This is a genomic window from Bradyrhizobium sp. B039, from assembly GCF_038965675.1.
Lineage (GTDB): Bacteria > Pseudomonadota > Alphaproteobacteria > Rhizobiales > Xanthobacteraceae > Bradyrhizobium > Bradyrhizobium diazoefficiens.
This window is the reverse complement of record NZ_CP152416.1, coordinates 8,809,637-8,865,597: the sequence shown is the minus strand read 5'-3', so window position 1 is coordinate 8,865,597 and position 55,961 is coordinate 8,809,637. Positions and strand designations below refer to the sequence as shown.

The window sequence follows — 55,961 nt, the reverse complement described above, 5'->3', positions numbered from 1 at the left end:
AGGACTGCAGCGCTGCGATACGGATCGATCCGAATTTCGGGCGGGCCTATAACTGCCGCGGTCGCGCCTATTCTGCCAAAGGCGATCGGGATCACGCTTTGGCCGATTACAACGAGGCCATTCGCCTCGATCCCGGCTACGGACCGTCTTACACATCGCGGGCGCAGGAATATTTCAACAGGCGCGACTTCGATCTCGCGATCGCCGGGTTCACCGAGGCGATCGAACGCAATCCCAAACAAGCCTATTTTGCGACTGTCATGAGAGGGGAGGCGTATGCGGCGAAGGGCGACACCGATCACGCCGTCGCCGATTACACCGAGGCCATGCAGCGGAATCCCGCGGCCGCGTGGCCCTACGAGCTGCGAAGCGCCGTCCATTTCGACAAAGGCGAGATCGACGAGGCTCTCGACGACTGCAACAGCGCGGTCCGTCTGGAGCCCGGGAGTGCCGGCGGCCATTATTGCCGGGCCGTCGTCCTCCTGAAAAAGGACGACCCCGATGGGGCCATCCGGGAGTTTGACGAAGTCACACGGATCGCTCCGGCTTTCGTGAAGGCCTATCTGGCGCGCGCCGTCGCCTGGCACAAGAAGGGCGACGACAAACATGCCATCGCCGATTTCGACGAAGCGATCAGGCTTCAGCCCGGCAATTCGACGGCCTACAACAATCGCGCCGCTGCGTTTCGCGACATGGGACAGCATGATCGCGCGCTCGCCGACTACAACGAGGCAATCCGGCTCGATCCCGGCAATCAGGTCGCTTTGGTCAATCGCGGCATCCTCTACATGAAGATGTCCGACGCCAAACATGCGCGCGCGGATTTCAACAGCGTGCTCGCGCTGCCGCCGACCGACAAATGGGCCACCGACACGGCGCGCGAAGGGCTTGGCTTTCTGAAATGACGCGTGGGTAGGGCAGTAGCCTCACACTCCGTCATTGCGAGAGTGCAGGCGATCTGTCGCCCAAATAGAAACGGGCACGCCTTCGTGCGAAGGCATGCCCGCTGAAATCCTATTCGTGCGACGCGCGTGCGCTCAGTGCACGCTGACGGCTTGCAGCTCGTTGCTCCAGGCGTTGGCGACCGCGGCTTCGCGGCTGTCGGTCAGCATGATTGGCGTGCCATCGGCGGCGTGGAGCGCGAAGAGCTTCAGGCCGGGCGCAATCTTCGGAGCCTCGGGGAACAGCCCAGGCACGTCCTCGGAGCGGATCTGCTTCACATAGGCGATATGGCCTTCGCCGAGGGTTGCCAGCGTCTCCGGAGAGACGTTCTTGGCTTCGTATTCGAACGCAACGTGACCTTCACTCATGGTCTCGACTCCTTCACAGAAACTAAGCGGTCGAGTCCGCTACTCGTTCCATTATTCGTGCTCATTGATAGCGATTGTCTTAACGATCCTCTCCGGTTCAGGCCGGGCCAGGTCGATCGACAACAACCCGTTCTTCAGATCCGCACCCAGCACCAGCATCCCCTCCGCCAGCACGAAGGTGCGCTGGAAGTGACGCGCGGCGATGCCGCGATGGATGTATTGCCGGGTCTTGTCGTCCTGCTGCCGCCCGCGGATCACGAGCTGGTTTTCCTCAATGGTTACATCGAGTTGGTCGCGCGTGAATCCGGCGACCGCCAGCGTGATGCGCAAACGCTCGGGCTGGCCGTCCGACCGGTCGCACCTCTCGATATTGTAGGGAGGGTAACCGTCGGCGCCTTTGACGACCCGATCGAGCACGCGCTCGATCTCGTCGAAGCCCAGAAGGAACGGACTGGAAAGCGTGGGAACACGAGACATAGTTTACAAAGTCCTCTCGAAGCGACTTTGGCATTTCAGGGCCCGGAAGCGGCGCCCCTTGGTCAGCAATATGGGCATATCCCCGTGGTGGTTCAAGGACGTAGCGCTGGGCTGTGGATTCATTGCTTCCAGCGGCGCCTGGCCCAACATCGCATAGATGCTCCAGGATCATCGTAGCCGGGAGCAGCCCCGGGTCATGACGAATCTGACCGACGATTTATCCCAATGAAAACAGGCCCCTTCTACTGTGCATGGGGTTGTTTTCGCGGTTTTTGATCGAGCGGCCCCGCGGAACCGCTCAGGCCTCCAGCCGCGTCCGCCCGTCGTCGCTGAAAAGGTGCAGCTTCGGCCGTATCGCGGCGACCCGGATTCTTGCCCCGATCGCTGGTGCCTCGGTGCCGGGGATGCGGACGATGACCTCGCCGGGCGGCAGCTCGCCGGGCGTGGCGGCGACCCGCTGGTCTTCCTGCTCGCGGGAACCGTAGACGAAGGTCTCGGCGCCGACGCGCTCGATCGCTTCCACGGTGAGCGGCAGGGCGACGCCGCCGGCCGGGGTCTGGTCGGTGATGACGAAATCCTCCGGGCGGATGCCGAGGACGCCGGCCTCAGTCGCACTGCCACCGAGCTGCGATTTGATCTCGTCGGAGCGCGTCGACATCAGATTCATCGGCGGTGCCCCGATGAACGAGGCGACGAAGGTCGTGGCCGGCTTCTCGTAGATCGCCAGGGGATTGCCGACCTGCTCGACCTGTCCGCCGTTCATCACGACGAGAACGTCGGCGAGCGTCATCGCCTCGAGCTGGTCGTGGGTGACGTAGATCGAGGTCGTGTTGAGCCGGCGCTGCAATTTGCGGATCTCGACGCGCATCGCGATGCGCAGCTTGGCATCGAGGTTCGAGAGCGGCTCGTCGAACAAAAACACCTTCGGCTGGCGCACGATGGCGCGACCCATCGCGACGCGCTGGCGCTGGCCGCCGGAGAGCTGGCGCGGCTTGCGCTCCAGCATCGAGGTGAGCTCGAGCACGCGCGCGGCTTCCTCGACGCGGGTCTTGATCTCGGCTTCCGCCATGCCGCGGTTGCGCAGGCCGTAAGCCATGTTGTTGTAGACGCTCATATGCGGATAGAGCGCGTAGTTCTGGAACACCATCGCGATGTCGCGATCGGCGGGCTCGATCTGGTTGACGACGCGGCCGCCGATGTCGATCTCGCCGCCGGTGACGGTCTCGAGCCCCGCAACCATGCGCAGCAGCGTGGACTTGCCGCAGCCGGAGGGGCCGACCAGCACGCAGAACTGCCCGTCGGCGACATCGACGTTGACGCCTTTGATGGCCTCGAAGCCGCCGGTGTAGGTCTTGCGGACATTGCGCAGGGTGACGTTAGCCATGAAAACTCACTTCCAAGAACCTACTTTTCCGTCTCGACCAGGCCGCGCACGAACAGTCTCTGCATGGCGACGACGACGAACACCGGCGGCAGCATGGCCAGCACGGCGGTCGCCATCACGATCGGCCATTCGGTCAGCGCGTCGGTGGTGGTGATCATCTTGCGGATGCCGACCTGGATGGTCTGCATGTCGTCGCGGGTGGTGATGAGCAGCGGCCAGAGATATTGATTCCAGCCGAGGATGAACAGGATCACGAACAGCGCCGCCATGTTGGTGCGCGACAGCGGCAACAGCGTGTCCCAGAAGAAGCGCAAGGGACCGGCGCCGTCGATGCGCGAGGCCTCCAGCAATTCGTCCGGCACGGTCATGAAGAACTGCCGGAACAGCAGCGTCGCGGTGGCCGATGCGATCAGCGGCAGCGACAGGCCGGCATAGCTGTCGAGCATGTGCAAATCGGCAACGATCTTGTAGGTCGGATAGATGCGCACCTCGACCGGCAGCATCAGGGTGATGAAGATGATCCAGAAGATCGGCATCCGGAACGGAAAGCGGAAATACACGATCGCATAGGCCGAGATGATCGAGATCGCGATCTTGCCGATCGCGATCGCCAGCGCCATCACCAGCGAATTGAGCATCATGTTGCCGACGGGCTCGCGGGTCGAGCCGCTCGTGCCGACGAAGATGGTCTGGTAGTAGACCTCGAAGAAGTGCCCGCCCGGCAGCAGCGACATCTGCCCGTTCGCGATCAGTGCGTTGTCCTGGGTCGAGGCGACGATCGCGATGTAGACCGGGAATGCGACGATCGCGATCCCGATCCAGAGAATGAAATGGGCGACGTAGCGCCTGATGCCCTCGTCCTCGACCATCAGTAGGTCACCTTGCGTTCGACGAAGCGGAACTGGATTCCCGTCAGCACGATGACCATGACCATCAGGATCACCGATTGCGCCGCCGAGCTGCCGAGATTGCCGCCGAGCAGGCCGTCGGAATAGACCTTGTAGACCAGCGTGACCGTCGATGTTCCGGGCCCGCCGCGGGTCATGGTGTCGATGATGCCGAAGGTGTCGAAGAAGGCGTAGACGATGTTGACGACCAGCAGGAAGAAGATCGTGGGCGACAGCAGCGGGAAGGTCACGGTCCAGAACCGCCGCATCGGCCGCGCGCCGTCGATCGCGGCGGCCTCGAACACGCTTTTCGGGATGGCTTGCAGGCCGGCGAGGAAGAACAGGAAATTATAGGAGATCTGCTTCCACGCGGCGGCGAGGATGATCAGCGCTGCGGCCTGGTTGCCGTCGAGCAGCGGATTCCAGTCGACGCCCAGGCCGCGCAGATAGCGCGAGAGCACGCCAAGCGAGGGATGCAGCATGAAGATCCAGAGCACGCCGACCACGGGCGGCGCGACCGCATAGGGCCAGATCAGGAGCGTGCGGTAGAGCATCGAGCCGCGCAGCGGCTTGTCGGCCATCACGGCGAGCAGCAGCGCGAACGACAGCGACGACACGGCGATCGCGAACGAGAAGAAGAACGTCCGGACGATCGCCTCGAAATAGGCGGGATCCCTGAACAGCTCGATGTAATTGTCGAACCAGACAAAGGTGCTCGACAGGCCAAAGGCATCCTGGAGCAGGAAGGACTGGATCACCGCCTGCAGGGCCGGCCAGTAGAAGAAAATCAGGACGATCGCGAGCTGCGGCGCAACCAGCGCGTAAGGCAATAGCTTTGATTGGAAAATGGCTTGCTTTTGCATGATGTCAGCAGAAGCGGCAGGCCGGGTCGCGGCCTGCCGCTTCGATGCCTCACTTCACAGCGGTCTTTTCGAACTGCCGCAGCATCGTGTTGCCGCGTTCGACAGCGGCGTCGAGCGCCTGCTTGGCGGTCTTCTTGCCGGCCAGCGCCTGCTCGATCTCTTCCGACCAGACGTCACGCAGCTGCACCATGTTGCCGAGGCGCAGACCGCGCGAGTTCTCGGTCGGCTCCTTGTTGGTCAGCTCGAGCAGCGGGGTCTCGAGATAGGGCTGGTCCTTGTAGAAGCCCTCGGCCTTGGCCTTCTCATAGGCCGCCTTGGTGATCGGCAGATAGCCGGAGGCCTTGTGGATGTAGACCTGGCGATCGGTGTCGGAGAGGAACGTCAGGAATTTTGCGACGCCCTTGTATTCCTCGGCCGACTTGCCGCCCATGACCCAGAGCGAAGCGCCGCCGATGATCGAGTTCTGCGGCGCGCCCTTGACGTCGGGATAATAGGGCATCGGCACGGCGTTGAAGTTGAACTTGGCCTGTGCCTTGACGTTGCCGAAGAAGGCCGACGACGTCAGGTAGATCGCGCACTCACCCGAGGTGAAGCGGCCTTCGCCGGTGTTGGTGCGGCCGGCGTAGTCGTAGGTCTTGTCCTTCTGAAGTTCGACCAGCTTCTCGAGATGCTTGACCTGGAGCGGGCCGTTGAACTCGAGCTTGGTGTCGAAGCCGTCGAGGCCGTTCGCCTTGGTCGAGAGCGGCACGTTGTGCCAGGCGGAGAGCTGCTCGAGGTTGACCCAGGTGATCCATGAGCCGGAGAAGCCGCAGGTCGGATGACCGTTGTCGTGCAGCTTCTTGGCGACCTCGAACACTTCGGGCCAGGTCTTCGGGATCTCGGCGTTGACCTTCTTGAACTCGTCGAGGTTGACCCACATCACGGTCGAGGACGAGTTGAAGGGGAACGACAGCATCTCGCCCTTCGACGTGGAGTAGTAGCCGGTGATGGCGGGCAGATAGATCTTGGGATCGAACTTCTCGCCGGCGTCGGCCATCAGCTTGTAGACGGGCTTCACGGCGCCGGTCGCGGCCATCATGGTCGCGGTGCCGACTTCGAACACCTGCATGATGTGCGGCGCGTTGCCGGCACGGAACGCGGCGATGCCCGCGTTCATCGTGTCGGGATAGTTGCCCTTGTAGGTCGGGATGACCTTGTAGTCGCTCTGCGACGCGTTGAAGTCGGTGGCAAGCTTGACGATGACGTCGTTGTTGGCGCCGGTCATCGCGTGCCACCACTGGATTTCGGTCACGGCCAGGGCCGGCGAGGCCGACATGCCGACCGTGATTGCAAATGCGGCAGCCGCCCCAAAGTGTCGAAGTGCCATCAAGAAAACCTCCCTTGGCCGTCAATAAAGAAGCGCTTGCGCTAGCAGCGCCATATGACGTTCACATGACTGTGTAAGCGGCCGAAACGAAAGCGGCAAGCGCTGGAAAAGGGAAGCCGTCAAATAGGCGAATGCGACGCGGACAGCCTCGTCCGTTCGCGCTGCACACGCGTGGGTCGCGCCGCAGTGCGGCATTGCTCGTGTGAGGTCGACGATCAGGCCGCGGGCTCCAAAACCTCTCCCGCTTGCGGGAGAGGTCGCGCCGAAGGCGCGGGGGTGAGGGCTCTCTCCTCTGGGGGATTGTCCCATTGCGGAGACACCCTCTCCCCAACCCTCTCCCGCAGGGGGGAGAGGGAGCGCAGCATCGTTGCCCTAGCGCTTGCGCTCGGGGCCGCAGACCGTGCCCTTCTCGACCATCGCGTCGATCTCGGCCTTGGAATATCCGAACTCGCCCAGCACCTCCGCCGAGTGCTGGCTGAATTTCGGCGGCAGCCGGCGCAGGCTCGGCTTGCTGCGATCGAGCCGGATCGGCGAGGCGACGCCCTTGTACCAGTCCTTCTCGATAATATCGCCGCGGTAGATCGTGTGCGGGTTCGTCAACGCCTGGTCGATCTTCTGCACCGGGCCTGCGGGCAGGCCCGCCGCGAGCAGGCGATTGCAGAGCGGCTCGGCCTCGTGCTGGCTGAACACCGCGGCAAGCTCGGCGCGCAGCGCCTCGCGATTGGCGATGCGGTCCTTGTTGCGGGCAAAGCGCGGATCGGTGCCGAGCTCGGGCTTGCCGATCTCCTTGGCGAGCTTGCGGAAGGTGCCGTCATTGCCGACGCCGATGAAGATGTTGTCGGTCTTGGTCGGGAAGATCGCATAAGGCACGAGATTCGGATGCTCGTTGCCGGTGAGGCCCGGCGGCTTGCCATGCATGAAATAGTTCGCGGTGTGCGGATGCATGATGGCAAGGCCGGTCTCGTACAGCGTGGTCTCCAGGAACTGGCCCTTGCCCGAGCGCTGCCGCTCCGACAGCGCCATCAGGATGCCGATCGCCGCATAGAGGCCGGTCGTGATGTCGACCAGCGGCACGCCGATTCGCATCGGCCCGCTCTCGGGCGAACCGGTCGCCGCGATCATGCCGGTCATGGCCTGGATGATGGCGTCATAGCCGGGATTGCCGCCGCGCGGGCCATCGGCGCCGAAGCCGCAGATCCGGCAATGCACGAGGCGCGGGAATTTCTCGCGCAGCACCTCGTTGCCGATGCCCCATTTCTCCAGCGTGCCCGGCTTGAAATTCTCGATCAGGACGTCGGCCGTCTCCAGCATCTTGAGCAGCACGACGCGGCCGCCCTCGGAGGCGAGGTCGAGGCCGATCGAGCGCTTGTTGCGGTTGATGCCGATGAAATAGGCCGCGTCCTCGTCGTGGAAGGGAGGGCCCCAGTCGCGCACCTCGTCGCCGGCGGGCGGCTCGACCTTGATCACGTCGGCGCCATGGTCGGCGAGGATCTGGGTGCAGTAGGGGCCGCCGAGCACGCGCGTGAGATCGATGACGCGCAGTCCGCTCATTGCACCCATAACGGCTTCAGTCATGCCTTCGCTTCCCCTGTGTCGGTCGTTGGATCACAGGCCTAGCGAGGTTTATTTGCGCCAGCAATGGCGCCGGGCGTGGAGCCGTATGCGCCGCGGCGCGGCCATCCCGCGAGGTGGCAAATTCAACCGGAAGCGGCCGGCCCGAGGGGGATCCCGGGCCAGCCAATCCGCCGTTTGATCAGACGACCGTCAGGCGAACGTCGACATTGCCGCGCGTGGCATTGGAATAGGGGCACACCTGGTGCGCCTTCGCGACCAGCGCCTCGGCTTCGGCACGGGCGAGGCCCGGCAGCGAGACGGCGAGGTCGATGTCGAGGCCGAAGCCGCCTTCGGAGCGCGGGCCGATCCCGACGGTCGAGGTGACGGCGGCGTCGGCGGGAACCTTGGGGCCGCCCTGCGAGGCCACGAACTTCATCGCGCCGATGAAGCAGGCGGCGTAGCCGGCCGCAAACAGCTGCTCGGGATTGTTGCCGGCGCCGCCGCCGCCGCCGAGCTCCTTCGGCGTGGTGAGCTTGACGTCGAGCGCGCCGTCGAGGGTCGCAGCATGGCCGTCGCGGCCGCCGGTGGCTTTTGCACTGGTCTTGTAAAGGACGTTCACGGACATTTTCGTCTCCCTGGGTTTCGGTGGGGTGCGATGTCTATCGCAGACAATTAGATTGTGCGCAATTGAAATTGCGACGTCTCACATTTAATTGTTCACAATTGAATGTACGGCGGCGCGGCCCCACAATGCGGACAAACCTCGTGAGATTCTCCATGGCTCGGAAACTATCGGCAGCGGACGCGCCGCTGCGGCTCGACAACCAGATCTGCTTCGCGGTCTATTCGGCCGCGCACGCCTTCAATCGCGTCTACAAGCCGCTGCTCGACCGCCTCGGCCTGACCTATCCGCAATATCTGGTGATGCTGGTGCTGTGGGAGCGCGACGACGTGCCGGTCAAGGACATCGGGGAGAGGCTGTTTCTGGATTCGGGCACGCTGACGCCGCTGCTGAAGCGCCTCGAGGCCGCCCACCTCGTCAAGCGCACCCGCTCGAGCGAGGACGAGCGCCAGGTGTTGATCGCGCTGACGCCGCAGGGCCACGCGCTGAAAGACAAGGCGCGCGCCGTGCCGCAGTCGATCCTGGCGGCGTCGGACTGCTCGGTGTCGGAGCTGGTCGCGATGAAAGACGAGATCGTCGCGCTGCGCGACCGGCTCAATGCGGTGATCGGGGAGTAGTTGAGATTTAATTCAAAGCCCGCCTTCGCCCTGCGGGCTTCGGCGCGGCAGCCTTCGCTTCGCGAAGGCTGGTGGAGCCAGGCGGGATCGAACCGCCGACCTCTTGCATGCCATGCAAGCGCTCTCCCAGCTGAGCTATGGCCCCTTAAGTCTTCCAGTGGGGAGGATCCTGGGGGATCCGTCCCGGCCGGCGAGCCCTAGGCGACTCGCGCGGTGCACCCTTTTTCACAGATCAGGGCTGATCTCAAGTCTCTTCATCGCCCCCGACATCACCAATGATGTCGGTAACGTCCTCATCGCCCTCTTCTTCGTCGGCGATGAAGGTCGAATCATCGTCATCGTCGTCGTCGAGGGTCTCGTCGACCTCGATATCGTCCTCCGATTCGGGCACGACGGCCTTGACCTTGCCGGTGTTCTCCTCGGCATCGGCCTCCTCGAGGGAGACCAATTCCTCGGCCTCCGCCGGCTCCGGCGTGGTGTCCGCGGCCGCTGCGTGGCGAGCTTCGGCGCCGCGAGTCGTGCGCGCAGGCGCCACGGGCGCGATCGGGACCACTTCGCCGGTATAGGGCGAGATCACCGGATTCTTGTTGAGGTCATAGAACTTCTTGCCCGTGGTCGGGCAAATACGTTTGGTTCCGAGTTCGGACTTGGCCACGGCAGAGGAATCCTGGGAATGTCTGAAAAGCGGTGTTTCACTTGGCTAGTTGGCGGCCCGCTGTCAATAGCGCATTACGGGAGAAAGACATGCCGGTGACGGGGCGCGGACCATGTGGTACCTGCGCCCCAGCTCTCCGGAGCACATCCAAGGACACAATCTTGACCCATTCCGACCAACCGAGGCCGCTTCAGTCGCGCGCAAACGGTCCCCTGACCGGGAAAGTACGGGTGCCCGGGGACAAGTCGATCTCCCACCGCGCCCTCATCCTGGGCGCGCTCGCGGTCGGCGAGACCCGGATTTCGGGCCTGCTGGAGGGCGAGGACGTCCTCAACACCGCCAAATCCATGCAGGCGCTGGGTGCCAGCGTCGAGCGCACCGGCGATTTCGCCTGGAAGGTGCAGGGCGTGGGCGTCGCAGGCTTCGCCCAGCCCAAGGCGGCGCTGGATTTCGGCAATTCCGGCACCGGCTGCCGGCTGGTCATGGGCGCCGTCGCCGGCTGCCCGATCTCGGCGGTTTTCGACGGCGATGCCTCGCTGCGCAGCCGTCCCATGCGCCGGATCCTGGACCCGCTCGAGAAGATGGGCGCCAGGGTCGTCTCCGGCGGCGAGGGCGGCCGCCTGCCGCTGACCCTCCAGGGCGCGCGCGATCCGCTGCCGATCACCTACAAGACTCCGGTCGCCTCGGCTCAGATCAAATCCGCCGTGCTGCTCGCGGGCCTCGCCGCCCCGGGCACCACCACGGTCATCGAGAGCGAGGCCAGTCGCGACCACACCGAGCTGATGCTGAAGCACTTCGGCGCCGACATCACCTCCACCAAGGAGGGCCAGCACGGCCGCCGCATCACCCTCGTGGGCCAGCCCGAGCTGCATGGCGCCAACGTCGTGGTGCCCGCCGATCCCTCCTCGGCGGCCTTCCCGGTCGTTGCGGCGCTGATCGCCGAGGGCTCCGATGTCGTGCTGTCGGATGTCATGACCAATCCGCTGCGCACCGGCCTGTTCACCACGCTGCGCGAAATGGGCGCTTCGATCGAGGAGAGCGAAGTGCGCGGCGATGCCGGCGAGCCGATGGCGCAGCTGCGCGTGCGCGCGTCGAAGCTGCGCGGCGTCGAGGTGCCGCCGGAGCGCGCGCCGTCGATGATCGACGAATATCTCGTGCTGGCGGTGGCGGCCTCCTTCGCCGAAGGCACGACCATCATGCGCGGCCTGCAGGAGCTGCGCGTCAAGGAATCCGATCGCCTGGAGGCCACCGCCGAGATGCTGCGCGTCAACGGCGTCAAGGTCGAGGTCTCCGGCGACGATCTGATCGTCCAGGGCCGCGGTCACGTTCCGGGTGGTGGCACCGTCGCCACCCACATGGACCATCGCATCGCGATGTCCGCGCTGGTGATGGGCTGCGCCTCCGACCAGCCCGTGACCGTCGACGACACCGCCTTCATCGCCACCAGTTTCCCGGATTTCATTCCGATGATGCGTTCGCTTGGGGCCGAGTTTTCATGATTATCGCCATCGACGGGCCCGCGGCCTCGGGCAAGGGGACGCTCGGCAAGCGTCTCGCTCATCATTACGGTTATCGTCATCTTGATACCGGCGTGATCTATCGCGCGGTCGCCTATGCCCTGATGCAATCGGGCCATGATCTCCGCGACGAGGCGGCCGCGGTTGCGGCGGCGCTGGAATTGGATCCGGAAAAGTTCGGCGATCCCGCCCTGAAGACCCAGAAGGTCGGAGAGGGCGCCTCGATCGTCTCGGCGATCCCAAGGGTTCGCGAGGCGCTGGTCAATTTCCAGCGGCAATTCGCCGCCGATCCGCCGGGGGCGGTGCTGGACGGCCGGGACATTGGAACCGTGATCTGCCCCCATGCCGACGTGAAGATCTTTGTCGTGGCGGACCCCAAGGTCCGCGCCCGCCGCCGCACCATGGAGGCCAAGGCGCGGGGCGAGGCGGCGGACGAGGCGGCCGTGCTCGCCGACATCATCCAGCGCGACGAACGCGACAAGAACCGGCCGATTGCGCCGCTGAAACCCGCACCCGATGCTTACTTGCTAGATAACTCCCAACTGGATATAGAAGGCGGCGTCCGGGCCGCCATCGACATTATCGAGGCCGTCCGAGCGGGCCGGTCGCGGGGTTAAGCCGCAGCCGTCATTGGAGGAAGCGCCCGCTCCCGCTCTTTGAGGTCGATACCCCGGTCCGCCTGTTTCGGGACCGGTGCGATCGAGGCTCCGGACGAAGATTTCCACGTATCGAACGCGCGGGCCTCAGCCGGCCCGCTTCCGCCGTTCCGGTGCCAGCCGGGGCAGCAAGCGGTCGCTCGAAGGTCTTGCGGACCTTCCGACACTGCGCGTGCGATGCGCCCATGAACCCAACGGCCGGCAAGACATCCGCAACTGGAGAACAAATGGCTTCGACTTCTGCTGATACCTATAGCCCCTCGCGTGACGATTTCGCCGCGATGCTCGACGAGTCCTTCGCAGGTGGCAACCTGCAGGAAAGCTCCGTCGTCAAGGGCAAGGTGGTTGCAATTGAAAAGGACATGGCCGTCATCGACGTCGGCCTGAAGACCGAGGGCCGCGTCGCCCTGCGCGAATTTTCCGGCCCCGGCCGTGACAGCGAGATCAAGGTCGGCGACGAGGTGGAAGTGTTCCTCGATCGCATCGAGAACGCCCTCGGCGAAGCCGTGCTGTCGCGCGACAAGGCGCGCCGCGAAGAGAGCTGGGGCAAGCTCGAGAAGGCGTTCCAGAACAACGAGAAGGTCAACGGCGTCATCTTCAACCAGGTCAAGGGCGGCTTCACCGTCGACCTCGACGGTGCCGTGGCCTTCCTGCCGCGCTCGCAGGTCGACATCCGTCCGATCCGCGACGTTGCGCCGCTGATGAACAACTCGCAGCCGTTCCAGATCCTCAAGATGGACCGCCGCCGCGGCAACATCGTCGTCTCCCGCCGCACGGTGCTGGAAGAGACCCGCGCCGAGCAGCGCCAGGAGCTGGTGCAGAACCTCGAAGAGGGTCAGGTCATCGACGGCGTGGTCAAGAACATCACCGACTACGGTGCGTTCGTTGATCTCGGCGGCATCGACGGCCTGCTGCACGTCACCGACATCGCGTGGCGCCGCGTCAACCACCCGACCGAGGTGCTCTCGATCGGCCAGACCGTGAAGGTCAAGATCATCAAGATCAACCACGAGACGCACCGCATCTCGCTGGGCATGAAGCAGCTGCTGGACGATCCGTGGCAGGGCATCGAAGCCAAGTACCCGCTGGGTGCCCGCTTCACCGGCCGCGTCACCAACATCACCGACTACGGTGCGTTCGTCGAGCTCGAGCCGGGCATCGAAGGCCTGATCCACGTCTCCGAGATGTCGTGGACCAAGAAGAACATGCACCCCGGCAAGATCGTCTCGACCTCGCAGGAAGTCGAAGTGCAGGTGCTCGAAGTCGATTCCGTCAAGCGCCGCATCTCGCTCGGCCTCAAGCAGACCATGCGCAACCCCTGGGAGGTCTTCGTCGAAGGTCACCCGACCGGTTCGGTGGTCGAGGGCGAGGTCAAGAACAAGACCGAGTTCGGTCTGTTCCTGGGTCTCGAGGGCGACGTCGACGGCATGGTCCACCTCTCCGACCTCGACTGGAAGCTTCCGGGCGAGCAGGTGATCGACAACTACAAGAAGGGCGACATGGTGAAGGCCGTGGTGCTCGATGTGGACGTCGAGAAGGAGCGTATCTCGCTCGGCATCAAGCAGCTCGAAGGCGACCCCTTCGCCGAGCCGGGCGATGTCAAGAAGGGCGCGGTCGTGACCTGCGAAGTGCTCGAAGTGAAGGAGAGCGGTATCGAGGTGAAGATCGCCGGTACCGACTTCACCACCTTCATCAAGCGCTCGGAGCTCGCGCGTGACCGCAACGACCAGCGCGCCGAACGCTTTGCCGTCGGCGAGAAGGTCGATGCCCGCGTGATCCAGTTCGACAAGAAGGCCCGCAAGGTCCAGGTGTCGATCAAGGCGCTCGAAGTCGCCGAAGAGAAGGAAGCCATCGCGCAGTACGGCTCCTCCGATTCGGGTGCGACGCTCGGCGACATCCTCGGCACCGCGCTCAAGAACCGCGACAGCAAGTAAGCGAAACGTTCGTTTCGCTGACATCAAAGCCCCGGCGCGAGCCGGGGCTTTTTTGTTGCTCCATACTCAACTGTCGTCCCGGACAAGCGCGCTCAAAGCGCGCGTAGATCCGGGACGCATCACCACAGGGAGCGGTCTGGCGCGAGCTGGTAACTCCAAGTCTTCGCCAAACTCAATTCTGTGGGTATGGATCCCGGGTCAGCGCTCCGCGTCGCGGCGCTTGTCCGGGATGACGAGAAGCCTGTGACGGGGGCTCGGCCCGACCAGCACCAGCCTTGTTTTCTTCAAATTGCGCCGCAATTGATGTATCCAGATAAGCCGTTGGTCACGCCGTGACGGCACAACGCGCCTGGTCTTTCATTTGGAGATATTCCGATGTCGCTCGATTCGGACATCATCGTCGATCGTCGCAGGATCCGCCGCAAGCTGACGTTCTGGCGCGTCATGGCCGCGCTGATCGCGATCGCGGCGATTGCGGGCTTCGCGCTGATCGCGACGCCCGGTGCGCGCGGCACGTTCGCAGCCGCCGGCTCGATTGCGCGGGTCCAGATCGACGGCCTGATCCGCAGCGATTCCGATCGCACGCAGGCGCTGGAGCGGCTGGAGAATTCGCAGGCTGCCGCCGTCATCGTTCACATCAACTCACCGGGCGGCACCACCGCAGGCTCCGAGCAGCTCTACGACTCGCTGGTCCGGCTCAAGGCGAAGAAGCCGCTCGTCGTCGTGGTCGAGGGTCTTGCCGCCTCCGGCGGCTACATCACGGCGATCGCGAGCGACCACATCATCGCGCAGCAGAGCTCGCTGGTCGGCTCGATCGGTGTGCTGTTCCAGTACCCCAATGTCACCGAGCTCCTGAAGACCATCGGCGTCAAGGTCGAGGAGGTAAAATCCTCGCCGCTGAAGGCCGCGCCCAACGGTTTTGAGCCGACCAGTCCCGAGGCGCGGGCCGCGCTCGACGCGCTGGTGAAGGACTCCTACGCCTGGTTCAAGGGACTGGTGAAGGAACGGCGTGGCATGGACGACACGCAGCTCGAGAAAGTGGCCGACGGCCGCGTCTTCACCGGACGCCAGGCGATCGATCTCAAGCTGATCGACCAGATCGGCGACGAGAAGACGGCGGTGACCTGGCTGGTCGAGCAGAAGGGCGTCAAGAAGGGGCTTTCGGTGCGCGACTACAAGCTTCAGTCGCGCTTCGGCGATCTGCCGTTCCTCAAGACGGCCGCTGCCGTGACGCTGGAAGCGCTGGGTTTAGGCTCGATTGCGCATCAAATCGGGCAAACCGGCGTCGCGCAGGCCGTCGACCGGTTCGGAATGGATGGAATGCTGGCCTTGTGGCAGCCGGCTGCGTCAAACTGACTGGGACAGGCGAGCGCCTAAGGGTTTTCTCGTCTGGCGAGTGTCGGGGCAGCCTGCTTTTTTGGCATTTGTCACGCATTTTCACGACGCTCAACCTTGATTTAGCGTCTTGACAGATCACGGTATTTTCACGGAAATGGTCATCCGCACGCTTCCGGGTCCTATCTCTCGATGATCAAATCCGAACTTGTTCAGCGTATCGCCGAGCACAACCCGCATCTGTACCAGCGGGATGTCGAGAACATTGTGAATGCGATTCTCGAAGAGATCGTAGCGGCTCTCGCACGCGGTGATCGCGTCGAGTTGCGCGGCTTCGGTGCCTTCTCGGTCAAGCATCGCCCTGCACGCGCCGGGCGTAATCCGCGCACCGGCGCCCATGTACCCGTCGATCAGAAGAGCGTTCCGTTCTTCAAGACCGGCAAGGAAATGCGCGAGCGGCTGAACCGCGACCATCCGGATCCCGGCGCGGCAGACTGAGGCCGGCGTCAGGGTTTCCCGCGGTCGCTCAAGATGCGGCCGGAAGCTTGATTCAAGGCGAGCGAAGCGAGATGCGAAAGTTCCTGACCGCGCTGATCGTGATTCCGCTGGGTCTGATCCTGGTGGTGTTCGCCGTCTCCAACCGGCATTTCGTCACGGTCTCCTTCGATCCCTTTGTCTCCGACGACCCGTCATTGTCGGTCACGCTGCCGCTGTTCCTGCTGCTGATCCTGGTGGCGGCGCTGGGCGTCCTGGCCGGCGGCTGTGCCGTCTGGCTCGGCCAGCGGCACTGGCGCCGCGCGGCCCGTCGGCATGAGGCGGATGCGCGCAGCGCCCGGACCGAACTGGCCGGCTTGCGGGCCCAGACGGCCGCGGCGAAGCCCGATTCCCAGCGCCTCCCCGCCCCCGTCGGGGTGGGCCTTTACGGGCCCGTCGGGCGAGACAAGCAGCGCGCGACGTTGTAGAAGCGGCCGCAACCGAAAACCCTGCTTTCCGGCCGCGGAGTTGCGGCCTTTACCTGCTTTGAGACCATGTCCCTGCTCGTCAAAATCTGCGGCCTGTCCACGCGCGAGACGCTCGAAACAGCGCTCGACGCGGGCGCCGACATGGTGGGGTTCGTGTTCTTTCCGCCGTCGCCCCGGCATCTGTCGCTGGAGCTTGGCCGCGATCTCGGCCGCCAGGTGAATCGGCGCGCGCTCAAGGTTGCGCTCACGGTCGATGCCGATGACGCCACGCTCGACAACATCATGGACGCGCTGTCGCCGGACATTTTCCAGCTCCATGGCAAGGAGACCGTCGCGCGGCTGCGCGACATCAAGCAGCGGTTCGGCCGCCCCGTGATGAAGGCGGTGCCGGTCGCAACCTCAGCCGATCTTGCCGTGCTGCCCGGCTACGCCGCGGTCGCCGACCGCATCCTGTTCGATGCGCGCGCGCCGAAAGACGCGACGCGGCCCGGCGGCCTGGGCGCGCCGTTCGACTGGCACCTGCTCGAAAACCTCGATCTGAACCTGCCCTACATGGTCTCGGGCGGACTTCACGCCGACAACGTTGCGGAGGCCCTTCGCATCACCCGCGCCGGCGGCGTCGACGTGTCCTCCGGTGTCGAGAGCGCTCCCGGCGTCAAGGATCCCGAGCTGATCAAGGCCTTCATCCGCGCCGCGCGCGCCACCCAAGATGCAAGTCAAGAGTTGAGCGTCCGATGAACATCGCCAAACCAAACTCCTACCGCAGCGGGCCCGACGAGCGCGGTCATTTCGGCATCTTCGGCGGACGCTTCGTCGCCGAAACGCTGATGCCGCTGATCCTCGATCTGGAGAAGGCCTACACCGCGGCCAAGGCCGATCCGGCCTTCCAGGCCGAGATGAACGGCTATCTCAAGAACTATGTCGGCCGGCCCTCGCCGCTCTATTTCGCCGAGCGTCTCACCGAGCATCTCGGCGGCGCCAAGATCTACCTCAAGCGCGAAGAGCTCAACCACACCGGCTCGCACAAGGTGAACAACGTGCTCGGCCAGATCATGCTGGCGCGGCGCATGGGCAAGAAGCGCATCATTGCCGAGACGGGCGCCGGCCAGCACGGCGTCGCCACCGCGACGCTGTGCGCGCGCTTCGGCCTCGAATGCGTGGTCTATATGGGCGCCGTCGACGTCGAGCGGCAGCAGCCCAACGTGATACGCATGGAGATGCTGGGCGCAAAGGTGGTCCCGGTGCAGTCGGGCACGCGCACGCTGAAGGACGCCATGAACGAGGCGCTGCGCGACTGGGTCACCAACGTGCACAACACGTTCTATTGCATCGGCACGGTCGCGGGCCCGCATCCCTATCCGACGCTGGTGCGCGACTTCCAGTCGATCATCGGCAACGAGACCAAGGCGCAGATGCAGGAGGTCGAGGGCCGCCTGCCGGATTCGCTGGTCGCCTGCATCGGCGGCGGCTCGAATGCGATGGGCCTGTTCCACCCATTCCTCGACGATCCCTCCGTCGAAATTTTCGGCGTCGAAGCTGCAGGCCACGGGCTCACGCAGCTTCATGCGGCCTCGATCGCGGGCGGCCGTCCCGGCGTGCTGCACGGCAACCGCACTTATCTCCTGATGGACGCGGACGGCCAGATCCAGGACGCTCATTCGATCTCGGCCGGCCTCGACTATCCCGGCATCGGCCCCGAGCATTCCTGGCTGCACGAGATCGGCCGCGTGAATTATCTCTCCGCGACCGACGACGAGGCGCTCGCTGCGTTCCAGCTGCTGTCAAAGCTGGAAGGCATCATCCCGGCGCTCGAGCCCGCGCATGCCATCGCCAAGGTGATGGAGCTCGCGCCGAAGCGCGCAAAAGATCACCTGATGGTCGTCAATCTCTCCGGCCGCGGCGACAAGGACGTCCCGCAGGTCGGCGACATCCTGAGGGGCAAGAGCAAGTGACCACGCGTATCGACATCCGTTTTGCCGAGCTTGCGAAGCAGGGCCGCTCGGCCTTCGTGACCTTCCTGATGGCCGGCGATCCGGATCCCGCCACCTCGCTCGAGATCATCAAGGCGCTGCCGAAGTCCGGCGCCGACGTGATCGAGATCGGCATGCCCTTCACCGATCCGATGGCCGACGGTCCGTCGATCCAGGCGGCGGGCCTGCGCGCGCTCAAGGCCGGCATGACGCTGAAGAAGACGCTCGAGCTCGTGCGCGGCTTCCGCAAGGACGACAATGCGACGCCGATCGTGCTGATGGGCTATTACAACCCGATCTACATCTACGGCGTCGACAAGTTCCTTGTCGATGCCAAGACCGCCGGCGTCGACGGCCTCATCATCGTCGATCTGCCGCCGGAGGAGGACGACGAGCTCTGCCTGCCCGCGATGAAGGCCGGCCTGAACTTCATTCGCCTGGCGACGCCGACGACCGACGACAAGCGCCTGCCGGCCGTGCTCGCCAACACCTCGGGCTTCGTCTACTACGTCTCGATCACCGGCATCACCGGTGCTGCGGCGGCGGATTCCTCGGCGGTGAGCGAAGCGGTCGCCCGCATCAAGCGTCACACCAAGCTGCCGGTCTGCGTCGGCTTCGGCATCCGCACGCCGGAGACCGCGCGCGCCATCGCCTCGCATGCGAATGGCGCGGTGGTCGGCACCGCGCTGGTCGATGCGCTCAAGAACAGCCTCGATGCAGACGGCCGGGCCACCGCCAAAACCGTTAACGCCGTCGCCGAACTGACGGCATCCCTGGCCCAAGGCGTCAAAGGCGCACAACAGGCGGCGGAATAGGCCATAATTCCGCTTTTGGGGCGGACGACACGGCGGCTTGCCGGGGCAGGGTCCGGCAGCCATATATCCCTTCAGGCGATCCCCGGAGCGGGATCGCACATCGGAGCAAACCATGAACTGGCTTACCAATGTGGTCCGGCCGAAGATCCGCAACATGCTGCGGCGGGAGACGCCGGAGAATTTGTGGATCAAGTGTCCGGATTCCGGGCAGCTCGTGTTCTACAAGGACGTCGAGGCCAACCAGTTCGTCATTCCCGGCTCGAACTACCACATGCGCATGGGCGCGGTGGCGCGTCTGAAGTCGATCTTCGACAACGAGACCTGGTACGACGTCGCGCTGCCCGAGGTCACGCCGGATCCGCTCAAGTTCCGTGACGAGAAGAAATACGTCGACCGCATCAAGGATGCCCGCGCGCGAACTAACCTCAACGACGCGATCAAGGTCGGCTATGGCAAGCTCGAAGGCGCCGCCGTCGTCATCGCCGTGCAGGATTTCGACTTCATGGGCGGCTCGCTCGGCATGGCCGCGGGCGAGGCCATCGTGCGTGGGCTCGAACTCGCGGTCGAGAAGAAGTCGCCGTTCATCGTGTTCGCCGCATCAGGCGGCGCGCGCATGCAGGAAGGCATCCTGTCGCTGATGCAGATGCCGCGCACGACCGTCGCGGTTCAGATGCTGCGCGAGGCAAAACAGCCCTATATCGTCGTGCTGACCAACCCGACCACCGGCGGCGTCACCGCCTCCTACGCGATGCTGGGCGACGTGCAGATCGCCGAGCCCGGCGCGCTGATCGGCTTTGCCGGCGCGCGCGTGATCGAGCAGACCATCCGCGAGAAGCTCCCGGAAGGCTTCCAGCGCGCCGAGTACCTGAAAGAGCACGGCATGGTCGACATGGTCGTGCATCGTCACGATTTGCGCCCGACCCTGGCACGGCTCTGTCGCCTGTTGACCAAGGCACCGGCGCTGGAGACCGCGTCGAAATCGGTGCAGCCTGTCGTCAGCCCGGCGCAGATCGTATCGGCTTCCGAGACGGCGCCGGCCGCGCCGCACGCGTGAACGCGTCTCCTGACAGCGCAAAGCCGCCGCTCGACGAATTGATCGGGCGGCTGTCGGCCCTGCATCAGAAGCGCATCGATCTTGGGCTGGAGCGGATGCATCGTCTGCTCGATCGGCTCGGCCACCCCGAACGCAAGCTGCCCCCGGTGATCCACATCGCCGGCACCAATGGCAAGGGCTCGACGCTCGCTTATCTGCGCGCGACGCTGGAAGCGGCAGACCTGCGCGTCCACGCCTACACCTCGCCGTATCTGGTCCGCATCAACGAATGTTTCCGGCTTGGTCGCCTCGGTGGCGGCGTGCTGGTCGGCGACGACGAACTGCGCGCCGCGCTGGAAGAAGTCGAGCGCGTCAATGCCGGCGAGCCTGCCACCGTGTTCGAGCTGAAGACGGCCGCCGCGTTTCATCTGTTCGCGCAGAATCCGGCCGATGCGGTGCTGCTCGAGGTCGGCCTTGGCGGCCGCCTCGATTCGACCAATGTGGTCGATACGCCGGCGGCCACTGTGATCACGCCCGTGAGCATGGACCACACGGACTTCCTCGGCGATACGCTGACCTCCATCGCCGGCGAGAAGGCCGCGATCATCAAGCGCGGCGTGCCCGTGGTTTGCGCCGAGCAGTCGGGCGAGGCGATGGCCGTGATCGAGGCGCAGGCCAAGCGCATGCGCGCGCCGCTGTTTGCCGCGAACGAGAGCTGGCACGTCAATGTCGAGCATGGGCGCCTGGTTTATTCCGACGATCGCGGCCTGATGGATCTCGCCGCGCCGCGCCTGTTCGGCCGCCACCAGTTCGACAATGCCGGGCTTGCGATCGCGACTTTGCGCGCGATTTCGACATTCAAGGTCAACCAGGCGGCGTTCGAAGCCGGCATCGTCGGTGCCGAATGGCCGGCGCGGATGCAGCGCATCACCTCGGGCGAGCTGCTCTCCTGGGGACCGCAGGGCTCGGAGATCTGGCTCGACGGCGGGCACAATGCGGAAGGTGGGCGCGTTGCGGCGGCCGCGCTCGGCGATCTCGAGGAACGGGTGTCGCGGCCGCTGGTCGTGATCGCGGGCATGATGGCCAACAAGGATGCGCAGGCCTTCCTCGCCAATTTCGCCGGCCTCACCCGTCACATCATCGCGGTGCCGATTCCCGACACCGAGAATGCGATGCCGGCCGACCGCCTTGCGGACGCCGCGCGCAGCCTCGGCATGCGGGTCGAGCCCGCGCCGGGCATCGAGGCCGCGCTGCGCGCGCTGTCGAAGCTCGCCTACGAGGTGCCGCCGCGCATCCTGATCACCGGCTCGCTCTATCTCGCCGGCCACGTGCTCGGCATCAACGGCACGCCTCCTGCATGAGCTGTCTTGTCCCGGACAAGGCGCATCGCGCAAGCGATGCGCCGCAGAGCCGGGACCCAGAATGCCGCAACATGGGCCCCGGCTCTGCAGCGCACCGCTGAAGAAGCGCTGCGCTGCGTCCGGGGCAAGAGAGAATGCCAATGCGTTTTGCCGCGATTGCCGACATTCACGGAAACCATCTCGCGCTGGAGGCGGTGCTTGCCGACATCCGCGCCCAGGGCATCGCCGACCTCGTCAATCTCGGCGACATGCTGAGCGGTCCGCTCGACGCGCGCCGGACCATCGAGATCCTGATGAATCTCGACGCCGTGCATGTGCTCGGCAATCACGACCGCTACCTGCTCGACCGTCCGCCGGAGAAGATGGGCTCGTGGGATCGTCCCGCCCATGCGGCGCTGAATGCCGTGCAACTCGATTGGCTGCGGGCGCAGCCGATGACGCGCGTGTTTCGCGACCGGGTCTTCCTCTGCCATGCGACGCCCGAGAACGACGAGGTCTATTGGCTCGATACCGTGCATCCCGACGGCACGGTGGCGCTATCGCCGCTCGACCACATCGAGCAGTTCGCGCAAGGCATCACGCAGTCCCTGATCCTCTGCGCCCACACCCATCTCGCCCGCACGGTGCGGCTTCGTGACGGCCGGCTGATCGTCAATCCCGGCAGCGTCGGTAGCCCGGGCTATCGCGACAAGCATCCGTTCCCGCATGTCGTCGAGGCCGGCACGCCGCACGCGCGCTACGCGATCCTCGAACTCGTCGATGCTGCTTGGCAAGTGACCTTCCGCCATGTCGTCTATGATCACGAGGCGATGGCCGCGCTCGCACGCCGCAACAATCAGCCGGAGCTCGCGAACGCGCTCGCGACGGGATGGATCAAGTAGCGCCGCTTCGCTCCATCCGGGCGGCGGGTTTGACTCCTTGATAAGGGCGCTTGTTATAAGCGTACATATCAAAGTGGGAGCGCGCCATGGACGACGGCCATGTCTGGCGAAACGAATATACCATCGAGACGTCTGCAACCGCAGAGACGATCTGGGGCATCTTTCGCGATGTCCCCGGCTGGAAAAACTGGAATGCGGGTATCGAGCAGATCGACATCGACGGGCCATTCGCGGCCGGCACTTGGTTCACGATGAAGCCCCCCGGCGAGGAGACGCTACGCTCGCAACTGATCGAGGTTCGCGAGAACGTGTGCTTCATCGATGAAACGCGAGTCGGCGATCTCGTCATCACAGTCGCCCATCGCATCGCACCGCTTGGCGATTCTCCTGGACCGGCGCGCACGCGCATCGTTTACGCCGCGGACGCGCGAGGGCCGCAAGCGTCCGAGATCGGTCCGGCTGTCGCGTCGGACTTTCCCGATGTTCTCGCCAGTCTCGCCAAACTTGCCGAAACGAGATCGGCATGATTGCCGCCGACAAAAAACAAAACGGCCGGCGTGTTGCCGGCCGTTGCAGAATTCTCAGTTACTCGCGAGGCGGATCACACCGCCGACGTGATCCACTGCTGCAGCTTTGCCTTCGGCGCCGCGCCGACCTGGCGGGAGGCCATCTCGCCGCCCTTGAAGATCATCAGGGTCGGGATCGACATCACGCCGTACTTCGACGCGGTCTTCGGGCTCTCGTCGACATTGAGCTTCACGATCTTGACCTTGTCGCCCATCGCGCCGGCGATCTCGTCGAGGGCGGGCGCGATCATGCGGCAGGGACCGCACCATTCGGCCCAGAAATCGACGACCACAGGGCCGTTCGCCTTGAGCACTTCGGCTTCGAAATCAGTGTCAGAAACCTTGCCAACGGCCATGGGAGTACCTCACTCGGTTGAAAGAATCGGCGCGGATGGGAATCGCGCCCGGGATCATGGCGTCAACCTATGAACGGCCCCTTGCCGGGTCAAGGACGCTCACACCGAGATGAAGGGATGCCAGCGCCGCGTCCAGCGCGGGGGCCGAAATCTCCATATATTCAAGGGCCTCGGTCCAGAGCAGGACGGCCCTGACCGGCTTTTGGGGATAAAGCCGCGCCAGCACCGCCCGGTACAGCGCAAGCTGCCGGACATAGACGGCGGGCGCCTCAGTCGCGCTTTTGGGCGCCGCCTGGTTGGTCTTGAAATCGACGATCAGGACCTCATCCGGACGAACGACCAGCCGGTCGATCTGCCCCGACACCAGCGCAGGCTGGAGGCCTGGCCGCTCCAGCCGGCCGACGATGGCGACCTCCGCCCGGCTGCCGGCGGCAAACACCGGTGCAAAGCGCGGCTCGGCGATCAGCGCGAGCACCTTGTCGGCCAGCGCGGTGCGGTCGGCCTCCGCCCAGTCGGAGGCATTGCGCGCCATGAAGCCGCGCGCGGCCTCGCGCCGCCGCTCGGCGGCGATGTCGGGCAGCGACTGGAGCAGCCGGTGCACCAGCGTGCCGCGTTGCAGCGCGAGCGCGCGCGACTGCACCGATTCGCCTGACCGGACCGCGCGGCCTCCCTCCGCAGACTGGCCCGAGGGGCGCACGGAATCGTCGTCCTGCATCTCGCGCGGTGCCGGCGTCCGCAGCCAGTCCGGCAACGCGATCGTCTGATCCACGAATGTCGCGGGCGTGCCGAGGGCAACGACGTCCTCCGGCCGGGCGAATCGCGTCACCTTGCCAAGCGGCGTTTCCAGCGTCTGCTTCTCCAGGCCCGAGCCGGTAAGCCCGGTGTCGACCAGGTCGTACCAGCTCAGCTTGCGGACCGTCCTCATATTGCCGGGCATGCAGCCGCCGACGATCAGCCGGTCGGCCGCGCGCGTCATCGCGACATAGAGCAGGCGGCGATATTCGTCCTCGGTCTCCTCGAGCATGGCCTTGCGGGCCTCGGCGACGGGCTTGGGATCGTCGGCCTTGCGGCCCGCCCACACCACCACCTCGCCGCCGTTGCCGCGCGGCACCTGGATCAGACGGACCCGCTGCGAGTCCGCGGGCGACGACGTGGTGTCGACCATGAACACGACGGACGCTTCAAGGCCCTTGGCGCCGTGCACGGTCATCACCCGCACCTCGTCGCGGGAGATTTCCATGTCGCGCTTCACCTCGGTGTCGGCCGAGCGCAGCCAGGCCATGAAGCCTTGCAGCGACGCCGGCGCCTTGCGCTCGTAGTTCAGCGCCAGCTCCAGGAATTCGTCGAGCGCGTCATTGGCCTCGTGGCCGAGCCGGCGCAGGATGCGCGCGCGTCCGCCGTCGCCGCCAAGCAGCCAGGCGTAGAAGGCGAACGGTGTCTCCTCGCGCGCGCGAGTTTCGCAGGCCTCGAGCCGCCGCAGCACCGCGGCGAATTTCTCGCTTCCGGCCGCCTGCTCGCCGAGCGCCCGGCGCAGCGAGCCCTTGCGGCCCCAGGCAAGCGCAAACAAATCGTCATCGTCGAGCCCGAACAGCGGGCTCTTCAGCGCGACCGCAAGCGCGAGATCGTCCTGCGGCAGCAGCAGCGCGTCCGCAAGGTTCATCAGGTCGATGATGCCGATGTGCTCGGTGAGCTTCAGCCGGTCGGCGCCGGCGACCGGCACGCCAGCGTGCTTCAGCGCCTGGATCACGGCATCGAACGCGTTGCCGCGTCGGCGGACCAGGATCAGCATGTCGCCGTAGCGCAGCGGCCGCCGCTCGCCTTCATGTCCGGTGAGCGTGCCGCTTTCGACCAGCCGCTTGATCTCGGCCTGGATGCGGCGGGCGAGCTTGACCTCGGGGCTGGTGACGGCAACGCCGTCGAACGGCGCGCGCCAGCCCTCGATGTCCTGCCTGTCGTCGGCTTCAGCCAGGTCCCACAGCTCGATCACGCTTGGCCCTGCATCGGCGAGCGCATTGTGCAGGGGATGGCCGATCTCGACCGAATGGATGCTCTTGTAGATCGCGGGGTCGCGGAAGACGTGGTCGACCGAGTGCAGGATCGCGGCGCCCGAGCGGAACGAATAGGTGAAGGCGACCGGATCGAATTTCAGCCCGGCGGCGGTGAACTTGCGGTGCAGCTCGCGCCGGCGCGCGTCGAATTCCCGGGGCTGCGCGCCCTGGAACGAGAAGATCGACTGCTTCTCGTCTCCGACGGCGAAGATGGTGCGGTTCAGCCCCTCGCGCGCGCCTTCGCCCGCGGTGAACTCGGAGATGATGTGCGCGACGATGTCCCACTGCCGCGGACTGGTGTCCTGCGCCTCGTCGATCAGGACGTGGTCGACGCCGCGGTCGAGCTTGTAATGCACCCAGCCCGAGGAGACGCGGTTGAGCATCGCCAGCGTTTTGTCGATCAAATCGTCATAGTCGAGCAGGCCGCGCTCCTGCTTCTCGCGCCGGTAGTTCGCGGCAGCAGCGGTCGCGATATGCAAGAGAGCCGCCGTGCGGTCACGCATGGTTACCGCGCGGCGCTTCTCGATCAGTCCAGCGAGGCGCTGGGCCTCGTTCTCGAACAGGCGGGCGATGGAGGGATTGTGATCGCAAAATTTCTTGGTCAGCACCGCCTTGCGCGGCAGCTTCTCGTCGGTGAGGAAGACGCCGAGATAGGCGTCGACCTGCGCGCCGCCCGAAAACGCTTTTGCCTCGCGGAGCCGGCTGGCCTGGTCGTTGTCGGATTTGCTGCCATCTTCCAGCGCAAACGCGATGTCGTCCCAGCGCGATCGCGGCAGGAATGGACCGTCGAGAATCTCCGTCTCGACGTCCTCGATGCGGTCGGCGGCGTCAACGCCCAGCACCGCCGCCATCTGCGCGGCGGCAGCTTCTGCGTTGCCGGCCTCGTCGGTCCAGGCCATGAAATGATCGCGGCTCAGACAGGCCTCGCGCACGACCTCCTTGAAGGTGACGTCGGCGGCGCTGGCCATCGCGGTCAGCAGCGCGCGGCCTGTGACCGTTTCCGGGTCGCGCGCGGCCTCCAGCAGCACCTTCAGATTGGCGCGCTCCATCATGTCGGTCTGGTCGCGCTCGTCGATGACGGAGAAGCGCGCCGGCACGTTGGCTTCGAACGGAAACTGCTGGAGCAGGCGGGTACACAGCGCGTGGATGGTCTGCACCTTCAATCCACCGGGGGTCTCCAGCGCACAGGCGAATAGCTTTCGCGCTTCGCGTCGCAGCTTTGCGCTGGGATGCGGGATGCCGACGGCACGGATCGCGGCATCGAGCGCGGTGTCGTCCAGCGTCACCCAATGGCCGAGCGTGGTGAACACGCGCTCGGCCATGTTGGCGGCGGCGGCCTTGGTGAAGGTGATGCAGAGGATCTTTTCCGGCGGCACGCCCGACAGCAGCAGACGGATCACGCGCTGCACCAGCACGTGCGTCTTGCCCGAGCCCGCATTGGCCGACACGAAGGCCGATGCGGTCGGATCGGATGCACGCGCCTGCCTGGCGCGCACCTCATCGGGGATTGGGCGTGGCGCCTTCACCATTCCTCGATCCCCAATCCGCCGGCTGCCGACCACTCCTTGATGCGGGCGAGGTCGTCATAGGTGCCGTAGCGGTTGGACCACATCGGCAGGTTCAGCGAGGTGTAGGCCTGGTTCTCGTCCTCGAAGGCGCGGATCAGCGCTTCCAGCTTGGCCCGGGCCTCAGCGGCAGCAATATCCGGCGGCTGCGGTTCGTCGCCTTGCTTGTACTTGAGCTCGAGGATGCGCTCCTCGCCCGGCGGATTGTTGCCGCTGAGGCGGACATAGACGAGCTGGCTCACGGATGAGCCGGCGTCGATGTCGGGAAAGCCGCCTTCGCGCAGGATCGCCGCCTCCAGCGTGAGCTGCGGCGACAGGCCCATGCGGACCTGCTTGCCGGTCGGCGGCTGGCCGGTCTTGTAGTCGAGGATGGCGTAGCCGCCGCCCTGGCGGCGCTCGATGCGGTCGGCGCGCGCGGAGAGGCGGAAGCTGCGTTCATTGTCGAGCGTGATCGAGATCTCGCCGCGGGTCTCCGCGGTGATCGCCTCGACCACGTCGCGCCGTGCCGTTTCCCACTCGCCGAACCAGCGCGCGATGCGCTGGAAGCGCGGCCACCACAGCGCGCGCGCCTCGGGGCGCTCCATCAGCGGCGCGAAATGCTTTTCGCCGATCGCGCGCAGCACGCGGGCGGGATCGTCGGGCAGACGCGTCGCATAGCGTTCCGTGAATTCGCCGATCGCATCGTGGATCGCCGAGCCGCGGTCGGCGGCCGACAGCGGCATGTCGACGGGATCGAGCGCATCCAGCCGCAAGATGTGCTTGGCGTAGATCGTGTAGGGATCGCGCAGCCAGTCCTCGATCGCGGTGACCGACATCTTCAGCGGCCGTGTCGCGCGCGGCGGTCGCGGTTCGGGTTGCTTGATCGGCCTGACCTCGTCGGGCTGGTCCAGCCGATCTGCGAACCGCACGTATTTCTCGCCGGCGCGGATGGCCGCCTTCCAGCGATCGTCGCCCGCAACCGCCTCCAACCGATGCAGGAAGCGCGAAGCCACCGCTGGCGCGCCGCCGGCCTTGGCGGAATGGGTGAGGATCACCTCATCTCCTCCGAGCAGCTGCGCGAAATCGTGGGCGGAGAGGCCGATGCGGCGCTCCGGCAGATCGAGGCCGAGCTCATGCCGCATCGGGCGGCTCAGCCAGGGATCGATGCGCGGCGCCGGCGGCCAGACGCCCTCGATCAGGCCACCGACGATGATGCGGTCCGCCTGCATCAGGCGCGATTCCAGCGGGCCGTAGATCTGGAGCCGCGCGCCCGGCTTGTCACGCCGCCGTACCGCGCGATCGCCGAACGCGGTCTGGAAGACATCAGGGTAATCAGGCAGCGGCACCATCAGTCCGCTGGTCGTGCCGCCGCGCAGGAGATCGTCGAAGGCGCCGGCGAGCGCGAGGCCCTCGCGCTCCTCGAAGGCGAGCGGGATGCCTTGCTCGTCGCGCGACAGTTCGATCATGATCTCGCGATGCCGGTGCGCGAGCTCGGCGAAGTCATATGGTTTTGACGACGCCAGACTCTCGATCGGCGCCAAGGCCCTCTGCAAGGCATCGATCAGGGCCTGGACCCGATCGAGATCCTCCGCCTTGAGGCGTGCGCGCGGCTCAGCCTTGTGGAGCGCGGAGACCTCGCTGCGCCACAGCTTGGCCAGTTCCTCGCGAAAGCGGTTGAATTCACGCAGCAGGCCTGCCGAGCCCGCAGGCGGACGCGTGCCGCGCAAGACGGCGAGCTCCAGGCCTTCGATCGCCGCCTTCCAAGCGCCCGGCGCGCGGCCCAGCCGGCACAGTGGATGTTTCAGCATCGCCAGCAGCGTCGGCGGCTCCAATCCCTTGGTCGCCGCTTCGGCCGCAAGGCGCGCAAAAACGCCGGCGGATGTCTCCATCAGCACGTCGCCGCCGGAATCGTCGAAGGCGAGATCCCATCGGGTGAGCGCAGCCATCACACGGCGCGCCAGCGCGCGGTCCGGCGTGACCAGCGCCGCCGATTTGTCGAGGTGCCGCGCCTCGCGCATCGCGATCGCAATCGCCAGCGCTTCCATTTCAGGGTTGGGGGCTTCGACGACCGCGAGGTTTGTCATGCCGCCGGCGATCTTTGCCGCGACATCCGGCTGCTTCAGCCGGTCGTGCCAGACTTCCGTCTTGGCGGAGGGCCGCATCGATTCGGATGCGAGCAGGTCGCGGCCGCCTTCCGCCGGCGCTTGAAGCAGCTCGACGTCGCCGCGCTTGATGCCGAAGCGCTCCAGCAGCGCGTGCATGGCATATTGCGGATGGTTCGACGCCGGATGCTCCGCGAACTTGCCGAGCGCATCGCGCACGCCGCCGATGGTCCGCCAGGCATCCTCGTCGAGATCAGTGTCGAGGCCCGGCAGCACCACCGCGCCATGCGGCAGCGAGGCGACCGCATGCAGGAATTTTGCGGTGGCCGGCATCGAGCCGGTCGAGCCGGCCGCGATCACGGGCCCATGCGGATGCGCGGTCAGGCGCTTCGCTTCCGCCGCGATCAGGAGGTCGCGCCGCGCCGCGGGCTCGATCCTGTTGATCTCGGCGAGATGGCCGGGCCAGGCGATGCGAGCGATGCGCAGGAATTCGAGCGAGTGCTGCCAGTAGCGATCGAGCTGGTCCGGCACCAGGCCATCGAGCGCGCTCCAGTCGACCCCGCGCGTCACCATGTCGTCGATCAGGCGCGCGAGATCGCCGGCGAGAGCCAGCGTCGAGGCGGGGCCGCCGACCACCAGCGGCGACAGCACCGGCCCCTTGGCCCAGGCCGCGACGAGCTGCGCCAGCGTCAGCCGTCGCTCGAGCTCGCCAAGGCGCGGCGGGATGTCGAGCGGCGTTGCGCCGGAAAACTGCTCGCCTTCATCGGCGAAGGCGAGCTCGTCCTCGTCGATGTCGCCGAGCGCGACGATGCGCGGCAGCACGACCGCGTCAGCCTTCATCTCGTCGAGGAAGATCTCCCGCACGACACGCATGGCGCGCCGGGTCGGCAGGTACAGCGTGGTGTCCGCAAGCCGCGCCGGCTCCCTGCGCGCCTCGAATCCCGCGACCAGCCGGCCGTCGAGCAGGGCCGTGACGACCGTGCGCAGGAACGGAACTGAGATGGGAACACTGAAAACGCGCATCGGCTGCCTGATTCGGGATCAGGCGCCAATATAGGGAGGCGGACTCAAATGGTCATTGGCTGTGGCGGGGTCTTCCCCGCTCTCCCACTGTCATTCCGGGGCGATGCGAAGCATCGAATCCGGAATCTCGAGATTCCGGGTTCGCGCTTGCGCGCCCCGGAATGACGGGAAGCCCCTACGCCACGCTCTCCAGAAACGCCTCTTCCGCGGCATGCACCGCATCGGGCGTGCCGACATGCATCCAGACGCCGTCGAGGCGCAGGCCGAACAGGCGCTCCTGCTCGTTGGCGCGGTCGAACATCTTGGTCAGCGAGAACTCGCCCTGCGGCGCATCGGCGAAGATCGACGGCGACAGGATCGCCGCGCCGGCATAGACGAACGGAACGACCTCTTTCTCCTTGCGCTTGCGCAGGGCTCCGTCGGGCAGCATGCCGTAATCGCCGCGGCCGCTATAGCCGATGCTGGTCGCCGTCGGCGCCATCAAGAGCAGGATGTCCATGCGCGCGGGATCGAAGTTTTCGGCAAGCCGCGCCAGGTTCGAGCGCACGCCGTCGATCCACAGCGTGTCGGAATTGACATGGAAGAACGGCGCGTTGCCGAGCAGCGGCAGCGCCTTGACCACGCCGCCGCCGGTGCCGAGCACCAGGTCGCGCTCGTCCGAGATGGTCACGCGCGGATGCTGGCGCGATGCGACGTGATCGATGATCTGGTCCGGCAGGTAATGCACGTTGACCACCGCCTCGCTCACGCCGGCCTGGCCGAGCTTGTCGAGCACGTGGTCGAGCAGCGGCTGGCCCGCCACCGGCACCATCGGCTTCGGCATCTTGTCCGTCAACGGACGCATGCGCAGGCCGAACCCTGCGGCGAGCACCATGGCTTTGGTCGGTTTGACGGACATCGTTTGCTTTCTCAGATTCGTCTTTCTCAGCCTCGTGGACTCAGAACTCTTGGGATTAGAACTCTTGGAATTACTCTCGAAATTGCCCTTGCAATTCGCGTTCGCGGCAATCCTAGCACGGGACTCATTCAGCCGCACCGCATCTCAACCGCCTTAGCCACCTGCCGTGACGGTTGTACGACGGGTGTGGCCGTTACGCCCCGACGGATGCGGAACGCGCCTTTTTCTTCTTGTCGCCGAGCTTGAGGAAATTGACGCCGATCTGGTCGCCATTGACCCAGGCAAGCTCACAGCGCCGGTACGCGAGTCCGGTGGACGACAGCAGGAGAAAAAATTCCTTCAGATGGAGCCCTTCGACCGAACCGTCGATGGTCAGCTTGGCGCCGCTCTGGGAGACGTCCTCCATGGTGCAGTCGCGCCGCCACGTGCCGTCGATTCCCATCATCTGGGCTGGAATCCCACGCTCGAAAACAACCCGGCTGTTGCTGCGCTGGTCTGTCTTCACCGCCATCTGCCCTTGCTCCAGCCCGGTAATTATTCGGCTCCTTGCCGCCAGAATACCGACGTCTTGGCTAACAGCCGGTAAATCGGGCTCGAATCAGCCTTGGGGCGGTTCTGGTGCCGGTTCTTGTGACGGCCTTTGGGGTGGCGGGACGTTGGCGAGATACCAGTCGCGCAAATGGCTGAGCGCGGGATGCGCCAGCGAGCGCTGGAGGTAGGTCCAGATCCGCGGCTGGTGGCGCAGGTAATGCGGCTTGCCGTCGCGGCGGTTGAGCCGGGCGAAGGTGCCGAGCAGGCGGGTGTTCCGCTGCGCCGACATGATGGCGTAGAGCTCGGCGAAACCGGCCGGATCGAAGCTCGCATCATCAGCGCGGCGCGCCTTGATGTAGCGCGACAACAGCGCCAACTCGAGATTCTCGGGCACGTCGATGCGGGCGTCCTGGAGCAGCGACACCACGTCGTAGGATTGCGGCCCGAGCACGGTGTCCTGGAAATCGATCACGCCGACGCGTTCGATGCCGGTGCGCATCCCGAGCCAGATCAAATTGGGCGAGTGATAGTCGCGGATGATCCACGTCCTCGGCGCGGCCAGCGGCTTCTGCAGCAGCTCACGCCACATCGTAAAGAATTCCGCGCGCTTCGGCTCGCTCAGCGGCGCGTTGCGATCGGGCAGATACCATTCCGGCATCAATCCGATTTCGATCAGCATCGCCTCGATGTCGAAGACCGGAATGGCGTAGCTCTGCCCGTCCAGCGGCAGCGTCTCCGGCAGCGTCTTGCCGTGCAGCACCGCCAGCACGTCGGTCGCGGCTTCGTAGCGCTCGGGAATCGGGCGCGGCGGGTTGCCTTCGATTACGCCTTCGCTGCCGAAATCCTCCGATATCAGGAAGCCGTGGTCGAGATCGGCATGATGGATCGCGGGCGCCGAGATGCCTTGCGCGCGCAGGCCTTCGTCGATGGCGACGAAGGGTTTGACGTTTTCGGCGAGATGCACCGCGGCGCTGTAGGACTTTCCGTTGTAGAGCGCCGCGCCGTCGGGGCGCTGCGGAAAGTTCATGAGGATGACGATCTCGTCGTCGCGCAGCAGCCGCGCGTAGGACCGTGTCGAGGCGTCGCCGGCCATGCGCCGCCGCGTCGCGTCGAGATAGCCGGATGCGTCGAGGAATTCGCGCAGCGCTTTCAGACGCGCGACCTGGGCTGCGCCCTTGCCGTAACCGGTGACGTCGGCGGCACGTGCGTTCGAGCCCAGAGCCGGACGATGGGTGAGTGCGATGTCGATGCGATCCTCGGGCAGCGCCGACGGCGCACGCTCCGGCCATTCGATCAGGACAAGCGTGGCATCCGGCATCGGCGACAGCCCGATCTCCTCGAGCTCGCTCTCGTCCTCGACGCGGTAGAGGTCGGCATGCATGACCGGAAACGGCGGCAGCTCATAACCCTGCACCAGCGTGAAGGTCGGGCTCGGCACTTCCAGCGCCTCGTCGTCGGCGAGGTAGCGGATCATGGCGCGGGCGGCCGCGGTCTTGCCGGCGCCGAGGTCGCCGGTGAGCGTGATGACATCGCCCGGCCCGACCAGCAGCGCGAGATCGGCCATCAGTTGCGCGGTGGCCGTCTCGTTGTGAAGCGCGACGGAGAATGTGGTTGGCGCGCTCATTCGGCGGCGTCGCGATGCGCCGCCTGGTCGGTCGGGAAGTCGCAGATCACGACCGTGCCCCTGCCCACGATCGAATCCACCCGCACCTTGCCGCCATGCAGCTCGACGAAGGAGCGCACCAGCGACAGGCCGAGCCCGGCGCCGCGGTGACGCGACCCCTGCGAGCGGCTTTCGAACCAGTTGAACACCTTGTCCTTCATGTCGGCAGGTATTCCAGGCCCGGAATCTGTCACAGTGAAGACCACACTGTGCTCGGTGCGACGCGCGCTGATGCCGACGGTGGAATCCTGTGGAGAAAACCCGACGGCGTTGGCGAGGAGGTTATAGAGCACCTGCACCACGCGCTTTTCGTCGCCGATGAAGCTGCCGATATCGGGCGCGATCTCGACCTTCAGGCGGATGCGGTCGGTGGCGAGCCGGTCCTGGATGCCCTCGGCGGCGAGCTCGATGGTCTTGCTGACGTCGACCGGGCCGAGTTCCAGCTTCATCGCGCCGGCGTCGATGGTGGCGAGATCGAGGATGTTGTTGGTCAGCGCCAGCAGCGCGTTGGTCGATTTCGTGACGTAGTCGAGATATTCGGCCTGTTTCGGCGTCAGCGGTCCGGTCGAGGGGTCGCTGAGGAAATGCGCGAAGCCGATGATGGTGGTGAGCGGCGAGCGCAGCTCGTAGGAGACGTGGTGGACGAAATCCACCTTCATCTGGTCGGCGGCCTCCAGCGCCTCGTTGCGCTCGCGCAGCGCGCGCTCGACGTTCTCGGTGTCGGTGATGTCCTGGAACGTCAGCATGGTGGCGCCGTCGTGCAGCGGCCGGATCATGCCGTCGAGCACGCTGCCGTCCTTGCGCTCCAGCTTCAGCGGCACGTCGGCGCGGCTCTCGATCGAGGTGACGGCCTCGCGGATCTGCCGCCAGACCACGGGGTCGTCGAACAGCTGATGGCACCAGCCTTCGACGGTCTGGATGTGCGGCTCGTCGCGCATCGCGTCGCTCGACAGCTTCCACATCCGGACGAAGGCCGGGTTGAACAGCTGCGCCTTGCCGTTGCTGCCGAACACCGCGACGCCCTCGGCGAGGCTGTCCAGCGTCTCGCGCTGGACGCGGATCATGCCGTCGAAGCGGCGGGCGAGCTCGAGGCTCTCGGTGACGTCGTCGAACAGATAGGTGACGCCGCCTTCCGGGTTCGGCGTGGTGACGACGGAGAGGGCGCGGCCGTCGGGCAGATACCAGGTGTCCTTGGCGGCCTCGACCGCGCGATACGCCTCGTGCAGCTTGGCCTTCCAGGCGCGGAAGTCGGGCTGCTCCGGCAGTTTTCGCGCGGCACGGAGCTGGTCCAGCACGCTGGAATCATCGGGATTGGCGTCGAGGAAGGTACGGTCGAGGTCCCATAGCCGGCGGTAGGAATCGTTGTAGAAGGCAAGGCGCCGGTGGCCGTCGAACACGGCGACGCCGGAGGAGAGCTGGTCGAGCGTGCGGCGATGCGCCTCCGCCATCCGCACCAGCGCCGAGCTCAGCGCATCCGCCTCGCTGGCATCGATCGCGACGCCGACGCTGCCGCTGCCGACATTGACGGCGCGCACGTCGTAGATGCGCCGCTCGCCGCCGATCACGATCGGCAGCCGGGAGGTGAAATTGGCCGCGTCCTTCAGTCCCCGTTCCATGGCGCTGCGGTCGGCGCTGTCGAGCAGCTCGAGCTTGCGCTCGTGGGCGTCGCTGAAGCTCGCAGCCTCGGTCGCACGGACATAGGCCGGGTTGGCGAACGTGAGCGCACCGTTCTCGCCCTTGGCCCAGATCGGCCAGGGTGCCGCCGCAGCGAAGCCGCGCAGCATCTCGGTCTCGTCGGAGAGCGCCTTGTAGCGCAGATTGGTTTCGGCGAGATCCCGGCGCAGGCCCGAGAGTTCGCGAATCCTGACAATGGCCTGGCCACCGATGGCGCGGCCAATGGCTTCCAGCGTATGGCCATGCGCGGTGGTCAGCGTCAGCTGGAACCCGTCGCCGCGGTCGCGCAGCGCATCCACAGCGTGGTCCATCTGGAGCGCCGGTTCCGGCGGCAGCCAGGTTCCGAAGGCGAGCACGCGCTGCGGGGAGGAGTCGCGCGGCAGCACCATCGAGACGTCGCCGGAAATCTGCGCGCGGTTGTCGCCCGCCGGCCAGGAGATCAGGATCTGCGGCTCGGCGAACAGCAGCGCGCCGAAGCGGTCGGCCTGGAGTTGCAGTTCCCCGATCCGCGCGCGCAGCCGCGCCTCGTTCTTCGCCGTGCGCACGCGCGTACGCATCAGCAGGATCGCGGCCATCACCGAGAAGCCGAGCAGCGCAAGCGCGGTGGCGAGCACCGCAAGTTCCTGCCGGTTGAAGTCCAGCAATTCCGAAAGTGTGCCAACGAAGTCGGCGGCCTCAGCCGGCGCAGCCGGCAGCAGCGCCGCGAGAGCGCTCCCGATCAGGCCGTCGCGCACGAGCGATGTGCACGATAGCAGCGTCCGACGCATCGACACGATCACGCCTGACATAGTTGCCCCAAGACCGCACGAATTTACGCGCGGCGACCCCCGTCGCGCGCGAATCAAACGACAATACCCCCACCGTGACTCCACCGGTAAGAGTCCAGATCGTGAACGCAAAGGCGGCCCCAAAAAAATGCGGGACGTGGCGTTCCGGGTTCACGTAGTTCTTCGGGGAATTCGGCTGGAGTTGCCGTGCGTTAGCGGCCCATGCGAATTGTTGCCCCGATGAAGGTGCGCTCCCCCTCCCGCTCGCGGGGGAGGGTTGGGGAGGGGTGTCTCCGCGGTGGGAATCCCCAAGAGGAGAGAACCCTCACCCGCGTCGCTTCGCTCCGCGACCTCTCTCGCAAGCGGGAGAGGTGAAGCCCAACTCGCTGCCGTGCGTTAGCGCCCGGTCGAGCCGAAGCCGCCGGCGCCGCGATCGGTCGCCGACAAGGTCGCCACGGGAACCAGCGCGGCCTGAACCACGGGTGCGATGACCATCTGCGCGATCCGCTCGCCGCGCTTGATCACGAAGGCCGCTGCGCCGTGGTTGATCAGGATCACCTTGATCTCGCCGCGATAGTCCGCGTCGATGGTTCCGGGCGAGTTCAGCACGGTGACGCCGTGCTTGGCGGCAAGCCCCGAGCGCGGCCGCACCTGCGCCTCGTGCCCGGGCGGCAAGGCGATCGCAAGGCCGGTCGGCACCAGCGCATATCGGCCGGACGCAAGCGTCAGCGGCGCGTCCTCCGGAACCGCGGCCATCAGGTCGAGACCGGCGGCCTCCGCCGTCTGATAGGCCGGCAGCGGCAGGCCCTCGGCATGCGGCAGGCGTTGCAGTTCGACCGTGACTTTCGTGCTCAAGATGCGGGCTCCAGGGATTTGTCGATCACACTCTTGACGATATGCGCGATCAGCTCGGTGGCGACCTGTTCCTTGGTCATCGCGGGCCAGGAATCAACCGCGATCTCGCCGTTCTTCTCACCATTCTTGCGGCTGATGAGGTGGACAGTGTTGCGGTCGCCGCCCATCACGCCGGTCGCCGGCGAGACGTCGTTGGCGACGATCCAGTCGCAGCCCTTGCGGGCAAGCTTTGTCTTGGCGTTGTCGATGAGGTGCTCGGTCTCGGCGGCGAAGCCGATCACCAGCGGCGGGCGCTTGTCGGTCAGCTTCGAGATCGTGGCGAGGATGTCGGGGTTCTCGACCAGCTGGAGCGGCGGCATGCCGGCCGAGGTCTTCTTCAGCTTCTGCTCGCCCTCATTGGCGACGCGCCAGTCGGCGACCGCAGCGGCGAAGATCGCGATGTCGGCGGGAAGGGCCGCCTGCACCTGCTCCAGCATCTGCCGCGCCGATTCCACATGCTTCACCGTCACGCCCTGGGGATCGCCGAGATCGACCGGGCCGCTCACCAAGATCACCTCGGCGCCGGCGGCCTGCGCGGCGGCGGCGATGGCAAAACCCTGCTTGCCGGAGGAGCGGTTGGCGATGTAGCGCACCGGGTCGATCGGCTCGTGGGTCGGGCCCGCGGTGATCAGCACGCGCTTGCCGGCGAGCGGGCGCGGCACCGGCGGCCGCAGCAGGCGCTCGGCGGCGGCGGCGATCTCCAACGCCTCGGACATGCGGCCGATACCGGCTTCACCCGCCTCGGCCATCCCTCCGGAATTCGGCCCGATCAGCACGACGCCGTCGCGCTGAAGCTGCGCGACGTTGCGTCGGGTCGCCGCGTTGTTCCACATCAGCGGATTCATCGCCGGCGCCAGCAGCACCTTGCGGTTGGTCGCGAGCAGGATGGCGCTGGCGAGGTCGTCGGCATGGCCGTTCGCCATCTTGGCCATCAGGTCGGCCGTGGCGGGGGCCACCACGATCAAGTCGCAGTCACGGGCCAGGCGGATATGGCCGGCGTCGAACTCGCTCTGGGGATCGAACAGGTCGGTATAGACGCGCTCATGCGAAAGGGCGCTGACCGAGAGCGGCGTGACGAATTGCTGGGCCGCGTTGGTCAGCACGCAGCGGACCTCGATGCGCCGCTCCTTCAGCCTTCGGATCAGGTCGAGCGATTTAAAGGCCGCGATCCCGCCGCCGATGATCAGAGTGACGCTGGCCTCGGCAAGGGCGCCGGTGCGCTGAGGCGTCGGAGCGGTGGATGCCGTAGGCGGCACCGCAAAGGGCGTCAACGGCTCCTCACGGCCCTCGATCAGCTCCCGCAGGATGACCCGGACCTCTTCCTCAAGGGACCTGTGATTCTTGGCCGAACGCAGCCGCAGATAGGTTTTGACGTGTTCGTCGAGCTTGCGGATGGTTAGGCTCGCCATGACGCCCTCCGGCACGGAATGATAGCGATGCTATCAATCGAATGATTGCAATGCAATCACAAATTCCGGACGGCGATCAGGATCCCGATGAAGGTCGCTGCGATGATCCAGAGCGCCACCGTGCGCCAGCGGTTCTTGCGGCCCTCGCTGCGGCCCATCGCCGCGATGCTCTCCGGCGACAGCCGCAGGCCCTCCCGCGTCATGGTCTCGAGCTGCTCGAGCACTGCAACGGAGCGCTGCGCGATATCGGGCAGGCGCATCAGCACGCGGGCGAGGTCGCCGCCGCCGGTGAGCGCGCCCTGCACCCGGCCGATCGGCCCGAGATTGCGCTCGATCCACTCACGCACCACGGGGTCGGCGGTCTTCCAGATATCGAGCCTGGGATCGAAGCCGCGCGCCACGCCTTCGACCACGACCATGGTCTTCTGGAGCAGGATCAGCTCGGGCCGTGTCGTCATGTCGAACAGGCCGGTGACCTCGAGCAGCAGCGTCAGCAGCCGCGCCATCGAGATCTCTTCGGCCGTGCGGTTGTGGATCGGCTCGCCGATGGCGCGGATGGCTTGCGCGAAATTCTCGACGGAGTGGTGCGCGGGCACGTAGCCCGCCTCGAAATGCACCTCCGCCACACGGCGATAATCGCGGGTGATGAAGCCGAGCAGAATTTCGGCGAGGAAGCGCCGCTCCTTCATCCCGAGCCGGCCCATGATGCCGAAATCGACCGCGACGAGGCGGCCGGTGTCGTCCAGGAAAAGATTGCCCGGATGCATGTCGGCGTGGAAAAAGCCGTCGCGCAGCGCGTGGCGCAGAAAGCTCTGGATCACCTTGCGGCCGAGATCGGGCAGGTCGACCTGTGCCTCTGCCAGGCGCTTGTGATCGTTCAGCGCGATGCCGTCGATCCACTCCATCGTCAGCACGTTGTGCGTGGTACGGTCCCAGTCGACCGTGGGCACGCGGAAGTCGAGATCGTCGCCCGTGTTCTCCGCCATTTCCGACATTGCAGCCGCTTCCAGCCGCAGGTCCATCTCCATCGCGACCGAGCGCGACATGGTGTTGATGACCTCGATCAGGCGCAGCCGCCGCGCCTCGGCCGAATAGGTCTCGGCCTTGTGCGCAACGTAGAAGAAATCGGAGAGATCGCGGCGGAAGCGCGAGGCCACATTCGGGCGCAGCACTTTCACGGCGACTGCCTTGCGGATGCCGTCACGTACCACTTCGCCGCGATGCACCTGAGCGATCGAGGCGGCGGCGACCGGCGGGCCGAGGCTCGCGAACACGTCCTTGAGCGGACGCTCCAGGGAGGCTGCGATCGCAGCTTCCGCTTCTGCTTGCGAAAACGGCGGCAGGCGATCCTGGAGACTTTCCAGGTCACGCGCCATGATGACGCCGACGACGTCGGGGCGCGTCGCCAGAAACTGCCCGAGCTTGAGATAGGCCGGGCCCATCCGGGTCAGCGCGCGCGACAGTCGCGGCCCGTGCTTTGGACCGCGCCGTTCGACGATGCGCGCAAGCTTCAGCGCGAGCTGCCCGGGCGGCGGCACCAGGCTCGGATCGACGGAGCCGAACACGCCTTCGCGCGCGAACACGAACGCAGCGCGCATCAGGCGCGCGGTGTGGGTAATTGCAGAAATCACAAACGCCAGCCCGAATGCAGTGCGACGATGCCGCCGGACAATGTCTGCCAGTTCACGCGGGCAAAGCCTGCGTCGCGGATCATGTCGGCGAAGGCGTTGGGCCTGGGAAACTTGCGGATCGATTCGACGAGATATTGGTAGGACTCGGCGTCGCCCGTGATCATGCGGCCGAGCGGCGGGATCACCTTGAACGAGAACAGGTCATAGAGCTTGTCGAGGCCGGGCATCTCGACGGTGGAGAATTCCAGGCACAGGAAGCGGCTGCCGGGCCTCAGCACGCGATAGGCCTCGCGCAGCGCCAGGTCGATCTGCGGCACGTTGCGGATGCCGAAAGCGATCGTATATGCGTCAAAGCTGCGGTCGGCAAAGGCGAGCGCTTCGGCATTGCCTTCGACGAAATCGACCTGGGTCTCGAGATGGCGCTTGGCGGCGCGCTCGCGGCCCACGGCGAGCATGTCGGAATTGATGTCGCAGACCGTGGCGTGGAAGCCGGGGCCGGCGGCCTTGGCGGCGCGGAACGAGATATCGCCGGTGCCGCCGGCGACGTCGAGCAACGCGAACGGCCGGTCGCCCCTCGGCGGATCCAGCGCGTTGATCATGATGTCCTTCCAGACCCGGTGCAGGCCGCCGGACATCAAGTCGTTCATCAGGTCATAGCGCGACGCAACGCTGTGAAACACATCGTTCACCAGCGTCTGCTTGTCCCCCAGGGGAACGTCCCTGAAGCCAAAATGCGTGGTTTCGCCCGGCCGATCCATTACTCTACTCCACGAGGCGGACCATAGCGCGCCCGCCGCAATGGCGCTATCACACCGCCCTCATAAGGTGAATGCCTGACCATGCCTGAATTGCCCGAAGTCGAGACCGTCCGCCGCGGCCTTCAGCCCGTCATGGAGGGTGCGAAGATCGTCGTCGCGGAGGCCCGCCGGCCGGATCTGCGCTTTCCGTTCCAGCCGGACTTCGTGGCCCGGCTCCAGGGGCAGGTCGTCACGGGGCTTGGCCGCCGCGCAAAATATCTCATGGCCGATCTGGCCTCCGGCGACGTGCTCTTGATGCATCTGGGCATGTCGGGCTCGTTTCGCGTCATCAAGCCGGACAATGATGTCGCACCTGGGGAGTTTCACTATCCACGGGGTAAGGACACCACCCATGACCACGTGCTGTTTCGGATGTCCTCCGGCGCCGACATCGTCTTCAACGATCCGCGCCGCTTCGGTTACATGAAAGTGATCGCGCGCAACGCGCTCGAAGACGAGCCGCTGCTCCGCGGCCTCGGCCCCGAGCCGCTCGGCAACGAATTCGATGCCGCGATGCTGGCGCGATCCTGCGAAGGCAAGGCCACCAGCCTGAAGGCCGCGCTGCTCGACCAGCGCGTGGTGGCAGGGCTCGGCAACATCTATGTCTGCGAAGCGATGCATCGCTCGCACCTGTCGCCGCGCCGGATCGCTGCGACGTTGGCGACCAGGAAGGGCGAGCCAACGGATCACGCGAAGAGATTGGTCGGTGCGATCCACACCGTGCTGAACGACGCCATCAAGGCCGGCGGCTCGTCACTGCGCGACCATCGCCAGACCACAGGTGAGCTCGGCTACTTTCAGCATTCGTTCAAGGTCTATGACCGCGAAGGCGAGACCTGCAAGACGCCTGCCTGCGGCGGCACGATCAAGCGCTTCACCCAGAACGGCCGGTCGACCTTCTGGTGTCCGAAATGTCAGAAGTGAGGATCAGGCTCGCGACCGCGAGGCTGTGAGTCTCTGCGAGCGTGACGAGCTCACCACGACGTCATTGCGAGTGCAGTGAAGCAATCCGGCCGGGCTGGGTGGCCGGATTGCCTCGACGCTGGTGCCCTTCCGGATGGTGAAGGGCCGGCTGACGCCCGAGCGATCGCCCCGCTCAGGACGCCAGTGTCGTGGTCTCGTCCGTGGAAAGCCCGGTGGCGGCATGCAGCAGGCCGTCCGGAGCCGACATGACCTGGTCGATCAGGGCATTGGTCGTGGCGCTGAGCTCGAGCCGGGTCTCGATCCACTGCCAGAGGCCGCGGATCTCGTCCGCCGACTTGCCGTTCGGCGCGAATTCGCTGACGGCGAGGCCGCCGGCGAGTGAATCCTGGTGGTCGTTGCGCATCACGATCAGGGGACGCGCGAGCACCTCGGCGAGATCGAGCGCGGCTTCCTCGGCGAGTGTGTTGGCGGCATTGTCGATGCGCTGGCCGCGGATCGGCGTCTGGTTCAGCACGAAGCTGTAGGGCCGCTTCCAGGCGCGTGCGACGCTCAGCGTCGAGGCGGTCGCCTCGATGTCCGCGACGCTCGGGCGGGCCGGGATCAGGCAGAGATCGGAATGACGGATCGCGGCGGTGGTCGCGGCGCTGAGGCCGGCCGCGGTGTCGACGATCGCGAGCTGGAGGCCGCTGTCGGCCAGCATGTTCAGGCGCGGCCCGATGTCGGCGGCGTGATAGATCGGCTCGACCACGAGATCCTCGGCGGTGCGACGGCGCTGCCAGTTGGACAGGGTGCCCTGCGGGTCGGTCTCGATCAGGCGGACGGTGAAGCCGGCCTGCTTGGCCGCCAGCGCGAGGCCGACGGCGAGCGTGCTCTTGCCACTGCCACCCTTTTGGGTGGCCAGTACGATCGTGTGCATGGAAGATGAATCCTTTGGAATGCCTGGGTCAGGAATACGCCACGCGAACGTGCATCGCTTCTGGATGCTGAGCTCTTCTCGCTCAGGACGTGCCGGCCCGATCCAAAGGGGATCGCGGTGGTCCGAATCAACGGTAACAATGATGTCGGAATCGGGAATGCCAGCTAATCCGTACCATTACTGGACCCGTAGTCGTACGTGCGATGTGCGCCGATAGACACGAGAGATTGTGATTGTCGCCTGGCTTACTTCCGCACGCAGATCACGCGGACGACTGCGGCCTTCGCATCCGCTGAACTGCCGTTTGCTGTGACGCCGTTGGCCTTCAGGAAATCGCGCACCGTCTCCGCGGAGACCATCACGGCCTGCAACGCCGGCACCGACGTCGCAGGTCCCGCCACCATCGCCGGCTTCAACAGCGCAATGCCGGCGAATTTGCCGCCCGCGTCGATCGCGGGGCTGCCGGAAAATCCGACCGCCGGTGGTGGCGACAGCGCGGAATCGCTGCTCGTGACGGGGGCGAGCGCGCCCTTGACACTCGAGACCCCGGCCGCGCCGCCCTGGCTTTGCGGATCGGCGATGCCGACGACATCGACATTCGTCTTCGCCCCGCCGCCAGCGAGGCCGAGTGGCTTCAGGCCACGCGCGCCGTAGATGTGCAAGAGCGCGAGATCGTGCTCCTTGTCCTCGGCAAGACGATCGGCGCTGCCGTGGCCGGCGATGGTGATCGCAAGACAGCTGTCGGTGACGAGGCGGTCGGTGAGGATCGCGCCGTCGTCGCTGACGACGATGCCGGTGCCGTATTCGACGGTCTTGCGCGGCGGCGGTCCGGCTTGCGGTCCTGCCGGAAATGCATTGAACGCGCTCGACATCGCGATCACGACCGGCTCGACCGTGTTCTCGGTGGCCTGGTCGTAGAGGATCGTCATGATGCGGACTTCGTCGCCCTTGAAGGTGCCGCGCACGTAGAATTTCTTCAGGCCCTGGAGCCCCGACAGCACGAAGAAGTCGGGCTTCACCACGGTGTAGTCGACCTTGCGTCCGGCCGGCTCCTTCTTCTCGGCGTCCGCGAGCTTCGCGGTCGTGGGGTTCGCCTCCTTGCGCCGGCTGAGCAGCACCTGCACAGTTCCGGTCGGCGAGGTCCATTTCGATCCGTTGGCATCGGTCGCCTGCTGCGGCACCAGTTTTGAGGGAATGCCGAGCCGGGCGCCGCTGGTCATCTCCGTCACGATCTTCCAGCCGACGCTGTCCTGCTTCCGCCGCGCGGTCTCGGCAAGCGCGGCGCGCTCCTGCGGATTGAGCACGCCGGTCGGCTTGCCGCCCTTGTTCTTCTGGTACTCCTTGATGGCATTGACCATGCGCTCGCTGACCTCGCCGGTGATGGCGCCGTTATATTGGCCGACCCAGGCGAGGTCGGACTGGAGCGAGAGGCGTTCGGCCTGCGCCACGGCATCGGCCGTTTCCGACGGCGTCTGAAGTGCGGGCGGGCGGATCGGAACGGTCTGGACCGTCTTCGGCTTGGTGCCGGGGACCTGCGGCGTCGTCATCTGGGCGTTCGCGCCTGTGGCGGCCGCAAACATCAGTGTTGCCGCAAGCATCGATCTCATGACAAATCCAGCCAGCCCATTGAACGCAATGCCATTGAAGCACATCTCGTTGGTCGCGAACAATCTCGGGGTGGTTCAGGCCTGCGGGCAGGCCGGACCCTCATCTGAGAGGACGTGAGTGTTACGAGGTCATTCCGGGGCGGCTCGAAGAGCCGAACCCGGAATCTCGAGATTCCGGGTTCGATGCTTCGCATCGCCCCGGAATGACAGTATGTGCGACTTCCGCGCTCCTCGCGGGGGGCGGCAGCAATCTAGGAAGAGCTGAGAATGCTGAGCCCGGACGAACTCGAACGTTATGCCCGCCATATCGTGCTGCGCGACGTCGGCGGCCCGGGCCAGGCCGCGCTGAAGCGGGCCTCCGTGCTGGTGATCGGCGCCGGCGGGCTCGGCGCGCCCGCCTTGATGTATCTGGCTGCCGCCGGGATCGGCACGCTCGGCGTGGTCGATGACGACGTGGTGTCGCTGTCCAACCTCCAGCGCCAGGTGATCCATACGACGCCCGATATCGGCCGCCACAAGGTCGAGAGCGCGGCCGAGCGCATTTCCGCTCTCAATCCGCATGTCCGCTTTGTCGGTCACGCCACCTGGCTCAACGCCGACAACGCGCTCAGCCTGATCGGCGACTACGACCTCGTGCTCGATGGCTCCGACAATTTCTCGACGCGCTATCTGGTCTCGGACGCATGCTTCTTCGCGAAGAGACCGCTGATCACCGCGGCGCTCGGCACCTTCGACGGCTCGCTCACCACCATCCGCGCGCATGAAAAGAACGAGGCTGGTGAATTCAATCCGACTTATCGCTGCCTGTTTCCGGAAGCGCCGCCGCCCGGCACGGTGCCGGCCTGTGCCGAAGCCGGCGTCATGGGCGCGCTCGCGGGCGTGCTCGGCTCGATGATGGCGCTGGAGGCGATCCGCGAGATCGTCGGCTTCGGCGACGGCCTCGTCGGCCGCCTCCTGATGATCGATGCGCGCGCGATGCGCTTCGAGACGCTGCGCTACGGGCGCGATCCCGCCAATCCGCTCAACGGCGATGGGCCTGTGATCGCCGATCTGAGCGTGCACCGCGATTAGCGCGTGTTCTTCAATCTCTACCCCCGCGTGGCCCCCAGCGCACAGCGCCTCAGAGCATGCTCGGCAGCACGCGATCCGGCGGCTTGTGCGCGTCGAGGAAGGTGCGGATGTTGATGATCACCTTCTCGCCCATCTCGACGCGGCCTTCGATCGTGGCCGAGCCCATGTGCGGCAGCAGCGTCACCTTGCCGGCCTTGGCCAGCCGCACCAGCTTCGGGTTCACCGCGGGCTCGTGCTCGTAGACGTCGAGCCCGGCGCCGCCGATCTCGCCGCCTTCGATCAGCTTGATCAGCGTGTCCTCGTCGGTCACCTCGCCGCGCGCGGTGTTGACGATGTAGGCGTCCTTGCGGATCAGCTTCAGCCGTCGCGCCGAGAGCAGGTGATAGGTCGCCGGCGTGTGCGGACAGTTCACCGAGAGAATGTCCATCCGCGCCAGCATCTGGTCGAGGCTTTCCCAATAGGTCGCGCCAAGCTCTTCGGCGATCTTCGGCGCCACGGGACGGCGGTTGTGGTAGTGGATCTGCAGGCCGAAGGCGCGGGCGCGGCGCGCCACTGCCTGGCCGATGCGGCCCATGCCGATGATGCCGAGGCGCTTGCCGCCGATGCGGTGGCCGAGCATCCAGGTTGGCGACCAGCCGGGCCAGGGCTTGCCTTCCGTCAGGATCGAGGCGCCTTCGATCATCCGCCGAGGCACGGCCAGGATCAGCGCCATGGTCATGTCGGCGGTGTCTTCGGTCAAAACCTTTGGCGTGTTGGTGACGGTGATGCCGCGCGCATGCGCGGCCTCGACATCGATATTGTCGACGCCGTTGCCGAAATTGGCGATCAGGCGCAGCTTGCAGTCGGGCTGGTTGACGATGTCGGCGGTGATGTGGTCGGTGACGGTCGGAACCAGCACGTCGGCGGTGCGCGCGGCTTCCGCGATCTGGTCGGCCGACATCGGCGTGTCGTCGAGATTGATCCGCGCGTCGAACAGCTCGCGCATCCGCGTCTCGATCGAATCCGGCAGCTTGCGCGTTACCACGACGAGGGGCTTTTTCTTCACCGACATGTCCTGCTCTCATGAGGCGTGGCAAGCCCGCCTCTGTCGCCAAAGGCCGGCCGTTCAGGCCTCATTAACCCGGTTGTTCGACACTGCCCTTGCCGTGTCGTCCCCGGCGTTTCCTTCAAGCTCTCCCGATATTTCCATCCGGAAAATCGGGCCAAACTGGTTGTTCAAGCGTCCGTCCTCTCTAGCAGAAGGCCGGGCCAAGACAAGAACCACGGGGTAAGGCTTGGCGGAACACCCGCGTGGGGCGGGTCAGGGACGACCGCGGCAGGGTATTTTGGAATTTTGGGGTGAGGGTCCGGCTCGGCCGGGTCCTCGACAGGAGACGGGTTGATGGCGTTGGGGCGTTTTTGTTCGGTGATGGCGCTCGTTTGCACCTGGTTGAGCGCCTCGGTCAGCCCCTCGCATTCGGCGAAGGACAACACCCCCCAGAGCGCCAGCGGCCTCCCGGTGCCGCGCTATGTCAGCCTGAAGTCGGATCACGTGAACGTCCGTGCCGGTCCGACCAAGGACAATGACGTGGCCTGGGTCTATACCCGCGCCGGCCTGCCGGTCGAAATCACAGCCGAGTTCGAGAACTGGCGCCGGGTGCGCGATTCCGAAGGCGCCGAGGGCTGGGTCTATCACTCGCTGCTGTCGGGCCGCCGCACCGCAGTCGTCACCATGAAGCACAAGGACGAGCTCGCGCCGATCTATGACCGCGCCGATCCTGACAGCGCGGTTGCGGCCAAGCTCCAGGCCGGCGTCGTCACCCAAGTGAAGAAGTGCAGCGCAAACTGGTGCCGCGTCACCGGCAACGGTTTTGACGGCTGGATCCAGCAGGAACGCCTCTGGGGCGTGTATTCGGACGAGCAGGTGAATTGACGCTGCAGGCGTCATCCCGGGATGGCGCGAAGCGCCAGACCCGGCATCTCGAGATTCCGGGTTCGGTGCTACGCACCGCCCCCGGAATGACGGCGTAAACAATTATGGCCGGGACAAGCCCGGCCATGACGACCAAATCAACAGTTTAGGATAGATCTCAGCGCTTCTTGCGCAGGCGCACGACCATGTCGATGCGCGCGATCTCGTAACCCTCGGGCACCTCCGGCATCTTGGACAGCGCCAGATGCGGATCCTCGATGTCGACCAGCTCATGGCTGTTCTCGAGGTAATAGTGGTGGTGCGTGGTGACGTTGGTGTCGAAATAGGTCTTGGTGCCGTCGACACTGACCTGGCGCAGCAGGCCGGCGTCGGTGAGCTGGTTCAGCGTGTTGTAGACGGTCGCCAGCGACACCGGAACCTTGGCCAGCGTGGCTTCCTCGTACAGCATTTCAGCCGTAAGGTGACGAGCACCCTTGCCGAACAGGAGCCAGCCCAGCGCCATGCGCTGCCGCGTCGGGCGGAGCCCGGCGGACTGGAGCATTTCGTTAACGTCGTGCCACGGGCAGCCGGTCAAAGCCGGCTGGCGGCCGGACAGGAGGGCCGCGGCATGGACGTCGTCGTCGTGATGGGGCGCGGTATTCTCGCTCATTTCCAGATTTCGGGCACGCGTGAACAATAACTCCCTGCAATATAAGAACAGATAGATGCAGATGCAAGTTTCTCGCAACTAGAGAGGTTCTAATCGGAGTGGAACCGAGCGAGGAGCCCGTCATTTTACCTTCATGAGAGCGCTTTGCCACCGAAATGGCCTGTGTTAGAGAGCGCGCGGTTCCGCTTAGCCGATTTTGGTGCACCCGGGCATCGAGGCCCGGTCCGCAGTCCATCGGGGCTTGTGGGAGTTGCGCCTGACGATGGCAATTGGCGTTACTCTCCGACCGGGACGGGGCCCATTTTCGCCAAAAAACGTCGCTCAATCGGACTTTGAACAGAGGCACATGCATGCTGAACAGGCGCAACGGTTACGAATACGAAGATCTGCTGGCATGTGCCCGCGGCGAGATGTTCGGCCCGGGCAATGCCCAGCTGCCGCTGCCGCCGATGCTGATGTTCGACCGCATCACGGACATCAACGACAATGGCGGCGAATTCGGCAAGGGCCTGGTGCGCGCCGAGCTCGACGTGAAGCCCGACCTCTGGTTCTTCGGCTGCCATTTCAAGAACGATCCGGTGATGCCCGGCTGCCTCGGCCTCGATGCGCTGTGGCAAATGGTCGGTTTTTACCTGGGCTGGAGCGGCGGTGAAGGTCGCGGTCGCGCGCTTGGCCTGAACGAGCTGAAGTTCAGCGGCCAGGTGCTGCCCGAGGCCCGCAAGGTTGTGTACAACGTCGATATCAAGCGCGTGATGCGGGCAAAGCTCGTGCTCGGTATCGCCGACGGGTGGCTTTCGGTCGATGACCAGATTATCTATCGCGCGAAGGATCTGAAGGTCGGCCTGTTCAAGCAGGGCACGAGCCTGGGCTGAACGCATCACAAAGAAAGACAACGATTTAGGCGAGGCTGTCATGAGGCGGGTTGTGGTCACCGGGATGGGCATCGTCTCGTCCATCGGAAACAACACCCAGGAAGTGCTTGCGAGCCTCCACGAGGCGAAGTCGGGCATTTCGCGGGCTGAGAAATATGCCGAGCTCGGCTTCCGTTCGCAGGTGCAAGGTGCGCCGACGCTCGACCCTGCGACGGTCGTCGACCGCCGCGCGATGCGCTTCCTCGGCCAGGGCGCGGCCTGGAATCACATCGCGATGGAACAGGCGATCCAGGACTCCGGTCTGTCGCCCGAAGACGTCTCCAACATCCGCACCGGCATCATCATGGGCTCCGGCGGCCCCTCCGCCCGCACCATCGTCGAATCCGCCGACATCACCCGCAGCAAGGGCCCGAAGCGCGTCGGACCGTTTGCAGTGCCGAAGGCGATGTCGTCCACGGCGTCCGCGACGCTCGCGACCTGGTTCAAGATCAAGGGCGTGAATTATTCGATCTCCTCGGCCTGTGCGACCTCGAACCATTGCGTAGGCAATGCCTATGAGACGATCCAGATCGGCAAGCAGGACATCATCTTCGCCGGCGGCTGCGAGGAGCTGGACTGGTCGCTGTCGGTGCTGTTCGACGCGATGGGCGCGATGTCGTCGAAGTACAACGACACGCCCGCGACCGCCTCGCGTCCCTACGACGTCAACCGCGACGGCTTCGTGATCGCCGGTGGCGCCGGCGTGCTGGTGTTGGAAGAGCTCGAGCATGCCAAGGCGCGCGGCGCGCGCATCTATGGCGAGATCGTCGGCTATGGCGCGACCTCGGACGGCTACGACATGGTCGCGCCGTCGGGCGAGGGCGCCGAGCGCTGCATGCGCATGGCGATGTCGACGGTGAAGACCAAGGTCGACTACATCAATCCGCACGCGACCTCGACGCCGGCAGGCGATCCGCCGGAAATCGAGGCGCTCCGCAAGGTGTTCGGCACCGGCGAGAAGTGCCCGCCGATCTCGGCGACCAAGGCGCTGACCGGCCATTCGCTGGGCGCGACCGGCGTCCAGGAGGCGATCTACTCGCTGCTGATGATGAACAACGGTTTCATCTGCGAGAGCGCGCACATCCAGGAGCTCGATCCCGTGTTCGCCGACATGCCGATCGTGCGCAAGCGCATCGACAACGTCAAAATCGGCACCGTGCTGTCGAACTCCTTCGGTTTCGGCGGCACCAACGCCACGCTGGTGTTCAGCCGGCTGGACGTGTGATCTCTGATTTTGTCATGCCCCGCGAAGGCGGGGCATCCAGTATGCCGCGGCTTCTCCATTTATCACGACGGTCTCTGGATACTGGATCGCCCGCCTGCGCGGGCGATGACGTCGAAAATAGGAGCGACGGCTGACATGGAAGGTTTGATGAAGGGCAAGCGCGGTCTGATCATGGGCATCGCCAATGATCATTCGATCGCGTGGGGCATGGCGAAGACGCTGCATGCCCATGGCGCCGAGCTTGCCTTCACCTTCCAGGGCGAAGCCCTAGGCAAGCGAGTCAAGCCACTGGCGGAGCAGCTCGGCGTCGAACTGGTGCTGCCTTGCGACGTCGAGGACATCGCCAGTGTCGACGCGACCTTCGATGTGTTGCGCGAAAAATGGGGCAAGCTCGATTTCGTCATCCATGCGATCGGCTTCGCCGACAAGAACGAGCTGAAGGGCCGCTACGCCGACACCAGCCGCGAGAATTTTTCGCGCACCATGGTGATCTCCTGCTTCTCGTTCACGGAGGTCGCAAAACGTGCCGCCGAGCTGATGACGGAGGGCGGCAGCATGATCACGCTGACCTTCGGCGCCTCGGAGCGCGCGATGCCGAACTACAACGTGATGGGCGTGGCCAAGGCGGCGCTGGAAGCCTCCGTGCGCTACCTCGCCTCCGATTTCGGACCGCGCGGCATCCGCGTCAACGCGGTCTCCGCCGGTCCCATCCGCACGCTTGCCGGCTCGGGGATCGGTGAGGCGCGCGCGATGTTTGCCTTCATGCAAAAACACTCGCCGCTTCGCCGCGGCGTCACGCTCGACGAGCTCGGCGGTTCGGCGCTGTACCTGCTGTCGGATCTGTCCGGCGGCGTGACCGGCGAGATCCACTACGTCGATTCCGGCTACAACATCGTCCTGATGCCGAGGCCTGACGATCTGAAGTCGGAATAAAGCGTTCGCAGGCCGCCTGAGGCCGCGACCGTTTCCTCGCACCCCACGATCATGGGGCAGACTCGGCGATAGAAATAATGTTTGCTGCGCCCGGTGGCGCCGCGGGGTCGTATCCCGCGGTTCGGGAGAGTGGTCTTGCCGAGGATACGTGCGATCAGTCGCGTAGGCGTGCTGGCGTCTGTTGCCGGTGCGATGCTGGTTTGCGGCAGCTCCCGCGCTGTAGCGCAGTCGGCGATCTGGGATGCGACCCTCTCCAACACGAACTGGTACGTGCCGACAGCGCAGCTGCTGGCCTACGCCGCGCCCAAGACCGGCTTCTCCAATCCGATCCCGATCGGCGACCAGACGCTGTGGTCGCTGGCGACCGCGACCAACGGCGCCTTCACCGGAACGAGCGTGGCGCAGCTCAAGCTTGGTCCGGCGCTGCTGACCGATACCTCGACCATCCAGGGGTTCGTCACGACCGCGGGCCAGATCACGATGCTGTTCACGCCGACCGCGGGCGGTGCAGTGACCGTCGGCCTCGGCCACATGCGAACCGTCAACGGCGTGACCGGCATGGAAATGCAGATGATCACGGGCGACAGCCTGCTGGTGACGCATTGGGCCTACATGCTTCCTTACGATCCCGCGACCTTCACGCCGCCGGCCTCGCAGGCCGTTCCGGCGAACTCCGTCCCGCAATGGGCCTGGACGTCGGGCACGCCGTGGCGGATCGTCAGCTCCACGCTGTTCGGCACGTCCGCGCCCGGTCGCTTCGTCATCACGAATTACCAGAACGGATATTTCTGGGGCGCCGGCATTGCGCCCGCGGGGAGCGGTGCTGCGAACTTCACGCTGCTGGGGTCGGTGACGCCGGAAGGCAACGTGCTCTTCAACACACTCTCGAAGGGCACTCTTAGTAGTCTCTATGGCGCTGCGAGCGGCGATACGTCGGGCGCGCAGATGCTGGTCAGCAGCTACGATCTCTCGGGCAACCCGACCGGCGGCATCGCCTATCTCTCGCTGGTGCGGCCCTATGCCGAAACGCTCCAGGCCCGGAACAGCCGTGCGGGATTAGGCGCGGCGGACATGCTCTATCGCTTGTCGGCGACCTCGCTTGGCTGGACCGGCAGCATGGCGACCGGCTTCACCGCGCTCGACAATCTCAGCGGCTCCGGTCTCGTCAACGCCGTCAACCAGACCTTGCCTGTCCTCACCGGCGCGGCGTCGCAGGCGACCTATTCCACGCAACGCACATTTCAGCAGGCGATGACAGGACGATTGGACGACGTGCTCGGGCTGAACGCGGGCGCAACGCCTGAACGGAATCTTTGGATGAAGCCGCTAGGCGGCGGTGTCCGGCAGGGCAGTGTGGATGGCGTCCCCGGCTATAACGCGTCCGGCGGTGGCATTGCCGTGGGCGCGGACACGACAATCTCCACGCGCGCGATGATCGGCGGCGTGTTCGCCTATTCGCATCAGACGATCACCGGCAGCGAGGATGCCGTCCCGAACCGGCTCGCCATCGATTCCTATCAGGCCGGACTCTACGGCGCCTATGCGCTCGGCCATGGCGTTCAGGTCGATGGCCAGCTCGACGGTGCGTTGAATGACAACGGCGAGAGCCGCTCGCTCACGTTCATCAACAATACGGCTGCGGCCGGCTATCGGTCCTATAGCGGGCACGCCGGTGTGGGTGTTCGCAAGCTGATCCCGCTCGAGCCTGGATTTGCGATCGCGCCGTTGCTGCGGCTGGACTATGGACAGGTTCGTTCGCCAGCCTATCAGGAAGGCGGCGCAGGCGGCTTCAGCCTCAATGTGGATTCGCAAACCTATCGCGAATTGACGCTGACGGCAGGGCTGAAGGGCGCCTACAGGATCGCGCAGCACGTCTATCTTACCGGCGATGTCGGCGTCGGCTACAACGCGCTGAATCAGGGACTTCAGATCAAGTCAGCGTTTGCCGGCGGCGGCGAGACCTTCACGACCGGCGGCCTTGCCCTGTCGCCGTGGATCTACTCGACCGCGCTGGGCATCGTCGCGGCCGACAACAACCGTTTCGATCTCGGCCTCCGCTACGGCCTCGCGGCGACATCCTCCGGATTGCTCCAGCAGTCCGGGCTCGCCGTCCTCAAGATCAGGCTTTGAGCCGGATTCTTGTTTTGTCGCGTTTTCTTTACGCGAACCGGCATCCACTTCGCTTGAAGACGCTCTAACCCGCCGCGATCTTCTCCGCGCGCTGGAACGCCAGCCGCGCCATGCAGCGCGCCAGATAGGCATCGAAGGCCGGGCGCGACGGCACCATCTTGAACAGGCGCACCGCGAAGTTCAGGCCCGAGCCGACCGTGATGTCGGCGGCGGAAAACTCCTCGCCGAGAATCCATGGGCCCTTGGCGAGCGCAGCTTCCAGCACGTCGAACACCTGCGTCGCGCTGCCCCACGCCGCGGTCGAGGTCGGGATCTCGATCTTGGTGAAGATCTGGATGATGGCCGGCTCGATGCAGCCCGGCGAGAAGAACAGCCATTGCAGATAGCGCGCGCGGCGCGGATCGGTCACAGCGGGCGCAAGCTTGGTCTCGGGATAGCGGTCGGCGATATAGGCGCAGATCGCCGCGGCCTCGCCGAGCGCAGCGTCGCCGTCGCTGAGCGCCGGCACCTTGCCCATCGGGTTGACCTTCAAATAGTCCGGCGCCTTCTGCGCACCGGTCGAGATGTCGGTCAGCACGCGCTCATAGGGCAGGCCGCTCTCCTCCATCAGCCAGAGCGTCGTGAACGAGCGAGAACGGGGCGACCAATAGAGCTTGATCATGGCGGGAACCTTTCATCGACGGAAGGCCAACAGCGCGCAATTCATGCCGCGTTTGCCGCGCATCCGCAACGCACTACGCCTAGGCAGAAGGCAAGCGGCGTGAACGACATGTGGGTCAACGTTCTTTGGCGTCGCTTTGACTCGCTGCTGATCGAACACCGAGCAAAAGCGGCAGCGTCTTGTCGAGGCTTTCCGCCAGCATGGCGCGCACGCCGTCGCGCAGTGCGGGATTGTCGGCGGCATCTTCAGGGCGCGTTGGAAACGATTCTGCGGGTAATTCGCGATAGGGGCCGCCGATTTGCCTCCCCAGAAGCCGCTGCACCACCAGGGAATGATGCACGTTGATCAGCGCAGAGCTCTGTCTGACAACGGAGAAGTCGCGCCCGTCAAAGATGCGGATAAACGCCAGGGCATAAAGATAGATGCGACGCCCTAGCACTACATCCTGGTTGAGGATGCCGAACCCGCGGACCGTATAGTTCGATGTCCCGATAGGGCTGACTGAATTGAGGACCTGAATGTAGTGCCGGCAATTCGTTCCTTTCGCGACCTCGCGCATGTATCCGGCCAGCTCCGCGTTGAGATCGCGGAACAGCCTGTCCTTCAATGTGTCCTTGGACTCATCGCGGGGAGGAAATTTCGCTGGGTTGTAGGGGATTCTCAGAACGGACACGCCGGCAGGGATCGCGGCGCGAGTCCGCGCGAAGATCAGATCGTTGAGCCCCCAGCCTGGGATCGGGACCACCATCGTCTTGTTCTGGAATACGGTGAGGCCGGTCGTCAGCACGGTGAACTCATCGCCGGTGGTGACCACGACACCGAAGTCGCACGAGCCGCCGGCCACGGGAGCGGGCTTGCCCGTCGCTTCACGCCGCGTGGTTATCTTGCCGATGGCTTGTTTGACGGTTGGTCGTGCCGTCTCCAATTGGGCTTGTGCCCGCGCCTGAGTTGAAAAACACCACAGGATGATCGCGACGACGAACAGCAGGGTCATGATGCTGAACACGGCTGTGTTCGCAAGCGCAGCGAAATTTGATTCTCTGGCGTGTCGCGTCGGCAAAGGCGCTTACTCTTCCTTTAGATAGCCCGGCAGGCCCCGGTCGAGCCTGTCGGTGATGAGCGCGCGCGTCCTCTCGCGCAGCGCCGCGCTGGCGGAAGCTGCCGCGGGTGGGGCGGGAAATAGCGAGTTGTCGAGCTTGTTGAGTGGGTCTTCGGTCAGTCGCAGACTCGCAGCGAAGTTGGCGCCGAAATTCACAAAGGGGCGCTTGATCTCCTCGTAGCTCCTTCCGTCGATCAGTGTGATCGCAACATTGGCGAAAAGATGCGAGTGACGGAGGATGCCGCCGACCCCCTGATTGTAAGTGCCGATGCCGTTTAGCGTCATGTGCGAATTTGGCAGCTCCGCCTTGAACGTGGTTGCGACAAGATAGCGCTCGCAATTCGCATTCGCGGTGAAGCTTCGTACGATGTCCGGCAGACGCTCTCCGGGATCGCGGATCAGGATCGTTTTCGGATTATAGAAGGGCTCGAAGACGCCCTTGGGATAGGCGATCCTACGTACCCCGGGATCGTTATTCGTTGCCGCGCGCACCCGTGCGAAGACGAGATCGTCGAGGCCCCAGTCGATCGGGACCTCGCTTGCCTCAGCCTCGAAGATCGTAATGCCAAATTTCTGTACGGAGTAGCGATCTCCGATCACCGAGATCACACCGAGCCGACACGGGCCGCTCTCTGCCGCGACCGGCGGCTTCGCAGTCGGCTTGGCCTTCGGCGCCGCTTTCTTGGCAACCGGCTTTGCCTGTGGTGCGGACTGAGCGACGGGCGCTGTTGTTGCGGGAGGAGTTTGTGCGACTGCCGGGGTCAGAAGGGACAGGAGCGCGATCAGCGAGACAGCAATGCGAAGCATGGATTCCGGGAGCAGGGGTCATCGGTCCCGCCACACTAGGTGGGGATCGTGACAACCGCAAGCTGCATCCAGAGATCGTGGTCTATCCCGCAGCCGGCCGCTTCCAACGGTAATACTTCATCACGAACCCGTTCGACGGTTCGACCTCTTCCTTCTCAAACACAAAGCCTTCGCGCTCGTACCAGCGCCAGGCCTTTTCGTTTTCGCGCACACAGCGCAGGTACATCTCGTCAGGCATTTGCGTGCGCGTGAAGGCGAGCAGTTTTCGCCCGAGGGATTGCCCCTGATAGGCGGGCCCGACAAAGAGCATATCGAGATAGAGTTTGGGCAGATGCAGTGCGAGCATCGCGGCGATGGCGCCGTTGTCGTCGGCGACGAACAGGCTCCAGCCGTTCTCGATCTCGCGCCTGATGCGTGCGCGCAGGTTTGCCAGCAGGAATTCACTCGCCTCGGCAAGCCCGGTCGAGACCCAGCTCTCCATCCAGACGCGGGCGATCTCGTCATATTCGTCCGCGCGGGCGGGGCGGATGACGGGTGCCGGCATCGGAAGTCAGGCCCGTTGGCTGCGCACGGATTGCCGTGCGCGCACCTTGCCGGCCGACAGGCACACCACCTCGGAAATCTGGAGCAGCTGCCGCGCCAGCGGGCTGGTCTTGCGCCAGACCATGCCGATGGTGCGCGAGGGCTGCGGGTCGCGAAAGCGCGTGAGCGAGACCGAGGCCGATCGCGTCTCCACCGGCACCGCCATCTCCGGGATCAAGGTGACGCCGATGCCGGCGCTGACCATCTGGACCAACGTCGACAGCGAATTCGCATCCAGCATCTCGCGCGGCGGCGCCGATTGCATGTTGCAGAAGGACAGCGCCTGGTCGCGGAAGCAGTGTCCCTCCTCGAGCAGCAGGAGCCGCATCTCCCGCATCATCTCGCGCGAGGGTGCGGGCGTTCCCTCATCCGCGCCCGGCCGCACCAGCAGGAATTTCTCCTCGAACAGAGCGACCTCGGTGAGCGAGGGCT

The 55,961-nt window shown here is 65.3% G+C and carries 51 protein-coding genes and 1 tRNA gene (2 of these 52 running past the window's edge); 22 read left to right on the top strand and 30 right to left on the bottom strand.

Annotated elements, in window-relative coordinates:
• Window positions 1-905: the 3' portion of a tetratricopeptide repeat protein gene (locus AAFG50_RS41740; RefSeq protein WP_028172486.1), read on the top strand. It extends 208 nt beyond the left edge of the window; 905 of the gene's 1,113 nt are visible here — the last part of the coding sequence; the start codon falls outside the window, past its left edge; the stop codon is at window positions 903-905.
• Window positions 906-1,037: 132 nt separating this feature from the next.
• Here AAFG50_RS41740 and AAFG50_RS41735 read toward each other — a convergent pair whose 3' ends face one another.
• From AAFG50_RS41735 to AAFG50_RS41700, 8 genes are all read right to left on the bottom strand, one after another.
• Entirely contained in the window at window positions 1,038-1,310 is a 273-nt protein-coding gene (locus tag AAFG50_RS41735) for a DUF1150 domain-containing protein (RefSeq protein WP_011083553.1), read from the bottom strand.
• A 51-nt stretch (window positions 1,311-1,361) separates the two neighbouring features.
• On the bottom strand, window positions 1,362-1,787 hold the full coding sequence (locus tag AAFG50_RS41730; protein WP_011083554.1) for an Hsp20 family protein: 426 nt from the start codon (window positions 1,785-1,787) through the stop codon (window positions 1,362-1,364).
• Window positions 1,788-2,085: 298 nt separating this feature from the next.
• Window positions 2,086-3,171 (bottom strand): sn-glycerol-3-phosphate import ATP-binding protein UgpC, encoded by a 1,086-nt coding sequence (locus AAFG50_RS41725; RefSeq protein ID WP_028172487.1) that lies wholly within the window; start codon window positions 3,169-3,171, stop codon window positions 2,086-2,088.
• A 20-nt stretch (window positions 3,172-3,191) separates the two neighbouring features.
• Window positions 3,192-4,040 carry a sn-glycerol-3-phosphate ABC transporter permease UgpE gene (gene ugpE, locus AAFG50_RS41720; protein WP_011083556.1) on the bottom strand — a complete coding sequence of 283 codons (849 nt, stop codon included), beginning with the start codon at window positions 4,038-4,040 and terminating at the stop codon, window positions 3,192-3,194.
• Complete coding sequence (gene ugpA, locus AAFG50_RS41715; protein WP_028172488.1) at window positions 4,040-4,921, bottom strand: sn-glycerol-3-phosphate ABC transporter permease UgpA; 882 nt, start codon at window positions 4,919-4,921, stop codon at window positions 4,040-4,042. The genes ugpE and ugpA overlap by 1 nt, the downstream gene beginning before the upstream one ends.
• 49 nt (window positions 4,922-4,970) lie before the next feature.
• Complete coding sequence (gene ugpB / locus AAFG50_RS41710; protein WP_011083558.1) at window positions 4,971-6,287, bottom strand: sn-glycerol-3-phosphate ABC transporter substrate-binding protein UgpB; 1,317 nt, start codon at window positions 6,285-6,287, stop codon at window positions 4,971-4,973.
• Window positions 6,288-6,659: 372 nt separating this feature from the next.
• On the bottom strand, window positions 6,660-7,862 hold the full coding sequence (locus AAFG50_RS41705; RefSeq protein ID WP_028172489.1) for a CaiB/BaiF CoA-transferase family protein: 1,203 nt from the start codon (window positions 7,860-7,862) through the stop codon (window positions 6,660-6,662).
• 178 nt (window positions 7,863-8,040) lie between these two features.
• Window positions 8,041-8,466 (bottom strand): organic hydroperoxide resistance protein, encoded by a 426-nt coding sequence (locus AAFG50_RS41700; RefSeq protein WP_011083560.1) that lies wholly within the window; start codon window positions 8,464-8,466, stop codon window positions 8,041-8,043.
• Window positions 8,467-8,618: 152 nt separating this feature from the next.
• On the opposite strand from AAFG50_RS41700, the gene AAFG50_RS41695 reads away from it, so the two are divergent.
• Window positions 8,619-9,080, top strand: a complete 462-nt coding sequence (locus AAFG50_RS41695; protein WP_028172490.1) for a MarR family transcriptional regulator — start codon at window positions 8,619-8,621, stop codon at window positions 9,078-9,080.
• 69 nt (window positions 9,081-9,149) lie between these two features.
• Here AAFG50_RS41695 and AAFG50_RS41690 read toward each other — a convergent pair.
• Window positions 9,150-9,225 (bottom strand) — tRNA-Ala (locus AAFG50_RS41690).
• Window positions 9,226-9,324: 99 nt separating this feature from the next.
• Entirely contained in the window at window positions 9,325-9,735 is a 411-nt protein-coding gene (locus tag AAFG50_RS41685) for a TIGR02300 family protein (RefSeq protein WP_011083562.1), read from the bottom strand.
• 161 nt (window positions 9,736-9,896) lie between these two features.
• On the opposite strand from AAFG50_RS41685, the gene aroA reads away from it, so the two are divergent.
• The 13 genes from aroA (at window position 9,897) to AAFG50_RS41620 (ending at window position 22,726) form a co-directional block, all read left to right on the top strand.
• Window positions 9,897-11,234: a 3-phosphoshikimate 1-carboxyvinyltransferase gene (gene aroA, locus AAFG50_RS41680; protein ID WP_028172491.1), complete on the top strand. Its 1,338-nt coding sequence runs from the start codon at window positions 9,897-9,899 to the stop codon at window positions 11,232-11,234.
• Window positions 11,231-11,869, top strand: a complete 639-nt coding sequence (gene cmk / locus AAFG50_RS41675; RefSeq protein ID WP_028172492.1) for a (d)CMP kinase — start codon at window positions 11,231-11,233, stop codon at window positions 11,867-11,869. The genes aroA and cmk overlap by 4 nt, the downstream gene beginning before the upstream one ends.
• Window positions 11,870-12,135: 266 nt before the next feature.
• Window positions 12,136-13,842, top strand: a complete 1,707-nt coding sequence (gene rpsA, locus AAFG50_RS41670) for a 30S ribosomal protein S1 (RefSeq protein ID WP_027546860.1) — start codon at window positions 12,136-12,138, stop codon at window positions 13,840-13,842.
• Between the two features lie 375 nt (window positions 13,843-14,217).
• Entirely contained in the window at window positions 14,218-15,198 is a 981-nt protein-coding gene (gene sppA / locus AAFG50_RS41665) for a signal peptide peptidase SppA (RefSeq protein ID WP_028172493.1), read from the top strand.
• Between the two features lie 171 nt (window positions 15,199-15,369).
• The gene (locus AAFG50_RS41660; RefSeq protein WP_008539997.1) at window positions 15,370-15,675 is read left to right on the top strand and encodes an integration host factor subunit beta; all 306 of its coding nucleotides are present in this window, start codon (window positions 15,370-15,372) and stop codon (window positions 15,673-15,675) included.
• 71 nt (window positions 15,676-15,746) lie between these two features.
• Complete coding sequence (locus AAFG50_RS41655) at window positions 15,747-16,139, top strand: lipopolysaccharide assembly protein LapA domain-containing protein (RefSeq protein ID WP_011083567.1); 393 nt, start codon at window positions 15,747-15,749, stop codon at window positions 16,137-16,139.
• Window positions 16,140-16,205: 66 nt separating this feature from the next.
• A complete protein-coding gene (locus AAFG50_RS41650; protein ID WP_028172494.1) occupies window positions 16,206-16,877 on the top strand; it encodes a phosphoribosylanthranilate isomerase in 672 nt (223 codons plus the stop codon).
• A complete protein-coding gene (trpB, locus tag AAFG50_RS41645) occupies window positions 16,874-18,091 on the top strand; it encodes a tryptophan synthase subunit beta (protein ID WP_011083569.1) in 1,218 nt (405 codons plus the stop codon). The genes AAFG50_RS41650 and trpB overlap by 4 nt, the downstream gene beginning before the upstream one ends.
• On the top strand, window positions 18,088-18,924 hold the full coding sequence (gene trpA / locus AAFG50_RS41640) for a tryptophan synthase subunit alpha (RefSeq protein WP_028172495.1): 837 nt from the start codon (window positions 18,088-18,090) through the stop codon (window positions 18,922-18,924). The genes trpB and trpA overlap by 4 nt, the downstream gene beginning before the upstream one ends.
• A 112-nt stretch (window positions 18,925-19,036) precedes the next feature.
• Window positions 19,037-19,978 carry an acetyl-CoA carboxylase, carboxyltransferase subunit beta gene (accD, locus tag AAFG50_RS41635; RefSeq protein ID WP_028172496.1) on the top strand — a complete coding sequence of 314 codons (942 nt, stop codon included), beginning with the start codon at window positions 19,037-19,039 and terminating at the stop codon, window positions 19,976-19,978.
• Entirely contained in the window at window positions 19,975-21,318 is a 1,344-nt protein-coding gene (locus tag AAFG50_RS41630; protein ID WP_011083572.1) for a folylpolyglutamate synthase/dihydrofolate synthase family protein, read from the top strand. Before accD ends, AAFG50_RS41630 begins: the two co-directional genes overlap by 4 nt.
• A 140-nt stretch (window positions 21,319-21,458) precedes the next feature.
• The gene (locus AAFG50_RS41625; protein ID WP_028172497.1) at window positions 21,459-22,199 is read left to right on the top strand and encodes a metallophosphoesterase family protein; all 741 of its coding nucleotides are present in this window, start codon (window positions 21,459-21,461) and stop codon (window positions 22,197-22,199) included.
• 86 nt (window positions 22,200-22,285) lie between these two features.
• Entirely contained in the window at window positions 22,286-22,726 is a 441-nt protein-coding gene (locus AAFG50_RS41620) for an SRPBCC family protein (protein ID WP_028172498.1), read from the top strand.
• A 74-nt stretch (window positions 22,727-22,800) separates the two neighbouring features.
• On the opposite strand, the gene trxA is transcribed toward AAFG50_RS41620, so the two are convergent.
• From trxA to ubiE, 11 genes are all read right to left on the bottom strand, one after another.
• The gene (trxA, locus tag AAFG50_RS41615; protein ID WP_007598398.1) at window positions 22,801-23,121 is read right to left on the bottom strand and encodes a thioredoxin; all 321 of its coding nucleotides are present in this window, start codon (window positions 23,119-23,121) and stop codon (window positions 22,801-22,803) included.
• Window positions 23,122-23,188: 67 nt separating this feature from the next.
• Window positions 23,189-26,698: a double-strand break repair helicase AddA gene (gene addA, locus AAFG50_RS41610; RefSeq protein ID WP_028172499.1), complete on the bottom strand. Its 3,510-nt coding sequence runs from the start codon at window positions 26,696-26,698 to the stop codon at window positions 23,189-23,191.
• Complete coding sequence (gene addB, locus AAFG50_RS41605; protein WP_028172500.1) at window positions 26,692-29,838, bottom strand: double-strand break repair protein AddB; 3,147 nt, start codon at window positions 29,836-29,838, stop codon at window positions 26,692-26,694. Before addB ends, addA begins: the two co-directional genes overlap by 7 nt.
• 175 nt (window positions 29,839-30,013) lie before the next feature.
• Window positions 30,014-30,736, bottom strand: a complete 723-nt coding sequence (locus AAFG50_RS41600; RefSeq protein ID WP_028172501.1) for a nucleotidyltransferase family protein — start codon at window positions 30,734-30,736, stop codon at window positions 30,014-30,016.
• 193 nt (window positions 30,737-30,929) lie between these two features.
• On the bottom strand, window positions 30,930-31,247 hold the full coding sequence (locus AAFG50_RS41595) for a PilZ domain-containing protein (protein ID WP_011083578.1): 318 nt from the start codon (window positions 31,245-31,247) through the stop codon (window positions 30,930-30,932).
• Between the two features lie 87 nt (window positions 31,248-31,334).
• Window positions 31,335-32,891 (bottom strand): tRNA (adenosine(37)-N6)-threonylcarbamoyltransferase complex ATPase subunit type 1 TsaE, encoded by a 1,557-nt coding sequence (tsaE, locus tag AAFG50_RS41590; protein WP_028172502.1) that lies wholly within the window; start codon window positions 32,889-32,891, stop codon window positions 31,335-31,337.
• On the bottom strand, window positions 32,888-35,392 hold the full coding sequence (locus AAFG50_RS41585) for a PAS domain-containing sensor histidine kinase (protein ID WP_028172503.1): 2,505 nt from the start codon (window positions 35,390-35,392) through the stop codon (window positions 32,888-32,890). Before AAFG50_RS41585 ends, tsaE begins: the two co-directional genes overlap by 4 nt.
• 375 nt (window positions 35,393-35,767) lie before the next feature.
• The gene (gene dut / locus AAFG50_RS41580; protein WP_011083581.1) at window positions 35,768-36,226 is read right to left on the bottom strand and encodes a dUTP diphosphatase; all 459 of its coding nucleotides are present in this window, start codon (window positions 36,224-36,226) and stop codon (window positions 35,768-35,770) included.
• On the bottom strand, window positions 36,223-37,674 hold the full coding sequence (gene coaBC / locus AAFG50_RS41575; RefSeq protein WP_028172504.1) for a bifunctional phosphopantothenoylcysteine decarboxylase/phosphopantothenate--cysteine ligase CoaBC: 1,452 nt from the start codon (window positions 37,672-37,674) through the stop codon (window positions 36,223-36,225). The genes dut and coaBC overlap by 4 nt, the downstream gene beginning before the upstream one ends.
• Before the next feature lie 56 nt (window positions 37,675-37,730).
• Window positions 37,731-39,305 carry a 2-polyprenylphenol 6-hydroxylase gene (gene ubiB / locus AAFG50_RS41570; protein ID WP_011083583.1) on the bottom strand — a complete coding sequence of 525 codons (1,575 nt, stop codon included), beginning with the start codon at window positions 39,303-39,305 and terminating at the stop codon, window positions 37,731-37,733.
• The gene (gene ubiE / locus AAFG50_RS41565; protein WP_028172505.1) at window positions 39,302-40,063 is read right to left on the bottom strand and encodes a bifunctional demethylmenaquinone methyltransferase/2-methoxy-6-polyprenyl-1,4-benzoquinol methylase UbiE; all 762 of its coding nucleotides are present in this window, start codon (window positions 40,061-40,063) and stop codon (window positions 39,302-39,304) included. The genes ubiB and ubiE overlap by 4 nt, the downstream gene beginning before the upstream one ends.
• Before the next feature lie 81 nt (window positions 40,064-40,144).
• Here ubiE and mutM point away from each other — a divergent pair, with 81 nt between their 5' ends.
• Window positions 40,145-41,026: a bifunctional DNA-formamidopyrimidine glycosylase/DNA-(apurinic or apyrimidinic site) lyase gene (mutM, locus tag AAFG50_RS41560; RefSeq protein WP_028172506.1), complete on the top strand. Its 882-nt coding sequence runs from the start codon at window positions 40,145-40,147 to the stop codon at window positions 41,024-41,026.
• A 172-nt stretch (window positions 41,027-41,198) separates the two neighbouring features.
• On the opposite strand, the gene AAFG50_RS41555 is transcribed toward mutM, so the two are convergent.
• Both AAFG50_RS41555 and AAFG50_RS41550 read right to left on the bottom strand, forming a co-directional pair.
• The gene (locus AAFG50_RS41555; protein WP_028172507.1) at window positions 41,199-41,942 is read right to left on the bottom strand and encodes a ParA family protein; all 744 of its coding nucleotides are present in this window, start codon (window positions 41,940-41,942) and stop codon (window positions 41,199-41,201) included.
• 245 nt (window positions 41,943-42,187) lie between these two features.
• Window positions 42,188-43,549, bottom strand: a complete 1,362-nt coding sequence (locus tag AAFG50_RS41550) for a serine protease (RefSeq protein ID WP_028172508.1) — start codon at window positions 43,547-43,549, stop codon at window positions 42,188-42,190.
• A gap of 267 nt (window positions 43,550-43,816) precedes the next feature.
• Here AAFG50_RS41550 and moeB point away from each other — a divergent pair, with 267 nt between their 5' ends.
• Window positions 43,817-44,620, top strand: a complete 804-nt coding sequence (gene moeB, locus AAFG50_RS41545; RefSeq protein ID WP_028172509.1) for a molybdopterin-synthase adenylyltransferase MoeB — start codon at window positions 43,817-43,819, stop codon at window positions 44,618-44,620.
• 49 nt (window positions 44,621-44,669) lie between these two features.
• Here moeB and AAFG50_RS41540 read toward each other — a convergent pair whose 3' ends face one another.
• Window positions 44,670-45,671, bottom strand: coding sequence for a D-glycerate dehydrogenase (locus AAFG50_RS41540; protein WP_011083589.1), 1,002 nt, complete (start codon window positions 45,669-45,671; stop codon window positions 44,670-44,672).
• Window positions 45,672-46,001: 330 nt separating this feature from the next.
• On the opposite strand from AAFG50_RS41540, the gene AAFG50_RS41535 reads away from it, so the two are divergent.
• On the top strand, window positions 46,002-46,532 hold the full coding sequence (locus AAFG50_RS41535; protein ID WP_011083590.1) for an SH3 domain-containing protein: 531 nt from the start codon (window positions 46,002-46,004) through the stop codon (window positions 46,530-46,532).
• Between the two features lie 157 nt (window positions 46,533-46,689).
• Here AAFG50_RS41535 and irrA read toward each other — a convergent pair whose 3' ends face one another.
• On the bottom strand, window positions 46,690-47,181 hold the full coding sequence (gene irrA, locus AAFG50_RS41530) for an iron response transcriptional regulator IrrA (protein ID WP_008131763.1): 492 nt from the start codon (window positions 47,179-47,181) through the stop codon (window positions 46,690-46,692).
• Window positions 47,182-47,531: 350 nt separating this feature from the next.
• On the opposite strand from irrA, the gene fabA reads away from it, so the two are divergent.
• From fabA to AAFG50_RS41510, 4 genes are all read left to right on the top strand, one after another.
• Window positions 47,532-48,053 carry a bifunctional 3-hydroxydecanoyl-ACP dehydratase/trans-2-decenoyl-ACP isomerase gene (gene fabA / locus AAFG50_RS41525; RefSeq protein WP_011083591.1) on the top strand — a complete coding sequence of 174 codons (522 nt, stop codon included), beginning with the start codon at window positions 47,532-47,534 and terminating at the stop codon, window positions 48,051-48,053.
• A gap of 40 nt (window positions 48,054-48,093) precedes the next feature.
• Complete coding sequence (fabB, locus tag AAFG50_RS41520; protein WP_028172510.1) at window positions 48,094-49,317, top strand: beta-ketoacyl-ACP synthase I; 1,224 nt, start codon at window positions 48,094-48,096, stop codon at window positions 49,315-49,317.
• Window positions 49,318-49,452: 135 nt separating this feature from the next.
• Entirely contained in the window at window positions 49,453-50,250 is a 798-nt protein-coding gene (fabI, locus tag AAFG50_RS41515) for an enoyl-ACP reductase FabI (RefSeq protein ID WP_011083593.1), read from the top strand.
• Between the two features lie 192 nt (window positions 50,251-50,442).
• The gene (locus AAFG50_RS41510) at window positions 50,443-52,380 is read left to right on the top strand and encodes an autotransporter outer membrane beta-barrel domain-containing protein (RefSeq protein ID WP_231166754.1); all 1,938 of its coding nucleotides are present in this window, start codon (window positions 50,443-50,445) and stop codon (window positions 52,378-52,380) included.
• Window positions 52,381-52,444: 64 nt separating this feature from the next.
• On the opposite strand, the gene AAFG50_RS41505 is transcribed toward AAFG50_RS41510, so the two are convergent.
• The 5 genes from AAFG50_RS41505 to AAFG50_RS41485 all read right to left on the bottom strand — a co-directional run.
• Window positions 52,445-53,041 carry a glutathione S-transferase family protein gene (locus AAFG50_RS41505; RefSeq protein ID WP_028172512.1) on the bottom strand — a complete coding sequence of 199 codons (597 nt, stop codon included), beginning with the start codon at window positions 53,039-53,041 and terminating at the stop codon, window positions 52,445-52,447.
• A 115-nt stretch (window positions 53,042-53,156) separates the two neighbouring features.
• Window positions 53,157-54,047, bottom strand: coding sequence for a hypothetical protein (locus tag AAFG50_RS41500; protein WP_028172513.1), 891 nt, complete (start codon window positions 54,045-54,047; stop codon window positions 53,157-53,159).
• Between the two features lie 60 nt (window positions 54,048-54,107).
• Entirely contained in the window at window positions 54,108-54,947 is an 840-nt protein-coding gene (locus AAFG50_RS41495) for a hypothetical protein (protein WP_028172514.1), read from the bottom strand.
• An 82-nt stretch (window positions 54,948-55,029) separates the two neighbouring features.
• Window positions 55,030-55,491 carry a GNAT family N-acetyltransferase gene (locus AAFG50_RS41490; protein ID WP_028172515.1) on the bottom strand — a complete coding sequence of 154 codons (462 nt, stop codon included), beginning with the start codon at window positions 55,489-55,491 and terminating at the stop codon, window positions 55,030-55,032.
• Between the two features lie 6 nt (window positions 55,492-55,497).
• A protein-coding gene (locus tag AAFG50_RS41485; RefSeq protein ID WP_011083599.1) for a hydrogen peroxide-inducible genes activator crosses the window boundary here: on the bottom strand, window positions 55,498-55,961 show its 3' portion. The gene runs 463 nt beyond the window's last position; 464 of the gene's 927 nt are visible here — the last part of the coding sequence; the start codon falls outside the window, past its right edge; it ends in the stop codon at window positions 55,498-55,500.

What these genes read in the sequence shown, in the direction of transcription:
- AAFG50_RS41735 (WP_011083553.1), bottom strand. Translation starts at nt 1,310, where the DNA reads ATGAGTGAAGGTCACGTTGCGTTCGAATACGAAGCCAAGAACGTCTCT.
- AAFG50_RS41730 (WP_011083554.1), bottom strand. Translation starts at nt 1,787, where the DNA reads ATGTCTCGTGTTCCCACGCTTTCCAGTCCGTTCCTTCTGGGCTTCGAC.
- AAFG50_RS41725 (WP_028172487.1), bottom strand. Translation starts at nt 3,171, where the DNA reads ATGGCTAACGTCACCCTGCGCAATGTCCGCAAGACCTACACCGGCGGC.
- ugpE (WP_011083556.1), bottom strand. Translation starts at nt 4,040, where the DNA reads ATGGTCGAGGACGAGGGCATCAGGCGCTACGTCGCCCATTTCATTCTC.
- ugpA (WP_028172488.1), bottom strand. Translation starts at nt 4,921, where the DNA reads ATGCAAAAGCAAGCCATTTTCCAATCAAAGCTATTGCCTTACGCGCTG.
- ugpB (WP_011083558.1), bottom strand. Translation starts at nt 6,287, where the DNA reads ATGGCACTTCGACACTTTGGGGCGGCTGCCGCATTTGCAATCACGGTC.
- AAFG50_RS41705 (WP_028172489.1), bottom strand. Translation starts at nt 7,862, where the DNA reads ATGACTGAAGCCGTTATGGGTGCAATGAGCGGACTGCGCGTCATCGAT.
- AAFG50_RS41700 (WP_011083560.1), bottom strand. Translation starts at nt 8,466, where the DNA reads ATGTCCGTGAACGTCCTTTACAAGACCAGTGCAAAAGCCACCGGCGGC.
- AAFG50_RS41695 (WP_028172490.1), top strand. Translation starts at nt 8,619, where the DNA reads ATGGCTCGGAAACTATCGGCAGCGGACGCGCCGCTGCGGCTCGACAAC.
- cmk (WP_028172492.1), top strand. Translation starts at nt 11,231, where the DNA reads ATGATTATCGCCATCGACGGGCCCGCGGCCTCGGGCAAGGGGACGCTC.
- rpsA (WP_027546860.1), top strand. Translation starts at nt 12,136, where the DNA reads ATGGCTTCGACTTCTGCTGATACCTATAGCCCCTCGCGTGACGATTTC.
- sppA (WP_028172493.1), top strand. Translation starts at nt 14,218, where the DNA reads ATGTCGCTCGATTCGGACATCATCGTCGATCGTCGCAGGATCCGCCGC.
- AAFG50_RS41660 (WP_008539997.1), top strand. Translation starts at nt 15,370, where the DNA reads ATGATCAAATCCGAACTTGTTCAGCGTATCGCCGAGCACAACCCGCAT.
- AAFG50_RS41655 (WP_011083567.1), top strand. Translation starts at nt 15,747, where the DNA reads ATGCGAAAGTTCCTGACCGCGCTGATCGTGATTCCGCTGGGTCTGATC.
- AAFG50_RS41650 (WP_028172494.1), top strand. Translation starts at nt 16,206, where the DNA reads ATGTCCCTGCTCGTCAAAATCTGCGGCCTGTCCACGCGCGAGACGCTC.
- trpB (WP_011083569.1), top strand. Translation starts at nt 16,874, where the DNA reads ATGAACATCGCCAAACCAAACTCCTACCGCAGCGGGCCCGACGAGCGC.
- accD (WP_028172496.1), top strand. Translation starts at nt 19,037, where the DNA reads ATGAACTGGCTTACCAATGTGGTCCGGCCGAAGATCCGCAACATGCTG.
- AAFG50_RS41625 (WP_028172497.1), top strand. Translation starts at nt 21,459, where the DNA reads ATGCGTTTTGCCGCGATTGCCGACATTCACGGAAACCATCTCGCGCTG.
- AAFG50_RS41620 (WP_028172498.1), top strand. Translation starts at nt 22,286, where the DNA reads ATGGACGACGGCCATGTCTGGCGAAACGAATATACCATCGAGACGTCT.
- trxA (WP_007598398.1), bottom strand. Translation starts at nt 23,121, where the DNA reads ATGGCCGTTGGCAAGGTTTCTGACACTGATTTCGAAGCCGAAGTGCTC.
- addA (WP_028172499.1), bottom strand. Translation starts at nt 26,698, where the DNA reads ATGGTGAAGGCGCCACGCCCAATCCCCGATGAGGTGCGCGCCAGGCAG.
- addB (WP_028172500.1), bottom strand. Translation starts at nt 29,838, where the DNA reads ATGCGCGTTTTCAGTGTTCCCATCTCAGTTCCGTTCCTGCGCACGGTC.
- AAFG50_RS41600 (WP_028172501.1), bottom strand. Translation starts at nt 30,736, where the DNA reads ATGTCCGTCAAACCGACCAAAGCCATGGTGCTCGCCGCAGGGTTCGGC.
- AAFG50_RS41595 (WP_011083578.1), bottom strand. Translation starts at nt 31,247, where the DNA reads ATGGCGGTGAAGACAGACCAGCGCAGCAACAGCCGGGTTGTTTTCGAG.
- tsaE (WP_028172502.1), bottom strand. Translation starts at nt 32,891, where the DNA reads ATGAGCGCGCCAACCACATTCTCCGTCGCGCTTCACAACGAGACGGCC.
- AAFG50_RS41585 (WP_028172503.1), bottom strand. Translation starts at nt 35,392, where the DNA reads ATGTCAGGCGTGATCGTGTCGATGCGTCGGACGCTGCTATCGTGCACA.
- coaBC (WP_028172504.1), bottom strand. Translation starts at nt 37,674, where the DNA reads ATGGCGAGCCTAACCATCCGCAAGCTCGACGAACACGTCAAAACCTAT.
- ubiE (WP_028172505.1), bottom strand. Translation starts at nt 40,063, where the DNA reads ATGGATCGGCCGGGCGAAACCACGCATTTTGGCTTCAGGGACGTTCCC.
- mutM (WP_028172506.1), top strand. Translation starts at nt 40,145, where the DNA reads ATGCCTGAATTGCCCGAAGTCGAGACCGTCCGCCGCGGCCTTCAGCCC.
- AAFG50_RS41555 (WP_028172507.1), bottom strand. Translation starts at nt 41,942, where the DNA reads ATGCACACGATCGTACTGGCCACCCAAAAGGGTGGCAGTGGCAAGAGC.
- AAFG50_RS41550 (WP_028172508.1), bottom strand. Translation starts at nt 43,549, where the DNA reads ATGAGATCGATGCTTGCGGCAACACTGATGTTTGCGGCCGCCACAGGC.
- moeB (WP_028172509.1), top strand. Translation starts at nt 43,817, where the DNA reads ATGCTGAGCCCGGACGAACTCGAACGTTATGCCCGCCATATCGTGCTG.
- AAFG50_RS41540 (WP_011083589.1), bottom strand. Translation starts at nt 45,671, where the DNA reads ATGTCGGTGAAGAAAAAGCCCCTCGTCGTGGTAACGCGCAAGCTGCCG.
- AAFG50_RS41535 (WP_011083590.1), top strand. Translation starts at nt 46,002, where the DNA reads ATGGCGTTGGGGCGTTTTTGTTCGGTGATGGCGCTCGTTTGCACCTGG.
- irrA (WP_008131763.1), bottom strand. Translation starts at nt 47,181, where the DNA reads ATGAGCGAGAATACCGCGCCCCATCACGACGACGACGTCCATGCCGCG.
- fabA (WP_011083591.1), top strand. Translation starts at nt 47,532, where the DNA reads ATGCTGAACAGGCGCAACGGTTACGAATACGAAGATCTGCTGGCATGT.
- fabB (WP_028172510.1), top strand. Translation starts at nt 48,094, where the DNA reads ATGAGGCGGGTTGTGGTCACCGGGATGGGCATCGTCTCGTCCATCGGA.
- fabI (WP_011083593.1), top strand. Translation starts at nt 49,453, where the DNA reads ATGGAAGGTTTGATGAAGGGCAAGCGCGGTCTGATCATGGGCATCGCC.
- AAFG50_RS41510 (WP_231166754.1), top strand. Translation starts at nt 50,443, where the DNA reads ATGCTGGTTTGCGGCAGCTCCCGCGCTGTAGCGCAGTCGGCGATCTGG.
- AAFG50_RS41505 (WP_028172512.1), bottom strand. Translation starts at nt 53,041, where the DNA reads ATGATCAAGCTCTATTGGTCGCCCCGTTCTCGCTCGTTCACGACGCTC.
- AAFG50_RS41495 (WP_028172514.1), bottom strand. Translation starts at nt 54,947, where the DNA reads ATGCTTCGCATTGCTGTCTCGCTGATCGCGCTCCTGTCCCTTCTGACC.
- AAFG50_RS41490 (WP_028172515.1), bottom strand. Translation starts at nt 55,491, where the DNA reads ATGCCGGCACCCGTCATCCGCCCCGCCCGCGCGGACGAATATGACGAG.